Source organism: Streptomyces sp. NPDC030862, from assembly GCF_055571835.1.
Window position 1 is genome coordinate 2325 of sequence record NZ_JBVIEN010000002.1, and the last position, 55303, is coordinate 57627.

Here is a 55303-nt window from a genome sequence, read left to right on the forward strand (position 1 = left end):
ATGCCTTCGCTCCTGAGGCCGACTGGCCCGGGGGCGCCGGAGTACGCGTACTCAGGCGCCACCGTCCTTGGGAACTACATGGGAACTACATCGGCCAGTAGGAGCGCGCCCACGAGCGCGGCCCGGGGCGCGGGCGCGCCGTACGGGCGATCCTGGCCGGGTCCGACCAGTCCTCGGGGACGCGTGCCGCGCCGCCGGAGGCCGCCGAGGCCGTCGCGGCGGCGCGCGCCCGGACCACCGCCAGTGCGGCGGCCAGCTCCTCCGGCGTCGGGTTGCCCCGCAGCACCTTGATCATGGGGGCTCCTTACAGGGGGATGTTGCCGTGCTTCTTCGGAGGCAGGTTTTCCCGCTTCGTACGCAGCTGACGCAGCCCGCGCACGATCTGCGCGCGCGTCTCCGACGGCATGACGACGGCGTCGACGTAGCCGCGCTCGGCCGCCGTGTACGGGTTGAGCAGGGCGTCCTCGTACTCCTGGATCAGCCGCGCCCGCGTCGCCGCTGCCTCGTCTTCGTCCTTCGCCTCCTCGATGGTGCGCCGGTGCAGGATGTTGACGGCGCCCTGCGCGCCCATCACCGCGATCTGCGCGGTCGGCCACGCCAGGTTCAGGTCGGCGCCCAGGTGCTTGGAGCCCATGACGTCGTACGCGCCGCCGAACGCCTTGCGCGTGATGACCGTGATCAGCGGCACGGTCGCCTCGGCGTACGCGTAGATCAGCTTGGCGCCGCGCCGGATGATGCCCTCGTGCTCCTGGCCGACGCCCGGGAGGAAGCCCGGCACGTCGACGAAGGTCAGCACCGGGACGTTGAACGCGTCGCAGGTGCGGACGAACCGCGCAGCCTTCTCGCTCGCGTCGATGTCGAGGCAGCCGGCGAACTGCATCGGCTGGTTGGCGACGATGCCGACCGGATAGCCCTCGACACGCCCGAACCCGGTGATGATGTTCGGCGCGAACATCGCCTGCGTCTCCAGGAACTCGCCCTCGTCCAGGACGTGCTCGATCACCGTGTGCATGTCGTACGGCTGGTTGGCGCTGTCCGGGATGAGGGTGTCGAGCTCCCGGTCCTCGTCCGTCGGCTCCAGGTCCGCCTCCTCCGGGAAGGCGGGCGCCTCGGAGAGGTTGTTCGACGGGAGGTAGGAGAGCAGGGACTTGACGTACTCGATGGCGTCCTTCTCGTCCCCCGCCATGTGGTGCGCCACGCCCGAGGTGGTGTTGTGGGTCCGGGCGCCGCCCAGCTCCTCGAAGCCGACGTCCTCGCCCGTCACCGTCTTGATGACGTCCGGGCCGGTGATGAACATGTGCGAGGTCTGGTCCACCATCACCGTGAAGTCGGTGATCGCGGGGGAGTACACCGCGCCGCCCGCGCAGGGGCCCACGACCAGGCTGATCTGCGGGATGACACCGGAGGCGTGGGTGTTGCGGCGGAAGATCTCGCCGTACATGCCGAGGGCCATGACGCCCTCCTGGATGCGGGCGCCGCCGGAGTCGTTGATGCCGATGACCGGGCAGCCGGTCTTCAGGGCGAAGTCCATCACCTTGATGATCTTCTGCCCGAACACCTCGCCCAGCGCACCGCCGAACACCGTGAAGTCCTGCGAGAAGACCGCCACCGGCCGGCCGTCGACCGTGCCGTACCCCGTGACGACACCGTCGCCGTACGGACGGTTCTTCTCCAGGCCGAAGTTGGTGGAACGGTGCCGGGCGAACTCGTCCAACTCCACGAACGAGCCCTCGTCCAGCAGCAGGGCGATCCGCTCGCGGGCCGTCAGCTTGCCCTTCGCGTGCTGCTTCTCCACGGCGCGCTCGGAGCCCGCGTGGGTGGCCTCGTGAATACGGCGCTGGAGATCCGCGAGCTTGCCCGCGGTCGTATGAATGTCGATCTTCTGGGCCGGCTCGGACATCGGGATGCGGCTCCCTGACTGGTCACGGGTTCGTTGGCTACTGATCCGTAGCGTATCGGCGGCGATACCGTTCGGCAGTGCGGTGTTTGCCACACCTACGCTGGCTTGCATGACGTCTTCACATGGTCCCGCAAGCCCCTGGTCGGATCTCGAACGGCCGCCCCTGAACGCCACCGCGCTGCGCCGCGCGCTCCTCGTGCCCGGCGGGCTGTGGACCTCGCTCGACGTCGTGGCCGCCACCGGCTCCACCAACTCCGACCTGGCGGCCCGGGCAGCGGACCTGCCCGAGGGCGCCGTGCTCGTCGCCGAGGAACAGACCTCCGGGCGCGGGCGGCTCGACCGCGTCTGGTCCGCGCCCGCGCGCTCGGGCCTCTTCTTCTCCGTGCTGCTCCGGCCGCGGGTGCCCGCCGAGCGGCTGGCCTGGCTGCCGCTGCTGACCGGCGTGGCCGCCGCCACGGGCCTGGCCCGAGCGGCGGGCGTCGACATGTCGCTGAAGTGGCCCAACGACCTGCTGGTGAAGGTGCGGCGGGAGGACGGGGTGAAGGAGGAGCGCAAGACCGGCGGCATCCTCGCCGAGCGGGCCGGCGGCGGCGCGGGCCCGGGGGACGACGCGATCGTCGTCGGGCTCGGCCTCAACGTCACGCTGCGCGCCGACGAGCTGCCCGTCCCGACGGCCGGCTCCCTCGCCCTCGCCGACGCCGTCTCCACCGACCGCGACCCGCTGCTGCGCGCCGTCCTGCGCTCCCTGGAGCTCTGGTACGGGCGGTGGACGGCCGTCGACGGCGACCCGGCGGCCTGCGGGCTCCAGGAGGCGTACGCCGCGGGCTGCGCGACCCTCGGCCGCACGGTCCGCGCGGAGCTGCCCGGCGACCGGACGCTGACCGGCGAGGCGGTCGCGATCGACGGAGGCGGACGGCTCGTCGTGGAGCGGGCGGACGGTGGCGGACGGGAGGCCGTGGGCGCGGGCGACATCGTCCATCTGCGCCCGGCGGACTGAACGCGCTCCCACGACGCCCCCAAGACGCTCCCGCGAGGGGACGTGAGCCACGGCACACCTGCCGTATCGTTGAGGCGATCCAGCGACAGATCGGCAGGGCAGTGCGCAGGGAACGGGCAGGAGGCGGCCGGTGACCGTCGACGACGCGAATTCGCGCAGGTCCGGAGCCGGGTCGGGAGACGGGTCCGGAGGTGGACCCGGAAGCGGGCCCGGAGGCGGGTCGGGAGGCGGACCCGGAGGCGCGTCCGAGCCGGGCTCCGGACCACGGTCCGGGTCGGGGGCCGGCTCCGGCGGAGCCGAGTACCCGACCCCTCACCACGTCGTCGACCACACGGCCGAGCCGACCGACGACCCGCTCGCCATCCGCCTGGAGCAGCTGATCCTCGGCGCCGACCGCCGCTACACCCCCTTCCAGGCCGCCCGCACCGCCGGTGTCTCCATGGACCTGGCGTCCCGCTTCTGGCGGGCCATGGGCTTCGCCGACATCGGCCAGGCCAAGGCGCTGACGGAGGCGGACGTCCTGGCGCTGCGGCGGCTGGCCGGTCTGGTCGAGGCGGGGCTGCTGAGCGAGCCCATGGCGGTGCAGGTCGCCCGGTCCACCGGGCAGACCACGGCGCGGCTCGCCGAGTGGCAGATCGACTCCTTCCTGGAGGGCCTCACCGAGCCGCCCGAACCGGGCATGACGCGTACCGAAGTGACGTATCCGCTGGTCGAGCTGTTGCTGCCGGAGCTCCAGGAGTTCCTGGTGTACGTGTGGCGGCGGCAGCTCGCGGCGGCGACCGGGCGCGTCGTCCAGGCCGCCGACGACGAGGAGATGGTCGACCGGCGCCTGGCGGTCGGCTTCGCGGACCTCGTCGGCTTCACGCGGCTGACGCGGCGGCTGGAGGAGGAGGAGCTCGGCGAGCTGGTCGAGGCCTTCGAGACCACCTGCGCCGACCTGGTGGCGGCGCACGGCGGGCGGCTGATCAAGACGCTCGGCGACGAGGTGCTCTTCGCGGCGGACGACGCCGGTACGGCCGCCGAGATCGGGCTGCGGCTCATCGAGACCCTCGCGCACGACGACACCATGCCCGCGCTGCGGGTGGGCATCGCCTTCGGCACGGTGACGACCCGGATGGGCGACGTCTTCGGTACGACGGTGAACCTCGCCAGCCGGCTCACCTCGATAGCGCCCAAGGACGCGGTCCTGGTCGACGGGGCGCTGGCGGAGGAGCTGTCGCGCACGGGCGAGGCGCCCGTCTCGGAGGCGCAGGTCGCCGAGGAGATCGCGCGCGCCGAGAAGGACGGCGAGGCGCCCCCGTCGTACCGCTTCGCGCTCCAGCCGATGTGGCAGCGGCCCGTGCGCGGGCTCGGTGTGATCGAACCCTGGCTGCTGACGCGGCGGGAGCCTAAGATCCCGGGGTAGCGTCGCTAACGCTCGTTAACCGGGAGGGTGTCAGTATGTCCGAGGAGCGCTTCGGGGAGTTCGTCGCCGTACGCCGTCATGAGCACGTCGCGGAACTGGTCCTCGACCGGCCCAAGGCCATGAACGCCGTCTCCTCGGAGATGGCCCGCTCCATCGGCGCGGCCTGCGACGCGCTGGCCGCCGACCCGTCGGTCCGCGTCACCGTGCTGACCTCCTCCAACGAGAAGGCCTTCTGCGTCGGCGCCGACCTCAAGGAGCGCAACTCCTTCACCGACGCCGAGCTGGTGCGCCAGCGCCCGGTCGCGCGCGCCGCGTACACCGGCGTGCTGGAGCTGCCGATGCCCGCCATTGCGGCCGTGCACGGCTTCGCGCTCGGCGGCGGGTACGAGCTGGCGCTCGCCTGCGACCTCATCGTGGCCGACGGGACGGCGGTCATCGGGCTGCCCGAGGTGTCGGTGGGCGTGATCCCCGGCGGCGGCGGTACGCAGCTGCTGCCGCGCCGGGTGGGGGCCGCGCGGGCGGCCCGGCTGATCTATACGGCGGAGCGCCTGAAGGCGGACGAGGCCGAGCGGCAGGGGCTGGTGGACCTGATCGCGGAGGACGCGCGCACGGGCGCGCTGGAGCTGGCCGCGAGGATCGCCGCCAACTCCCCGGTCGGCCTGCGCGCCGCCAAGCGCGCCCTGCGGCTCGGGCAGGGGCTCGACCTGCGGGCGGGCCTGGAGGTCGAGGACGCGGCCTGGCGATCGGTGGCCTTCTCGGGGGACCGGGCGGAGGGTGTCGCGGCCTTCAACGAGAAGCGCACGCCGCGGTGGCCCGGTGAGTGACGGCCGGCCGCCGGGCCCGGGAGTGAAAAGTTCTGGGGCGTCCCTAAGCTTGAGGAATGGGTGAGGATGTCCGGCTACGGGCCGTAGTGGCGCTGGCGCAGTCGATGGCGGCGGCGCACACCCCGCGCGAATCGTGGCGGGCGGCGGCGCTGGGCGCGCGCGACGCGCTCGGCGGCACGTTCGCCGCGCTGTCGACGTGGGAACGGGACCTGGGTCGGCTGCGCGTCCTGGTGAACGCCGGGGACCGGGTCCAGGGCGAGGAGGAGTTCCCGGACGCGGAGACGTACCCGGTGTACCAGTTCTCCGAGATCACCGAGTTCCTGCACGAGCGCTGGGCCGGCGGCGGGGAGCCGAACGCCTGGGTCGAGACGGCCGAGGGCCCGCACGCGGACGCGCACGGGTACTCCGGACTGGGGTCACCTCCCGTACACGAGGCGGTACGGGGCAGGGTGGCGGCTCTGCGCAGGCGGGGCCGCGGCTGCTGCGTCGTCGCGCCGATCGTGCTGCACGGGCGCGCCTGGGGCGAGCTGTACGTGGCCCGGCCGGTCGGGGCGCCGGTCTTCGGCCCGGAGGACGCCAAGTTCGCCACCGTACTGGCGTCGGTCGTGGCGGCCGGGATCGCCCAGACCGAGCGGCTGGAGGAGGTCCGCAAGCTGGCCTTCACCGACCCGCTGACGGGGCTGGCCAACCGGCGGGCGGTCGACATGAGGCTCGACGAGGCGGTGGAGCGCTCCCTCGCCGACGGGTCGGTGGTCTCGCTGGTGGTGTGCGACCTCAACGGCCTCAAACGCGTCAACGACACCCACGGCCACGCGGTCGGCGACCGGCTGCTGGAACGGTTCGGCTCGGTGCTGTCGTACTGCGGGGCGATGCTGCCGGGCGCGCTGGCCGCACGCCTGGGCGGCGACGAGTTCTGCCTGGTCTCGGTGGGCCCGGGTGCGGACGAGGTGGTCGCGGCCGCGGACGAGCTGTGTGTACGGGCCGGGGAGCTGGAGCTCGGCGAGGGCGTGGCGTGCGGCGTGGCGTCGACGGGCGACCCGATCGGCGAGGTGCGCTCGGCGCGGCGGCTGTTCCGGCTGGCGGACGCGGCGCAGTACCGCGCGAAGGCGGCGCGCTCCCTGAAGCCGGTGGTGGCGGGGCGCGACGGCGCGGTGATCGAGCTGGCGGACCACCCGCCCGCGGCCGCCCGCGACCGGCGCAGCTTCCGCGACGCGCCGCCCGCGGATCTGTAAGGGGCGCTGGAAAGGTGGGGTAGTGACACGTTGGGATTCAGTCCGTACGCTGCTGAATATGGATATGCACACAGTCGTGGTGGGGACGTCCGGAACCACCGCCCAGGACGTCATCGCCGTGGCCCGCGGCAACGCACGCGTCGAGCTGTCGCAGGAGGCCCTCGACGCACTGGCCAAGGCCCGTGAGATCGTCGACGCCCTCGCCGCCAAGCCCGAGCCCGTCTACGGCGTGTCGACCGGCTTCGGCGCCCTCGCCACCCGGCACATCAGCCCCGAGCTGCGCGCCCAGCTCCAGCGCAACATCGTGCGGTCGCACGCCGCCGGCATGGGCGCGCCCGTCGAGCGCGAGGTCGTGCGCGCGCTGATGTTCCTGCGACTGAAGACCGTCGCCTCCGGCCACACCGGCGTCCGGCCCGAGGTCGCGCAGACCATGGCCGACCTGCTCAACGCCGGGATCACCCCCGTCGTGCACGAGTACGGCTCCCTCGGCTGCTCCGGCGACCTGGCCCCGCTCAGCCACTGCGCGCTCACCCTCATGGGCGAGGGCGACGCCGAGGGCCCCGACGGTGTGGTCCGCCCCGCGGGCGAGCTGCTCGCCGCGCACGGCATCGCGCCCGTCGAGCTGCGCGAGAAGGAGGGCCTCGCCCTCCTCAACGGCACCGACGGCATGCTCGGCATGCTGATCATGGCCCTCGACGACCTGGACAAGCTCTACAAGTCCGCCGACATCACCGCCGCGCTCTCGCTGGAGGCGCTGCTCGGCACGGAGAAGGTCCTCGCGCCCGAGCTGCACGCCATCCGCCCGCACCCCGGCCAGGGCGCCGCCGCCGCGAACATGCTCGCCGTCCTGAAGGGCTCCGGCCTCACCGGCCACTTCCAGCAGGACGAGGCCCCGCGCGTCCAGGACGCGTACTCCGTGCGCTGCGCGCCCCAGGTCGCCGGCGCGGGCCGCGACACCATGGCCCACGCCCGGCTCGTCGCCGAGCGCGAGCTCGCCTCGGCCGTCGACAACCCGGTGGTGCTCCCCGACGGACGCGTGGAGTCCAACGGCAACTTCCACGGCGCGCCCGTCGCGTACGTCCTGGACTTCCTCGCCATCGCCGCCGCCGACCTCGGTTCCATCGCCGAGCGCCGCACGGACCGGCTGCTCGACAAGAACCGCTCGCACGGCCTGCCGCCGTTCCTCGCGGACGACGCCGGCGTCGACTCGGGCCTCATGATCGCGCAGTACACGCAGGCCGCCCTGGTCAGCGAGATGAAGCGGCTGGCCGTCCCGGCCTCCGCCGACTCCATCCCGTCCTCCGCCATGCAGGAGGACCACGTCTCCATGGGCTGGTCCGCCGCCCGCAAGCTGCGGACCGCCGTCGGCAACCTGGGCAGGATCATCGCCGTCGAGCTGTACGCCGCGACCCGCGCCATCGAGCTGCGCGAGGGCCTCACCCCGGCGCCCGCCTCCCGCGCCGCCATCGAGGCGCTGCGCGCGGCCGGCGTCCAGGGCCCCGGGCCGGATCGTTTCCTCGCCCCCGACCTGGAGGCCGCCGACGCGTTCGTACGCGAAGGGCGGCTCGTCGAGGCCGTGGAGCGGGTCACCGGCCCGCTCGCCTGAGGACGAGGCAGGAGCAGGGGCGCGCGCCGTCAGAGGGCGGTGTGCGCCCCTCGGCGTACCGCGAAGGCCACGAGCCCCGCGCCGAGGGTCAGGAACGCCGTGCCGCCGATCAGATACGGGGTGGTGTCCACGCTGCCGGTGTCGGCGAGCGCCAGCTCCTGCCGCTGTTGCTCCTGCTGCGGCGGGGTGCCGGCGGACCCTCCTGTGCGGGTCTCCACCGGCGGCCGGTCCACCGGGTCCTCAGCGGTGGCGTTGGCCGAAGGGACGAACCACAGCGCGCAGAGCAGCGTCCCGGCGGCGGTGGCGGTCAGCAGCGGTCGACGTGCGACGGACACAGATTCAGATCCCCTTGCGGAACCGAGAATTGGTGGGTGCGTCGATGCTAATGAACACAGCGGGTCGCAGGAAAGTCGCGGGGGAGGGCAGCTTACGCTCCGTCATATGAGCCCTTCTGAGACATCACGTTATGTGCGACTTCGGGTGGAACTGACGCTGGAGATCAGGGACACCGAGGAACTCACCGCCGCCGCCCTGGACCGTATCGACGCCGACGAATTCATGCCCGAGGACGAGCTGACGCACGCCCGCGCGGCCGTCCGCGAGGACGAAGCGGAAGCTCTCGCGTACCTCGTCGACCCGGACACGCTCCTCGGCGAGCTGCCCGGGGTCGAGCTCCTCCAGGCGTCCTGGACCAGCGAGCAGGTCGAGTACGACCCCGAGGTGGAGGAGTGGGATCTGGACGAGGACGACGAGGACGACGAAGGCGACGAGGAGGGCGCCGACGAGGGGGAACGGGTCTAAGGGGCGCCCGGTCGTCCGCCGGGGGAGTGGCCGGTTTCAGGGGCCCCGGATCACGTCTCCGGGGCCCGCACCTGCATGCTGGGAACCGGAACCGTTCCGCCATGCGTCGATCAGTGGTGTTCCCCACATAGTTCGTGGATCCTTCGTGGATTTGGAACCGGACGGGTTGTTATGGGTGTTGTTGGAACAGTTGGCAGGGATTCGGCGACGATGGAGAAGCGTGTGATGACGGACGGCAAGCGGCGCAAGGGCCTCATGGCCGCGTCCGCCCTGCTCGGTGGCGTGCTGGTGCTCACGGGCTGCAACGACGGCGAAGCCAAGGGCAACGGCACCTCCGGCGGCTCGTCGTCACAGGCGCAGGTCGACGAGGCGGCGGCCAAGGACGCCTCCAAGGCCCGAATAGTGATCTCGCCGAAGAACGGCGCGAACAACGCGGGCATCAACGACGACGCCAAGGTCACCGTCAGCGAGGGCACGCTCACCCAGGTCACCATGACCACGCAGGACGGCAAGAGCGTCAAGGGCGAGATGTCCGCCGACGGCACGAGCTGGAAGCCCAGCGAGCAGCTGGAGCGGGCCACCACGTACAAGATCGCCGCCTCGGCGAAGGACTCCGAGGGCCGCGAGGCCCACGAGAACTCCTCCTTCACCACCGTCTCGCCGGACAACAGCTTCATCGGCAACTTCACGCCCGAGGACGGGTCCACCGTCGGCGCCGGCATGCCGGTCTCGATCACCTTCAACAAGGCGATCACGGACAAGAAGGCCGTCCAGTCCGGCATCACCGTGTCGTCGAGCAGCGGCCAGCAGGTCGTCGGCCACTGGTTCAACTCCCAGCGCATCGACTTCCGGCCCGAGCAGTACTGGACCGCGGGCTCCACGGTCACGCTGAAGCTGAACCTCGACGGGGTCGAGGGCGCCGACGGCGTCTACGGCGTCCAGCAGAAGACCGTCACCTTCAAGATCGGCCGCAGCCAGGTCTCGACCGTCGACGTCGCCACGAAGACCATGACGGTCGTCCGCGACGGCAAGACGATCAAGACCATCCCGATCTCGGCCGGCTCCCCGGAGAACCCGACCTACAACGGTCAGATGGTGATCTCCGAGAAGTTCAAGGAGACCCGGATGAACGGCGCGACGGTCGGCTTCACGGACGACGACGGCAAGGGCGAGTACGACATCAAGGACGTGCCGCACGCCATGCGGCTGTCCACGTCCGGCACCTTCATCCACGGCAACTACTGGGGTGCCGACTCCGTCTTCGGCAGCGTCAACACCAGCCACGGCTGCGTGGGCCTCAACGACGTCAAGGGCGCCGGCGACCCGGGCCAGCCCGCCGCGTGGTTCTTCGACAACTCCCTCGTCGGTGACGTGGTGATCGTCAAGAACTCCAAGGACAAGACGATCGCGCCGGACAACGGCCTCAACGGCTGGAACATGGGCTGGGCGGAGTGGAAGGCCGGCTCGGCCGTCTGACCCACCCGTACGGCGAAAGGCGGCGGCCCCCCACGAGGGGGGCCGCCGCCTTCGTCGTCACGGCACGCGTGGGTTCAGCGCGTCGGCGCGACCTCGTCCACGCCCCAGTTCGCCAGCAGCCGCAGCGCGTCCGCCGACGGCGAGCCCGGCTCCGCCGTGTACGTCACCAGGCTCAGGTCCTGGTCGGCCGGGAGCCGCAGCGTCTCGTACGACAGCGTCAGCTCACCCACCAGCGGATGGTGCAGCCGCTTCACCCCGTGGCCCTTCTCCTGCACCGTGTGCGCGGCCCACAGCGCCCGGAACTCCTCGCTCTTCACCGACAACTCGCCCACCAGCGCCGACAGCTTCGGATCGTCGGGATAGCAGCCCGCGCACAGCCGCAGGACGCTGACCACCTCGGTGGCCTTCGACTCCCAGTCGACGTACAGGTCGTGCGCGTTGGGGTCGAGGAACACCAGCCGCGCCATGTTCCGCTCCTCGTCCGGCAGCGCGGCGAAGTCGCCCAGGAGCGCGCGGGCCATCCGGTTCCAGCCGAGGACGTCGAGCCGCCGCCCCAGCAGGAACGCGGGGACGCCGTCCATCGCGTCGAGCAGGTACCGCACCTCCGGCCGCACCCGCTGGGGACGGGAGGCGGTCGTGCGCTTCTTCTTCGTCGTCGGCCCCGCCAGCCGCGTCAGATGCGCGTGCTCGGCGTCCGACAGCCGCAGGGCGCGGGCGATGGCGTCCAGCACCTCCGGGGAGACGTTGGCGCCCTTCCCCTGCTCGATCGAGGTGTAGTACGCGACGGAGACCCCGGCCAGCTGGGCCAGCTCCTCCCGGCGCAGGCCTGGTACCCGGCGCGCCCTGCCGAAGTCCGGCAGTCCGACGTCCTGCGGCTTGAGCCGGGCCCGTCGGGAGCGGAGGAACTCACTCAGTTCGGTGCGCTGGTCCATGACACCCCAGTATTCCCGTTCCCGCGCGGCCGAGCCTGATCCCGCCAGTAGTAGGACCAGCGGACGTACGGAAGCCAGGGGGCTGGGCCGATCGATTCCGGCCAGGCAAGATCATTCACGAACACCCCACCAGGAGGAGAAACCGGCATGAACACTGTTGCCGCTTATGCAGCCCCCGCAGCCAACGCCCCGCTGGAGCGCACCACGGTGCCCCGCCGGCCGGTCGGCGAGCACGACGTGCTGATCGAGATCAAGTACGCGGGCATCTGCCACTCCGACATCCACCAGGCCCGCGACGGCTGGGGCGAGGGCATCTTCCCGATGGTGCCCGGCCACGAGATAGCCGGTGTCGTCACCGAGACCGGTCCGGGCGTGACCAGGTTCGCGGTGGGCGACCGGGTCGGGGTCGGCTGCTTCGTGGACTCCTGCCGCACCTGCTCGTTCTGCCGGCAGGGCCTGGAGCAGTACTGCACCGGGGGCATGATCCCCACGTACAACGGCCGGGGCAAGGACGGTGAGCCGACCTACGGCGGCTACTCCACCCACATCGTCGTCGACGAGAACTACACCGTCCGCATCCCCGACAGCCTCCCGCTGGACGTCGCCGCGCCGCTGCTGTGCGCGGGCATCACCCTCTACTCGCCGCTCGTCCACTGGAAGGCCGGCCCCGGCAAGAAGGTGGCGATCGTCGGTCTCGGCGGCCTCGGCCACATGGGCGTGAAGATCGCGCACGCGCTGGGCGCCGAGGTGACCGTGCTCAGCCAGACGCTGCGCAAGCAGACGGACGGCTTCAAGCTCGGCGCCGACCACTTCCACGCCACCAGCGACCCGGAGACCTTCGAGAAGCTGGCCGGCACCTTCGACCTGATCGTCTCCACGGTCGCGGTGCCGCTGGACTTCACCGCCTACCTGGGCCTGCTCAAGACGGACGGCACCCTGGTGAACGTCGGCGCGCCCGAGGAGCCGGTGTCCCTCAACCTCTTCTCGCTGATCAACGCCCGACGCACGCTGGCCGGTTCGATGATCGGCGGCATCGCCGAGACGCAGGAGATGCTGGACTTCTGCGCGGAGCACGGGCTCGGCTCGGAGATCGAGCTCATCCGCGCGGACCAGGTCAACGAGGCGTACGAGCGCGTCCTGAACAGCGACGTGCGCTACCGGTTCGTGATCGACGCCTCGACGATCTGAGGACAGGACCGGGCGGTGGCATGACCTCCGGGGTAATCGACCCCGGGCGGACGCGCGGAGACCATGGGGTCATCCCGATCACGAGGAGGACCCCATGACCGCGTACGCCATCGCCACCCTGAAGCCGCCGGCCGTGCTCCACGACGAGGTCCTGGACTACATGGAGCGCATCCAGTCCACCCTCGACCCCTTCGAGGGCCGCTTCCTGGTGCACGGCGCGCCCACCATGGAGGTGCGCGAGGGCAGCTGGGACGCCGCGCTGGTGATCGTCGGCTTCCCCTCGCTGGACCACGCCCGCCGCTGGTACGACTCCGACGCGTACCAGGAGCTCGTGCCGCTGCGCACCCGCCACATGGAGGGCGACATCATCCTGATCGACGGCGTCGCCCCCGGGTACGACCCGGCCGCGACGGCGGCGGCGATACGCGAGGCTCAGTCGTCCGCGCCGGCGCCGGCCCCGGCCACGCCCACCGGGCAGGAGACGCCCGTGCCGCCGATGCCGCAGTAGCCGTTCGGGTTCTTGTCGAGGTACTGCTGGTGGTACGGCTCCGCCGGGTAGAAGGGGCGGCCGTCCGCCGGCAGGATCTCCGTGGTGATGGCGCCGTAGCCCGAGTCCTTCAGCACCCGCTGGTAGGCGTCCCGGGACGCGTCGGCGGCCGCCGCCTGGGCGGGGGAGTGGGTGTAGAGCGCCGAGCGGTACTGCGTGCCCACGTCGTTGCCCTGGCGGAAGCCCTGGGTGGGGTCGTGGGACTCCCAGAAGAGCTTCAGCAGCGCGCTGTACGGGACGACGGACGGGTCGAAGACGACACGGACGACCTCCGTGTGGCCCGTCAGGCCCGAGCAGACCTCTTCGTACGACGGGTTCGGCGTGTAACCGCCCTGGTAGCCGACGAGGGTGGTCCACACGCCCTCCGTCTGCCAGAACTTCCGCTCGGCGCCCCAGAAGCAGCCCAGCCCGAAGTCCGCGACCTCCAGACCGGCCGGGTAGGGGCCGAGGAGGGGGGTGGAGAGGACCGTGTGGCGGTCGGGGACGGTGAACTCCTGCTCCGGGCGGCCCGGCAGGGCCTGGTCCGGGGTCGGCAGGACGGGCGTGCGGCCGAAGAACATGGTTCGGTCTCCTTGCGGGGCGGACGCGGCGGACGCCGGTGGTCGCCGATGGACGCGGTGACGGCACCGGAACAACGTTCCGGTGCCGTCGGGAATTCCTCGCGCGGTCCGCGTCAGGCCCTCGCGCGGGTCAGCCGCCGGCCGCCGCCGCGGCGGCCACGCTCTCGTCGCGCAGCCTGCAGTACGCCGCCGCCGGGTCGTTCCGGTAGCGCCACGGCAGGGCGTCGACGTAGCCGTCGACCAGCCGGAACTGCTCAACTGCGGCCTCGTCCCGGTCCTGGAGCGAGAGGTAGTACGCCAGCAGGTGGCGGACCTCCGCCAGACGCGGGTGGCCGGGGTCGGCGGCGGCCGCGTCGGCGAGGGCGGCGTCGACCAGGGCGTGCATCTCGGGCGTGCGGTCGCCCTCGGTCGTGTCCGACTCGTCGTGCTCGAAGTGTGCGATGAGCGGGAACGCCGTCATCAGGCTGCCCAGCGGCGCCCCCGCGGCCGCGCGGGCCGCGAAGTCCCGCGCCAGCTCCTCCGAGCCCCGCCACTTGTCGCACCAGTACTGGAGCGCCGAGAAGTGGGCCTCGTAGTGGTGCGGGGCCCGCTCGGTGATCCGCCGCCACAGCCGGTCCATCTCGGCGTGCGGATAGCCGAGCCCGAGCGCGGTCCAGATCTCCCCGACGTACGGCGCCGGGTCGCCCTCGGGCGCGAGGGCCGCCGCGCGGGCGTGCTCCTCGCGGGACCGGGCGAGGATCCGGTGGAAGCCCTCGAACTGCTCGTGCGTGGTGTTCCGCGCCCGCTGGGCGCCGCGGATCCGCCAGGCCAGGAACACCGTGGAGCGGGCCCGTACCAGCGCCGCTCCCGGGTCGTCCGGGTGCGCGGCCTCCCACGCCAGCAGCCAGGCATCGTCCTCGGCCGCCACATCGGCGAACTCCTCGCAGTACCGGGTGCGCCACTCCCAGTCCCGCGCGGCCGCCGTCGCGTCGAAGAGGGCGGCGGCCGGCTTGAAGTCGCCGCCCTTCGCGGCGGCGAGGGCCGCCTCCAGCGGGGCCGGGCGCGGGGCGGACAGCTCGGTGTTCTGCCGCTCGGGCGGCAGGAAGCCCAGCGCGGCGGCCTCGTCCGCCCGCTGCTCCTCGGAACCGACGTAGCGCCAGCCCTCGCGGGCGCCTTGCACGATGGCCTTGAGGAAGTACCCGCCGACCGCCAGCACGGCGAGCGCGATCACGCTCAGGATGATCCAGACGACGGTCACCGCGCGGCCCCGTCCGTGAGGCCGTCCGTGAAGCCGCCCGGGTGGCCGCCCGTGAGGCCGTACGAGAGCAGCGCGCGCAGCGGCGCGGTGTCGGGGACGTCCGCGGTCGCCGCGTCGACGGCCGCCTCCAGGTCGAGCTCGGCCCCGTCCGGGCCCAGCGGCAGGTGGACGATCGCGGACCGGGTCCACGAGAACTCCCAGCGCAGCTGGGAGCGGGCGCTCAGCTCCGCCATCACCATGCCGTTGATCGCCTTGCACAGCACGGGCCGGACGAACTCCCGGAAGACGCGTCCGGTCGCCGACGCCGCCTCCTCCGACAGTGGCAGCCGCTGCGCCAGCTGCCACAGCTGACCGTCGTCGATCACCTTCAGCAGCGCGGGCAGCGTCGGCGGTTCGCCGGTGTACGCGCCCAGCGCCCGGTGCAGCGGCGACTCGACCGAGGCGAGACGTGCGCTCATGGCCGCGTCGAGCAGCTCCTCCCAGCTGCCGGTGCGGCGGAACGCGCGCGCCTGCTCCGACAGGACCACGTCCTCCAGCACGGCCAGCGTGCGGGCCGGGTCGGCGAGCAGACCCGTCGCGGCGCCCTTGCCCTCGTCGACGCGGCCGTCCTGCGGGAGCGCCTCGATGGCGCGGACCCGGTCGGCGATGGCCGGGTGGGAGTCGTACGGGGAGACCGGCTCGGTGGGCAGTTCGGCGCGCAGCCCGGCCAGTTCCAGCTCGCGGGCGGTCAGCAGGCGGTCGAAGCCGCCGAAGATTTCGCCGCGCGGCGGCAGCAGCCGCGCCGAGGTGCCCAGCGTCGCGTAGCAGTCCTTGTAGAAGCTGAACGCGGCGTCCAGCGACGGCAGCTCGCGCAGCGCGGAGGCGGTCGCGTCGCGGCCGGCGATCCGGGCGGCCGCGGCGTCGGCGGCGTACTCCTGCCGGCGCGAGTCGTTCATGGTGGCGCGGAAGTACAGGTGCGCGTAGGCGGTGTAGATCCGGGCCATCGTGCGGTACGTGATGCCGGCGCCGCCCGTGTCGATCTCGCGCGTCTTGCGGCCCTTGGCCTCGGCCTTGGTGTTGCGCTTCTCCTGGCGGGCCCGCTCGCGGCCGGCCGTCTTCGCGGCGCGCTCCTCGAAGTGGGCGATGGTGCGGAAGAGCTGGGTGCGTCCGCGCGCGGTGATGGCGCCCAGCCGGGTGTCGTGGTTGACGTAGTGCCCCAGCTCATGGGCGAGGACGGCGCGCAGCTGGGCTTCGCTGAGGCCCTGCATCAGCGGGACGCCGAGGTAGAGGTGGCGCGGCCCGGGCAGCAGGCCGAGGAGCCGGGCGTTCTCGGTGACGGCGGCGTTGACGTCGCCGGTGAGCAGGATGCGGGTGGGCGGCCGCGTGCCGACCTGGTCGGCGAGTTCGCGGACGGTGCGCCACAGCTCCGGTTCGTCGGCCTCGGTGACGGCCAGGCCGCGCTGGCCGTCGTCCTTCGGCGTGCGCAGCATGAACATGCCGCGTACGACGGGGATGGCGAGCAGCACGGACACCACGTACAGCTTCGTGGCGAGGCCGGAGGGGGCGTGCAGGTACAGCAGGTAGTCGATGCCGGCGAGGACGGCCAGCAGCAGGACGCCGAGCAGAAAGAAGCCGGCGAGCAGAACGAGTGCGCGCAGCGCGCGCAGGGATGCGCCCATCGGGCAGAGCTCCCCCACTGAAAATGGACATGACGAAGAGGCGTGGGGGGAAGCGGAGTATCACCCAGCCGGGCCGGTGCGGGCAAGCGAGATCCGTGGGGCTACTGTGACCCGGGTTCGCAGTAACTGGGGGGTAACACACATGCGCACTCTGCGTCTTTCTCTGCGCGCGGCGGCCACCGCCGCGCTCACCGCGCTCGGCGTGCTGGCGACGGCCGTCCCGAGCGCGCACGCCGCGTCCGGGTACGACCGCTGTCCGCAGGGGAAGTTCTGCCTGTTCGACAACGCCGACGGCACGGGCACGATGACCACGTACACCGGCAGCATGGCCACGCTCGGCACCTTCGACAACAAGGCGTCCGGGCTGCGCAACCGCACCGGGCTGTACGCCTGCGTCTACAGCCAGCCGCGGTACGAGTACTCCGACTCCGTCCGCCACGTGGTGCTCTACGCGGGCGACGACGACAATCAGGGGCACGAGCTCACGCACATCAAGGACGAGAACAGCTACCTGTCCGACAACGTCAGCTCCTTCCGCCTCGCCCGCACCCAGCACGAGTGCGGCAGCGGCAAGGAGTACATGGAGTGGGCGTCGCCGACGGGCCCCGGTGGCGCGGCGAAGCCCGTCGGCGACTTCGACCGGGACGGCTCCACCGACCTCGTCTTCCGCTCGGTCGCCGGCAACCTGTGGTTGCTGCGCGGCGACTTCACGGCCACGCGCATCGGCACCGGCTGGCAGTCCATGACCGCACTGCTGCGCCACGGCGACCGCAACGGCGACGGCGCGGAGGACATCGTCGCCCGCGACGCCTCCGGCGCGCTGTGGATGTACCCGGGCAACGGCACCGGCGGGCTCAGGCCCCGTGTCCAGATCGGCACCGGCTGGCAGTCCCTCAAGCACCTCACCGCCGTCGGCGACTTCAACGGTGACGGCAGCAAGGGCGACCTGGTGTCCACGGACGCCACCGGTGCGCTGTGGCTGCACCCGGCCAGGGCGGCCGGCTCCGTGGGGCCGCGCCAGAAGATCGGCTCCAGCGGCTGGCAGTCCATGACCGCGCTCGTCGGCGCCGGCGACATGGACGGCGACCGCAAGAGCGACCTCGTCGCCCGGGACGCCTCCGGCAACCTGTGGCTCTACCCGGGCCGCGGCACCGGCACCCTGGCCCCCCGCAAGCTGATCGGCACGGGCTGGAAGAAGTTCAGCCGCGTCTTCTCCGTCGGAGATGTCCAGGGGGACGGCACCAACGACCTGTACGCCCTGGAGGGTCCGCTCCTGTACCTGTACGCCAACAACGGCACGGCCCGGCTGCGCCAGGACGGCGTCGACTACGACTGGGACGAGCGCGAGACGGCGTTCTGACACCTTCCGGAGAAAAGGAGGGGGCGGCCCGGCCGGGCCACCCCCTTTCCTTCGGCGGAAGGCTCAGTGCGGCAGCGTCGCCGGGCTGCCGCCGTTCGCCTCGTACCCCGCCACCGCCAGCGCCCGGAAGATCGCGTACTGCGCCGCCGGGTCCTCGCTCAGCGTCCACGGCAGCGCGCCGACGTGGCCGTCCACGTGCACCAGCTGATGCATCGCCTCCGACCAGCGCTCGGCGCTCACCAGGAAGTGGATCAGCAGATGGCGCACGTGCGCCAGCATCGGGTCGTCCGGGCGGGCCGAGTGCACGGCGTACAGCGCGCCCTCCATGGCCTTGGAGACCACCTCGGTGCCGTAGAAGTCCCGCACCAGCGCCACCTCGGGCAGGTGCTCGAAGACCGCGAACAGCGGCAGCGCGGCCAGCAGCGAGCCGCGCGGGGCGCGGGCCGCCGCGGCGGTGGCGAACTGGTCCGCGTCCCGGCGCGAACCGTGCCACTTCTCGCACCAGTAGTGCAGCGCCGCCAGGTGCGCCCCCATGTGGTGCGGCGCCCGGTCGATGATCTTGGCCCACACCTGGTCGAACTGCTCGTGGCCGTACCCGAGCCCGCGCGCGACGGCCAGCTCGATGATGTACGGCACCGGATCGCCGGGCGCCAGCAGCGCCGCCTGCTCGCACACCGTGCGCGCCTCTTCGAGGATGATCCGGAAGTCGTCCGTGCCGGCCGACGACGAGCGCCACGCCTGCTGCACCAGGAACTCCGCGTGCACCGCCGCGCCACCCGGGTCCTTCGGCTTCTCGGCCCGCCACACCCGCAGCCACGCGCCGCCGGTGCCCGGCTGCCGCTGGAGCTCCAGCGCCGCCGCCCCCGCGAACGCCTGCACGCGCTGCCAGCGCACCTCGCCGTCCTTGTCCGTACCGGCCAGCAGCTGTGAGGCGGCCCGCCAGTCCTGCGTCCGCTGCACCACGTCCAGCACGTCGACCAGGTCCTGGTCGGGGCCCGGCATGCGGACGTCCAGCTCCTCCTGGCGCACGAAGCCGTACGCGCTCGGGTCGGCCGCGTCCGGCGCGCCGGGGTCGACCAGCCGGATGCCGCCGCGGCGGCGCGACAGGAACGACGCGACGACCACGCCGATCAGACCGACGGCCAACAGGAACCAGAGAATCTCCATGCGCCCATTGTCCCGGACCCCACCGGCACTCCGGACCCCGCCGGCGGGGTCCGGACCGCAGCGGCGGCCCACCCCACAGCGGCGTCGCGTCCGCCGCGCCCCCGGCCCGACTACGCTCGGGCTGCATGAGCGACGAGCACACGCACCAGAGCTTCGAGACCCGCGCCATCCACGCGGGCAACACCGCGGACCCGCTGACCGGCGCGGTCGTCCCGCCCATCTACCAGGTCTCCACCTACAAGCAGGACGGTGTGGGCGGCCTGCGCGGCGGCTACGAGTACAGCCGCAGCGCCAACCCCACCCGTACCGCCCTGGAGGAGAACCTCGCGGCCCTGGAGGGCGGCCGGCGCGGCCTGGCCTTCGCCTCCGGTCTCGCGGCCGAGGACTGCCTGCTGCGCGCGCTCCTCGCCCCGGGCGACCACGTGGTCATCCCCAACGACGCGTACGGCGGCACCTTCCGGCTGTTCGCGAAGGTCGTGGCCCGGTGGGGCGTGGAGTGGTCCGTCGCCGACACCTCCGACCCGGCGGCGGTACGGGACGCGATCACCGACCGCACGAAGGCCATCTGGGTCGAGACCCCGTCCAACCCGCTGCTCGGCATCACGGACATCGCGGCCCTCGCGGACGTGGCCCGCACCGCCGGGGTCAGGCTCGTCGTCGACAACACCTTCGCCAGCCCCTACCTCCAGCAGCCGCTCGCGCTCGGCGCCGACGTCGTCGTCCACTCGCTGACCAAGTACATGGGCGGCCACTCCGACGTCGTCGGCGGCGCCCTGGTGACCGCCGACGAGGCGCTCGGCGAGGAGCTGGCGTACCACCAGAACGCCATGGGCGCGGTGGCCGGCCCCTTCGACTCGTGGATCGTGCTGCGCGGCATCAAGACCCTCGCCGTCCGGATGGACCGGCACAGCGCCAACGCCGCCCGCGTCGCCGAGATGCTGACCCAGCACCCGAAGGTGACGCAGGTGCTCTACCCGGGGCTGCCCGACCACCCCGGCCACGAGGTCGCCGCCAAGCAGATGCGCGACTTCGGCGGCATGATCTCCTTCCGCGTCCGGGGCGGCGAGGCCGCGGCGGTCGAGGTCTGCAACCGCGCCGAGCTGTTCACGCTGGGCGAGTCCCTGGGCGGCGTCGAGTCGCTCATCGAGCACCCGGGCCGCATGACCCACGCGAGCGTGGCCGGCTCCCTGCTGGAGGTCCCGGCGGACCTGGTGCGGCTGTCGGTCGGCATCGAGAACGTCGACGACCTGCTGGCGGACCTGCGCCGGGCGCTCGGCTAGACCCGGGCCTTCGATCCCGGATCAGGACTCCAGGGCCGACGCCCACACCGTGACCGCGGTCAGCGCGGCGCACAGCAGCAGCCAGGCCGTGCGCCGCAGCAGGCGTGCGCGGCGCAGGCTGCGGGCGCCGCGCTCGATCGCGCGGGCGGCCAGGTCGGCGGGGACCCGCGGGCGCGGCGGGGCCTGGAGCATCCGCCGGACCTCGGCCTCCTTCGCGGGGTCGTTCACGGCGCCATCCCCCGCTCGGCCGCCCGTCCGTCACGGTGGCGGGCCCGTACCCGCATGGCCCGGACCGCGCGCGTACAGAGGACCCGCACCCGCTCCACCGGCAGGCCCAGCACGGCGGCCGTCCGCTCCTCGCCGATCCCCTCGTACAGGCACAGCACGAGGACGAGCCGCTCGCGGGGGGTGAGCGGGGACAGCAGGCCGCCCCGCCCCCGGCGGAAGCGCCAGGCGGCGCGGGCGAACCGTTCCGTCAGCTCGTGGCGGGCGATGTCGTACGGGTCCTCGCCGCGCAGCCGGTCCCAGCGGGCGTACGTGGCGGCCAGCGCGGCGGTCAGCAGTTCCCGCGCGTACGGGTTCCGGGCCGGCGCCTCGGCCGTCAGCAGCGTGGCGGCGTGCAGCAGCCGGCCGGCCGCGCCCGCGACGAACGCCTCGAACTCGCGGGCGCGGTGGGCCCGTGATCGCCGTGCCGTCGCCCGCCGCCGCTGTCGCACGTCCTCATATGAGGGCGTGCGCACGGCCGGGTCAAGAGGCCGGGGCGGCTTCCGTCGTGTCGTCTTCCGGGGAGGCCGCGGCAGCGGGCGTCTCGACGGGCGGCAGTCCGGCCTGGCGGGCCGAGAGCGCCGAGTTGAACCGGGTGAGCAGCGTGCAGAACGACTCGCGCTCCTCCTCCGTCCAGCCCTCCGTCACCTGGGCCATCAGCTCGCGCCGCGAGGAGCGGACCTCCTCCAGCCGGGCCTGCCCGCGCGGCGACAGCTGGAGCACGACGGCCCGGCCGTCCTCCGGGTGCGAGGTGCGCTTGACCAGGCCGGTGTCCACCAGGGGCGCCACCTGGCGGGTGACGGTGGACGAGTCGATGCCCATCCCGGCCGCCAGCGCCTTCACGCCCATCGGGCCCTCCCGGTCGAGCCGGTTCAGGAGCAGGTACGCGGCCCGGTCCATCGAGTTGCGGAGCTGGCCGGTGCCGCCGAGGCGGGTCTGCTCCGCCCGCCGGGCGAAGACGGCCACCTCGTGCTGGAGGGCATCGAGGAGGCCTTGGTGAAGATCAGTCGTCATGTCCTGGGACGTGGGCATGGCTGCGGCTCTCTCGTGCGGTGGTGGTGGTTGGTGGGGGACAGAGTACGCGGACCCGCGCGAGTCCGTACCAGCGCTGCACAAACGTGATGAGCGGCGGTGTGAGCGGCCCTCCGGGCGCCGGTCCGGCGCTGGTCCGGCGCTGGTCCGGCGCTGGTCCGGTACTGGTCCGGAGCCGCGGCGAGCGGTGATGTGGGGCGTGGGGCGAGCTGCGAGACTGGCGGTCATGAGCTTCCGTACGACGTACCCCCCGCACCGCCTGATCCTCGACGACATCCGCGGGGCGCAGAAGATGCTGTCGGGGGTGGCCCGGATGACGCCCATGGAGGGCAGCCGGCACCTGTCGAAGCTGGTGGGGGCTCCGGTACACCTGAAGTGCGAGAACCTCCAGCGGACGGGCTCGTTCAAACTGCGCGGCGCGTACGTGCGGATCGCCGGGCTCCGCCCCGAGGAGCGGGCGGCCGGGGTGGTCGCCGCGTCGGCCGGGAACCACGCGCAGGGCGTCGCCCTCGCCTCCTCGCTGCTGGGTGTGCGCTCCACCGTCTTCATGCCGGTCGGCGCGCCGCTGCCGAAGGTGGCGGCGACCCGGGAGTACGGCGCCGACGTCCGGCTGCACGGTCACGTGGTGGACGAGACGCTGGCCGCCGCGCAGGAGTACGCGCGGGCGACGGGCGCGGTGTTCATCCACCCCTTCGACCACCACGACATCATCGCCGGACAGGGAACGGTCGGGCTGGAGATCCTGGAGCAGTGCCCGGAGGTGCGGACGATCCTCGTGGGCGTCGGCGGTGGCGGCCTGGTGGCGGGCGTCGCGACGGCGGTCAAGGCGCTGCGCCCGGACGTGAAGGTGATCGGGGTGCAGGCGCAGGCGGCGGCCGCGTACCCGCCCTCCCTGCGGGCGGGCCGGCCGGTCGTCGTGGACACCGCGCCCACGATGGCCGACGGCATCAAGGTGGGCCGCCCCGGCGACGTACCGTTCGCCATCGTCGACGAGCTCGTCGACGACGTCCGCACGGTCTCGGAGGACGCCCTGTCGTCGGCGCTGCTGCTGTGCCTGGAGCGGGCGAAGCAGGTCGTGGAGCCGGCCGGGGCGAGCCCGGTGGCGGCCCTGCTCAGCACGCCGGAGGCGTTCCAGGGCCCGGTGGTCGCGGTGCTGTCGGGCGGGAACGTCGATCCGCTGGTGCTCCAGCGGATCCTGCGGCACGGCATGGCGGCGGCCGGGCGCTACCTGAGCCTGCGGCTGCGGCTGACGGACCGGCCGGGGGCACTCGCGACGATGCTCGGGGTGCTGTCGGTGTCCGACGCGAACGTCCTCGACGTCGGACACGTACGCACCGACCCCCGCCTCGGGCTCACGGAGGTGGAGGTGGAGCTGCACCTGGAGACCAAGGGGCCGGAGCACTGCGAGGAGGTGCGGGCGGCGCTGCGGGACGCGGGGTACGTGGTCATGGAGTGAGGTCCTGGCGTGCCGGGTGGGGCGGCGGGGGAGCCGTATATCGCGATGGGTATCGCGAGAGCCGCACCGGGCGGCTGGGGGCGGCGCGTGGCGGCGAGTGGCGGCCAACAAAGGCTGTGGGCAACGGAAAAGCGCTTGAGTAAACGCGATGTATCGCGTTACGGTGAGCGGGTTGTCATGTTCGCCGGGCGCGACCGACTCGGCGTACCTACGCTCGGGTAGTACGTGTTGATACGCCCGACCCACCACTCGCACCTGCCAACGGGAGAACCCACATGCCAGGCGCTATTCATGCCGAGGGTCTCGTGAAGACCTTCGGCGACGTAAGGGCTCTGGACGGCGTGGACCTGGACGTCCCCGAGGGGACGGTCCTGGGGCTTCTCGGCCCCAACGGCGCCGGCAAGACCACCACCGTGCGCGTGCTCACCACGCTCCTGAAGCCCGACAGCGGCAGGGCGGTCGTCGCGGGCATCGACGTGCTCAAGCACCCCAACGAAGTCCGCCGCTCCATCGGCCTCTCCGGCCAGTTCGCGGCCGTCGACGAGTACCTCACCGGCCGCGAGAACCTCCAGATGGTCGGGCAGCTCTACCAGATGTCCGCCAGGGCGGCGAAGGTCCGCGCCGGTGAGCTGCTGGACCGGTTCAACCTCGCCGACGCCGCCGACCGCCCCGCGAAGACGTACTCCGGCGGCATGCGCCGCCGCCTCGACCTCGCCGCCGCCCTCGTTGTCTCCCCGCCCGTGATGTTCATGGACGAGCCGACGACCGGCCTCGACCCGCGCAACCGCCAGCAGCTGTGGGAGGTCATCAAGGAGCTGGTCGCCGGCGGCACGACGCTGCTGCTCACCACGCAGTACCTCGAGGAGGCCGACCACCTGGCCCACGACATCTGCGTCGTCGACCACGGCAAGGTCATCGCCCGCGGCACCTCCGACCAGCTCAAGGCCCGCACCGGCGGCGAGCGCGTCGAGGTCGTCGTCCACCGGCACGACGAGATCGCCCCGGCCCGCGAGGTCCTCGCCGGGTTCGGCAAGGGCGAGGTCGCCGTGGAGGAGCACACCCGCCAGCTCACCGTGCCGGTCACCGGCGGCGCCAAGCTGCTCGCCGAGGTCATCCGCGAGCTCGACACGCGGGGGGTCGAGATCGACGACATCGGCCTGCGCCGCCCGACCCTCGACGACGTGTTCATCTCGCTGACCGGCCACGCCGCCGAGCGCGGGGACGACGACACCGAGGCCGTGAAGGAGGCCGTGAAGTGAGCACCCTCTCCGACGCCCCCAAGGTCGCGGCCCCCCGGCCGCGCGGGGGCATCGCCCAGTCGGTCGCCGACTCCCTGGTGGTCGCCAAGCGGAACCTGATCCGGATGTCCCGCATCCCGGAGATGGTGATCTTCGGGCTGATCCAGCCGATCATGTTCGTGGTGCTGTTCACGTACGTCTTCGGCGGTTCCATCGAGGTGGGCAGCACCATCGCTCCGGGCGCCTACCGCGAGTTCCTGATGGCCGGCATCTTCGCCCAGACCGTCACCTTCGCCACCGCGGGCGCCGGCGCGGGCATCGCCGACGACATGCACAAGGGCCTGATCGACCGCTTCCGGTCGCTGCCGATGGCCCGCGGGGCGGTCCTCACCGGCCGGACGCTCGCCGACCTCGTCCAGACCACGTTCACGCTGGTCGTGCTCGCAGTCGTCGCCCTCATCGTGGGCTGGCGGGTCCACGAGAACATCGGCAAGGTGCTGCTCGGCTTCGGCCTGCTGCTCCTGCTCGGCTACGCGTTCTCCTGGATCGGCGCCCTGATCGGCCTCTCGGTGCGCACACCGGAGGCGGCCACGTCCGGCGGCCTGATCTGGCTGTTCCCGCTGACGTTCATCTCGAACGCCTTCGTCGACGCCAACAAGCTGCCGACGTTCCTGCGCCACATCGCCGAGTGGAACCCGTTCAGCGCCACGGTGCAGGCGTGCCGGGAGCTCTTCGGCAACCTGCCCCCGGGCTTCACGGTCTCGGACGCCTGGCCCATGCAGCACCCGGTCCTCGCCTCGGTGCTGTGGTCGCTGCTGATCCTGGTCGTCTTCCGGACCCTGGCGGTGCGCAAGTACCGCTCGGCGGCCGCCTGACCTCGGGCGCGTACGAAAAGGGGCCGGGCCGCGTCTCGCGCGGCCCGGCCCCTCTCGTCGATCAGCCGGTCTCAGCCCTGGTACGGCTTGGCGTCGAGGATCTTGACGGACGCCTTCTTGCCGTTCGGGAGCTCGTACTGCGCGTCCTCGCCGACCTTCTTGCCGTTGACGCCCGAGCCGAGCGGCGACTGCGGGGAGTAGGTCTCGACGGCGGAGCTCGCGTACTCGCGGGAGGCGAGGAGGAACGTCAGGGTGTCGCTCTCGTCGCCGTCGAACGCGATGGTGACCACCATGCCGGGCGCGACGACACCGCTCTCCGTGGGAGCCTCGCCGACCTTCGCGTGCTCCAGCAGCTGGGTCAGCTGGCGGACGCGCAGCTCCTGCTTGCCCTGCTCCTCCTTGGCCGCGTGGTACCCGCCGTTCTCGCGCAGGTCGCCCTCCTCCCGAGCAGCCGCGATCTTGGCGGCGATCTCGGTTCGCGCGGGACCAGACAGGTACTCCAGCTCGGCCTTGAGCTGGTTGTACGCCTCCTGGGTGAGCCAGGTGACGTTCTCGCTGGTCTGGGTCACAGGTGCTCCTCGTCGGTACTGGGATACAAAGCAACGCCCTACCCAGAAGCATTCTGCCTTCCTGGATGGGCGAAACCACGAGCCTAACAATTTCGTGGGGAAAGGGGGAGGACGAACGTCACTTATTTTGCGTCGTTGCAGGTCAGCGCGGAATCGGACAGAGCCGTTCCGGTTACTTCAGGCTACTGCGAGGCGCCTACCCCGAGCTGCCCGCTCCTACTCGGAGGTACAGCCGAGCAACTGGGCGCTGGTGGCCTTCGCCGTCGTACGCACCGTGACGACCTCGTCGATCCGCGTGGCGGCCCCGTCGAAGCGGACCTCCTTGCGGCCCACCTCGCCGCCGTTCTCCGCGAGGGCCCGCAGCGTGCAGTAACCGCGGGCGTCCCGCTCCTTGCGGACCTCCAGATGGACCGCGACCCGGTCCTCCGCGGAGAGGTCGAACTTGATCACCTCGGCGCTGACCTTCTGGCCCGCGACGTAGTCGTAGCCGAACCAGCCGACCACGGCGAGCAGCACGGCGCCCAGCACCGCGCCGAGGACCTTGAGCCGGCGGTCGGCGCGCTCGTCCGCCGAGCGGCCGTAACGGCCTTCGGGGAGCCCTTCCCGCACCGCGCTCATGATCGGTCCTCTCGTACGCCGGACGACGGAATTTTCCGTGCTCCGATTCCGTCACTATAGAAGCCGCCCCACGCCGACTATTCATCGAGGATCGAGTCTTGACCGAGCAGCTGCGACTGATGGCCGTTCACGCCCACCCCGACGACGAGTCGAGCAAGGGCGCGGCCACGATGGCCAAGTATGTGTCCGAGGGGGTGGACGTGCTGGTCGTCACGTGCACGGGTGGCGAGCGCGGCTCCATCCTCAATCCGAAGCTCCAGGGCGACGCGTACATCGAGGCGAACATCCACGAGGTGCGCCGCAAGGAGATGGACGAGGCCCGCGAGATCCTCGGCGTCCGCCAGGAGTGGCTCGGCTTCGTCGATTCCGGCCTGCCCGAGGGCGACCCGCTGCCGCCGCTGCCGCAGGGCTGCTTCGCCCTGGAGGACGTCGACAAGGCGGCCGGCCGCCTGGTGAAGTCCATCCGCGCCTTCCGGCCGCAGGTCATCACGACGTACGACGAGAACGGCGGCTACCCGCACCCCGACCACATCATGACCCACAAGATCACGATGGTGGCCTTCGAGGGCGCGGCCGACGCCGAGAAGTACCCGGAGCAGGAGTTCGGCCCGGTCTGGCAGCCCCTGAAGGTCTACTACAACCAGGGCTTCAACCGGCCGCGCACGGTCGCGCTCCACGAGGCGCTCCTCGCCCGCGGCCTGGAGTCGCCTTACGGCGAGTGGCTGGAGCGCTGGAAGGAGTTCCAGCGCGCCGAGCGGACGCTGACCACGCACGTGCCGTGCGCCGACTTCTTCGAGACCCGCGACAAGGCGCTGATCGCCCACGCCACCCAGATCGACCCGGACGGCGGCTGGTTCCGCGTGCCGATGGAGATCCAGAAGGAGGTCTGGCCGACCGAGGACTACGAGCTCGCCAAGTCCCTGGTCGACACCTCCCTCCCCGAGGACGACCTCTTCGCGGGCATCCGGGACAATGTCTGACATGAGCGCACACCAGGCACTGACCCAGCTCGTCCCGATCGCCGCCCAGGAGTTCGACAAGAACAAGGTCACTCCGGGCGTCCTCGGTTTCATCGTCTTCGCCGTCATGGCCCTGGCCGTGTGGATGCTGATGAAGTCGATGAACCGCCACATGGGCAAGGTGAACTTCGAGGAAGCCCCGGAACCGGCGACCGCCCGGACGGCGCCCAAGGGCACCGAGTAACCACCCGGCTCCGCAGCAGGGCCGCTCCGCAGGACGGGGCGGCCCTGCGGCGTGCCCGGGGTCTCCTCTCCGCGGACGCCGTCGAATGGTGATGCCGGCTTTTGTGTACGGAGCGCATTGCAGCGGCGACAGTGAGTCGATGAACCGCGCCCGCCGCAGCGGAACAATTAATTCCGGCATTGCGTCAGCGCGCGGTTTTCTGTCGGTGGCCGAAAAGCACGGTTGATTTTGAGACACGTCGGCTTCGCCGATGTGTAAGGTGCGTGGAGGTCAATGCTGCTTGACGCGTTCTTGCGAGGCTGCTTATAGTCGGCCACAAGATCGAGTTGCAGAAGTTGTGCAGCCCGCTCACTCGGAGTGGACGACGGGGGTTCATCGTTCGGCACGCCGAGACCATTCGCTCGAATGACCACCGACGAAAGGTTAGTGAAGTGCGATCTGAAATGACCATCACGCGCTCGGATTCCGCCGCCATCCGCCCTGAGGCGCTGGCTGCGCAGGATTTCGCGAACACCGTCCTCAGCGGCGCGGCGCCCGGCTTCCACGCGGACTGCGAGACTCCCGCCATGGCCACGCCGGCCACGCCGACCGCTGCTCAGTTCGTCATCCAGGGCAGCACCATCTGCCTCGTCTGCTGACGGATAACTGATCCGGGTGTCGGGGAAACCCGCGTCATGCGGGTTTCCCCGGCATTCGGTTTCCGCGTGCTTGTGATGATGGCCAGATGTGCGATGGGGGAGACGAAGAATCCGGTGAGATGGATGCGGCGGAGGCAGCGTGCCTCACATGCGAATGCCGCCCAGAAAGCGGCTGACCGCGTACTTCTGCCGATAGCGGTCGGGCAGATCCTCGCGGCGGCAGAAACGCTGTTTCTCCGCGAGGAATTCGAAGACGACGGATTTCTCCGGGGCACCTCGGCCCAGCAGTATCCGCCAGGCAGTCTGAGGCACCGGATCGGCCGCGTCCTCGACCATCCGCGTACCCCCAGAGTGCTCGCAGGGGTGACCCTTGCCGCCTCGGCGGGTCTGGTGCTCGCGCGTGGCAACAGGAAGGCGCAGATCGCCGCGGCGACGGTCATCGGAACGTGCAACCGGCTGAACGAGATCCGCACCCCGTACGGACGGGACGGTGCGGACCAGATGACGGCCGTCATCACGCAGTACCGCGCCCTCACGGCGCTGATCCCCGACCGGCAGGTCTCCGACGACCTCTTCCTGCGGGCGGTCAACTTCCAGGCCGGGCTCAGCTACGTGGTCTCGGGCGTCGCCAAGGCCTTCGGGAGCAGCTGGGTACAGGGTGACGCCCTGCTCGAAGTCCTGCAGACGGAGGCCTACGGCCGTGGGCCTGCCGCGGCCCTCCTGCGCAGGTACCCCCGGCTCTGCCGGGCCCTGACCGTCGGCACGGTGGTCTGGGAGGCGGCCTTCCCGCTCATCTATCTGTTGCCGCGCAAGCAGGCCTCCCACGCCCTCTCGGCGGTCAAGGCCTTCCACGTCGGCGTGGCGGCGACCATGGAGCTGCCGCGATTCGTGTGGGGCTTCTTCGGCTCCCACGGAGCGGTCGGCTACGTCCTGGACACCCGCGGCGCGCGCCGGACCTTCGAGAAGACCGTGCTCGGCATCGCCGGCGGCGTCACCCTCGCGAGCGCGCTGATCGCACGCGAGAAGCGCCGGATCGCCGAGCAGCGGCGGCTCGGCCCCAAGGGCGCCGCCCGGCTCCACCATGCGGACGGCGTCGTCGAGTACCGGGTGGACCGCCCCGCGGACGGGTCCTCCTCCGGCACGGTGATCATCCTCGAGTGCGGCCTGGGGCAGTCCCTCGAGTCCTGGGAGTGGGTCGCGGAGGGCCTGGCGCAACAGCACACGGTCATCCGCTACCACCGGCCCGGATACGGCCTCACGACGTCGCGTGCGGAGAGCGGGGACCTCCTGGCCGCCGTCCTCGACGAGGTCGGGGCCGAGGGGGAGATCGTGGTGGTCACCCACTCCATCGGGTCGCTGAGCGCGGCCTCCTACGTGCGCGACGAGCGCTTCGCCGACCGCGTCGGCAAGCTGGTGGTCGTCGACGGCACCGACCCGGTGCTCCTGGAGGAGGACCGTACGGACCGCAGGCGGCTCGGCAAGTTCCTCCAGGCCCAGCTCTACACCCTCCTCGCCGCCGTGACCGGGATCTACGAGTGGGCGCCCAACGCGGTGGAACGGCAGGCGGGATACACGCCCGACACCCAGTACAGCCACGTGCAGTTCGTGTTCACACCGAGGAACATCGTCAACTCGGTCCGCGAGTACCGGGGCATGCGGACCGACGACGCCGTCTCCCGTCTCGGGTCGGTCGCATCGGTCCTGGTCGTCGCCTCGGACGAGTACGCCGACCAACAGGCGGTGCTGGCCGAGAAGCTCGGAGCGAAGATCGAGGTGGTGCACGGCTCCGCGCACCGGTCGATCATCGGGTACCGGAAGCACGCCGAGAAGGTCGAAGGCGCTATCAGAGGGTTCATGGATGCTTGCTGACCGGATCAAGGGCGTGGCGGCCTCCTGCGCCGTGGGGGCGCTCGCGGCTCACCTGGTCGCCACCGTCCTGCAGAACACCCCCGACTCCTACAACCAGGACCTGCGCAAGTTCACGGGCGGCTGGCCCATCCCCGGATGGCGGTTCTTCGCGCCGAACCCGGGCGTGCAGAACGTGCACCTGCTGGTACGTGAGACCACCGGCGACGGTCCGACGCCGTGGCGTGACGTGACCCCGGTGGTCCCGCACGGATGGACACAGGTGCTGTACAACCCGCGGAGCCGCGGCCCCAAGGCGCTGTTCGACGCCATGCAGCAGCTGTCCGTCATGAGCGCGAACCAGGCCGATTTCGCCTGGGTCACCCAGAGCCTGCCGTACGACCTGGTGCTCGCGGCGAGCCGGGCCGCGGTGGCCGACGACGCGCAGGCCCTGCAGTTCCTGCTGATGAACGTGTTCCCCAGCGCGCCGCCGGAGCACCGGATGAAGCCGATCCTCACCTCCGAGTGGATCCCCCTCGGCACTGCTGCCCGCACGGCGGGAGCCGCCGGGTGAACGTGGAGAGGTTCGAGGGCGCGGAGCTCCACGTCCACGTCACGGGTTCCATCAGCGCGGCGCTCGTGCCGTGGTGGATCCACTGGCTGCGGGAGCTCCATCCGGACCTGGTCGTCAACGTGTCGGTGACGCGCGCCGCGTCGCGGTTCCTGGCGGTCCGGTCCCTGCGCCACCTGGCCAACGGCAAGGTGTGGATCGATGCGTGGGACGACGAGGAGACGCCGCCCGAGGTCAACTCCGGGAGGAGCGGCGCCTCCGAGTGTTTCCTCGTCTTCCCCGCCACCCTGGACACCGTCATGCGCCTGGCGCAGGGGCGCGCGGACTCACCCGCCCTCCTGATGCTGCAGGTGACCGATGCGCCCATCGTCATCGCGGACACGTTCCCGGGGTCCAACGAGATCGTCGAGAGCCACCTGCGGACCCTCAAGCTCCGCCCGAACGTCGCGTTCGCCCCGCGGGTGACCGGCGTACGCGCGAGCAACCGGTCGACGGCCGAGGTGGGTTTCAACCTGCCGGGTGCCCTCGCCGTGGCCAACGCAATGCTGAAGGAAGGTCGTCCCGGTGAGTGACCCGAGCGTGTACGACGAGGCGGCGATCGAGGCCTACGACCTGGTGTCCTCGATGCTCTCCCCGGGGGCCGGGCTCGCCGCCTGGGTGTCGTCGCACCGGCCCCTGGCCGGCCGTACGGTCCTGGACCTGGGGTGCGGCACGGGCGTGTCCTCGTTCGCGCTCGCCGAGGCCGGTGCGCGCGTCACGGCGGTCGACGCCTCACGGCCGTCGCTGGACGTCCTCGAGGGCCGACGCCTGGACCGCGACGTCGAAGCGGTGCAGGGCGACTTCCGGGACCTCCGGTTCGACTCCGCGTTCGACGTCATCACCCTGTCGCGGAACACCTTCTTCCTCGCCCAGACACAGGAGGAGAAGATCGACCTGCTGCGCGTCATCGCCCGGCACCTGAAACCGGGTGGCGCGGCCTTCCTCGACTGCACCGACCCCGCCGAGTTCCAGCAGGCGGGCGGCGACGCGCGTTCGGTCACCTACCCGCTGGGCCGCGAGCACATGGTGACGGTGACGCAGACCGCGGACCGCGCCGCCCAGCAGGTCCTGAGCGTCTTCATCGTCCAGAGCGCGTCGACACTGACCGCGTTCCACGAGCAGGCCACCTGGGCTACGCTCGCGGAGATCCGGCTGATGGCACGGATCGCAGGTCTGCAGGTAGCGGACGTCAACGGTTCGTACGCGGGCGAGCCTTACGGGGCGCGCTCTCGGGAGATGCTGGTAGTTCTGGAGCCGCAGTGAGCAACGTGCCCGCCATCGAGGCCGAGGGCGCCACGGTCGTCCTGGACGGAACCACGCTGCTGGCGCCGACGACGTTCGCGGTGATGCCGGGCGAGTTCTGGTGCCTCACCGGCAGCAACGGCTCTGGGAAGACGACCCTCCTGCGGGCCTTCCTGGGAAGCCGGCGGCTGACGGACGGTGCCGTCCGCGTGCAGGGCGAGACCGTCGACCTGGCCAGGCCCCGGCACCGGCGGATCGTCGCCTCGCTCGTCGATCCGGTGCCCGTCGCGCGCGACATGACACTGCGCGAGCAGGTGACCCTGGTGGCCGCCTCCTGGCACGGCAACACCACGACGACCGCGGAGCGCGCCGAAGAGGTCATCGGGCAACTGGGCCTTACCCCTCTGGGCGAGCGGTTCCCCTCGCAGCTCTCCTCCGGTCAGCTGCAGCTCTTCAACCTCGCGCTGACCCTGGTCCGCCCCGCCGACGTGATCCTGCTCGACGAGCCCGAGAGGCACCTCGACACCGACCGCGTCGATCTCGTCGCCACGCTGCTCGCCGAACGCGCGGAGCAGGGGACGTCCTTCCTGGTCGCCACCCACGAGGCCGCCATGGTGGACGCCTGCGACGGCGTCATGGAGCTGGGATGACGACGGACAGCATCACGGCGGTGGAGGCCGACCCCAAGGCCCGCGTCCACGCCGTACGGCACCGGTACGCCCGCCGCGGTGACCGCGCCACGGCGCACGACTGGGCGTACACCATCTACCTCACCGTCATCCTCGCCTCCGTCTACGTGGCGCCGGTCGTCTACCTGGTGAGCACCTCGCAGCCGCTCCTTCCGCTGGGCTCCTCCCAGGCGGCGACGCCCGTGGCGTGCGCGGTCGCGGCCGCGGTGGTCTGGGGCGCCCAGCTCACCGGCCGGTTCTGGGGACCCCTGGTGCTCAAACCGTTCCTGCTGCACGTGTTCATGTCCACGGACCTGTCCCCGACGCACTACCTCGGCCCGATCGCCCGCCGCCGGCTGGTGTACGCGGGACTCGGCACGCTGCTGACGGTGTGCACGGCGGCGTTCCTCGTGACCGACCTGTTCGACCACCGGGGAACCGCGCTCCTGCCGCAGGGCGTGTCCGTCGCGGTGGGCATCGGCGCCGTCGCCGCCGTGGCCTGGCTGTGGGGTCAGATCCGTACGGTGCGCGACAACCTCCTGCTCGCCTCCGCCGTGGCCGCCGCAGCCGTCGTCGTCGCGCTGCTCGGCCGCTCCGCCCTCCTGGGCGGGGGCGGCCTGTGGCTCGTCGCCGGTGTGCTGGCGGTTTCGGCCCTGGTGCTCGGGCGGTCCGCCTTCCGGGCCGTCCGTACGGTCGACCTCGCCCGGCTCGCACGCGAATCGGCGCGTGCCGCCGAGGCCCAGACCTTCGCCTGGACCGGCACGCTCCACCATGCCCTCGACCTCTACCGCCCGCAGCCGCGCGGGCTCACGTCGGTCCTGGTGCGTGCCGACGGGCGCCTGCGCGGCCACCTCGCACAGGGGGCGGTCCGCGCGCTCCGCACCCGGGGTCGTGCCATCGCGGCCGGGGCGTTCCTGCTGACCGGCGGTGCCCTGCTGACGCTCGGCGTCACGGAGCCGGACGGCGGACTGGCGACGTTTTCCCTGGTGGCCGGTCCGGTCGCCGTGTACTGGGGGTCCGGGTGGGTCGGCGAGTCCTGGCGCGGTCTGCGCGACGAGCTGACGCTGGCCCCGTTGTTCGGTGAGTGGTGGGGCGGGATGCTCGCCCGCACCCTGGCCTGGCCGGTCGTCGCGGTGGTGGCCACGGTGGGCCTCGCCGGCGGTGTCGTGGCCATGGTCAGGTGGCCGTTCGCGGGTGGCGGGCCGCTCGACGCGCTGCTGTTCGCCGCGGGGACGGTGGTGCTCGTGCTCGGTGCCCGGTTCCTGCGCGAGATGAAGATGAACCTGCCGATCGAACTGCTGCTGCCCGTCATCACGCCCCTGGGCGACCTGTCCGGGCTCCGGGTCTTCGTCTGGCAGTTCGACGGACTCGTCGTCGTGCTGGTCGGCGTCCTCGCGATGGCGGAGATGCCGTCCGCGCCCGGTGCGGCCCTGGTCGCGCTGGGCATCGCCGCCTGGTGCGTCTGGGCGGGCCTGCGCCGGACGGGGTGGGCCCGCCGGGCCGTGTTCAGCCGCCTCGGCCGGGTGTAGCAGCCCCTGCTCTGAGCGGCGGCGGGAGCGGGGTCCCGCGCGAACCGGCTGCGCAGGGCAGGATGGAGGCATGGCTAACCGACTCGCGCATGAGACGTCCCCCTACCTCCTCCAGCACGCCGACAACCCGGTCGACTGGTGGCCCTGGTCGGACGCCGCCTTCGCCGAGGCCCGCGAGCGCGGCGTACCCGTCCTGCTGTCGGTCGGTTACTCCTCGTGTCACTGGTGTCATGTCATGGCGCACGAATCGTTCGAGGACGACGCCACCGCCGCCTACCTCAACGAGCACTTCGTGCCCGTCAAGGTCGACCGCGAGGAGCGGCCGGACGTCGACGCCGTGTACATGGAGGCGGTGCAGGCCGCCACCGGGCAGGGCGGGTGGCCCATGACGGTGTTCCTGACGCCCGACGCGGAGCCGTTCTACTTCGGTACGTACTTCCCGCCCGAGCCGCGGCACGGCATGCCGTCCTTCCTCCAGGTCCTCGAAGGCGTACGGGTCGCGTGGACGGACCGGCGCGAGGAGGTCGGGGAGGTCGCGGGCAACATCGTGCGCGAGCTGTCCGGGCGGTCGCTCGCCTTCGGCGGGGCCGGGGTACCGGGTGAGCAGGAGCTGGCGCAGGCGCTGCTGGGGCTGACGCGGGACTACGACGCGACGTACGGCGGGTTCGGCGGGGCGCCGAAGTTCCCGCCGTCCATGGTGGTCGAGTTCCTGCTGCGGCACCACGCGCGGACCGGCGCGGAGGGCGCGCTGGAGATGGCGGCCCACACGTGCGAGGCCATGGCGCGCGGCGGGATCTACGACCAGCTCGGGGGCGGGTTCGCCCGGTACTCGGTGGACCGCGAGTGGGTCGTGCCCCATTTCGAGAAGATGCTGTACGACAACGCGCTTCTGTGTCGGGTGTACGCGCACCTGTGGCGGACCACCGGCAGTGAGCTGGCCCGCCGGGTGGCGCTGGAGACGGCCGACTTCATGGTGCGCGAACTGCGCACCGCGGAGGGCGGCTTCGCCTCGGCGCTCGACGCGGACAGCGACGACGGCAGCGGCAAGGTCGTCGAGGGCGCGTACTACGTGTGGACGCCGGAGCAGCTGCGCGAGGCGCTGGGCGAGGAGGACGCCGCCCACGCCGCCCGGTACTTCGGCGTCACCGAGGAGGGCACCTTCGAGCACGGCTCCTCCGTGCTGCAGCTGCCGCAGGACGCCGGGGTCGCCGACGCCGAGCGCGTCGAGGGGATCCGGCGGCGGCTGTTCGACGCGCGCGACCGGCGGTCCCGCCCCGGCCGGGACGACAAGATCGTGGCCGCCTGGAACGGGCTCGCCATCGCCGCGCTCGCCGAGACCGGGGCCTTCTTCGACCGGCCCGACCTGGTCGAGCGGGCCACGGAGGCCGCCGACCTCCTCGTACGCCTCCACATGGACAGCTCGGCGCGGCTCGCCCGTACCTCCAAGGACGGCCACGTGGGCGCCAACGCCGGTGTCCTGGAGGACTACGGCGACGTGGCGGAAGGATTCCTCACCCTGGCCGCGGTCACCGGCGAGGGCGTGTGGCTGGAGTTCGCCGGGTTCCTGCTCGGCATCGTGCTGGACCGGTTCACCGGCGAGGGCGGCGAGCTGTACGACACGGCCCATGACGCCGAGCGGCTCATCCGCCGCCCGCAGGACCCCACCGACAACGCCGCTCCCTCCGGCTGGACCGCCGCCGCCGGGGCCCTGCTCGCGTACGCCGCCCACACCGGTTCCGAGGCCCACCGGACCGCCGCCGAGCAGGCCCTCGGCGTGGTGAAGGCGCTCGGACCGCGCGCGCCGCGCTTCATCGGCTGGGGGCTGGCGGTCGCCGAGGCGGTGCTCGACGGGCCGCGCGAGGTCGCGGTCGTCGGCGGGGCGGACGCGGAGGAGGCCCGCGCGCTGCACCGCGCGGCGCTGCTGGGCACCGCGCCGGGGGCCGTGGTGGCCTTCGGGCGGCCGGGCGCCGGGGACGAGTTCCCGCTGCTCAGGGACCGTCCGCTGATCGACGGGCGGCCCGCCGCGTACGTGTGCCGCCACTTCGTCTGCGACGCGCCTACCACGGACGTGGCCGAACTCGGTCGGAAACTGTCCAACTGACGACGGAAACAATGTTTTTATCGGGATAGCCCCTGAGTGTCGGTCCCGGCCTCTATTCTCATCTGCACGAGGAGTTGAGGAGACTCCGCACGCGTTCTGGGGAGGGCGTGTGCGGACGTCGCGCATGGGCGTCGACGGCCAGGGGGGTCCTGCCGCGATCCGCCCCGAAAAGCTGCTTTTCGATCCGGGGATCGACCACCGCCGCGGTGGCGCGCGCCGTACCTGACCGCGCGCCCGCGTCACCGCGGCAGGTCCAAGGGGGGACCTTCCGTGCTCCTATCGCTGTTCGTCGCTGCCGTTTCACTGGCGTTGTTCTGGATGGCCGCGTTCACACTCTGGTGGCAGATGCACGCCTGGCGTACGCCGGAGACGCTCGCCGCCACCCGATTCGCCCGCCCGGACGGCCAACAGGGCCTGTCCTTCTCGCTGTTGCTGCCCGCCCGGCACGAACAGCTCGTCCTGGAGCACACGATCGACCGGCTCCGGGAGTCCACTCACCGCGACTTCGAGATCATCGTGATAGTCGGCCACGACGACCCGGAGACCGCCGAGGTCGCCGAGCGCGCCGCCGCCCGCGACCCCGGGCGCGTACGCGTCGTGGTCGACACCCACGAGACCAAGAACAAGCCCAAGGCGCTCAACACCGCCCTGCCGTACTGCCGGGGCGACGTCGTCGGGGTCTTCGACGCCGAGGACCAGGTCCACCCCGAGCTGCTCGCCCATGTGGACCACGCCTTCACCGCCACCGGCGCCCACGTCGTCCAGGGCGGCGTCCAGCTGATCAACTTCCACTCCAGCTGGTACTCCCTGCGCAACTGCCTGGAGTACTTCTTCTGGTTCCGCTCCCGCCTCCACCTGCACGCCGCCAAGGGCTTCATCCCGCTCGGCGGCAACACCGTCTTCGTCCGCACCGACGTGCTGCGCGAGGCCGGAGGCTGGGACCAGGACTGCCTCGCCGAGGACTGCGACCTGGGCGTACGCCTCTCCAGCACGGGCAAGAAGGTCGTCGTCGCGTACGACGCCGACATGGTCACCCGCGAGGAGACCCCCGGCACCCTGGTGAGCCTGCTCAAGCAGCGCACCCGCTGGAACCAGGGCTTCCTCCAGGTCTACCGCAAGAAGGACTGGCGCCAACTGCCCACCCTGGGCCAGCGGATGCTCGCCCGCTACACCCTCATGACCCCGTTCATGCAGGCCTTCACGGGCGTCATCATCCCGCTCAACGCCGCGGTCGCCCTCTTCCTCGACGTGCCCGTCGGGGTCGCCTTCGTCACCTTCCTGCCGATGATCACCGCCCTGGTGACGTTCGTCTTCGAGATCGTCGGACTGCACGACTTCGGCCGCCAGTACGGGCTGCGCGTGCGGTTGGTGCACTACCTGAAGCTCATCGTCGGCGGGCCCTTCTACCAGCTGCTGCTGGCGGGCGCGGCCGTCCGCGCGGTCTGGCGCGAACAGCGCGGCCGCAACGAATGGGAGCTCACCAGCCACGTGGGCGCGCACCTCGTCCGAGAGGAGGCCACCCGATGACCGCGACCCTGCCCGCACCGCACACCGCCGCCGCCCCGCAGGCGGCCGCCCCGGCGCCGCCCGACAAGAGACGGCTCGTCACCCGGCCCGTCGTCCGCTTCCGCGGCTCGCGCCCCGACCTGGTCCTGTGCGGCGTCCTGCTCGCCGCGATCCTGCTCGTCCAGGGCTGGAACATCCAGCACTACCCCACCCTCAGCGACGACGAGGGCACCTACCTCGCCCAGGCCTGGGCCGTGCAGAACGGCCAGGGCCTCGCCCACTACACGTACTGGTACGACCATCCGCCGCTCGGCTGGATGCAGATCGCCGCCCTCACCTGGATCCCGTCGCTCCTGGTCCCCGAGTCGATGACCGTCGCCTCCATGCGCCTGGCGATGCTGCTGGTCGCCGCCGCGTCCGCCGTGATGCTGTACGTGCTGGCGCGCCGCCTGTGGCTGCCGCGCTGGGCGGCGGGCCTCGCCATGGCGCTGTTCGGGCTCTCCCCGCTCTCCGTCGTCCTCCAGCGGGAGATCTTCCTCGACAACCTCGCCGTGATGTGGATGCTGCTGGCGTTCTGCCTGGCCGCCTCGCCCAGCCGCCACCTCTGGCACCACTTCGGGGCCGGCCTCGCCGCCGCCGTCGGCGTCCTCACCAAGGAGACGATGCTCGTCGTCCTGCCGGCGCTGCTGGTGACGATGTGGCGGCACAGCCACCGCGACACCCGCAAGTTCGCCGTCACCGGCGCCGTCACGGCCTGCGCGCTGATCGGCCTCACGTACCCGCTGTTCGCGCTCCTCAAGGGCGAGCTGCTGCCCGGCGCCGGACACGTGTCGCTGTGGGAGGGCATCACGTACCAGATGAGCCGCCCCGGCTCCGGCTTCATCCTCACCGAGGGCACCGGCTCCCACGGCGTCCTCGAAAGCTGGCTCTACTACGACCGGGTCCTGCCGCTCGGCGGCCTCGCCGGCGCCGCACTGCTCCTGGCCACCCTCCGCTGGTCGGTCACCGCGCGGGCGCTGGCCGGACCGGCCCTCGCCGTCGCCATCCTGGCGCTCGTCGCGATGCGCCCCTCCGGCTACCTGCCCGCCATGTACGTCATCCAGGCGCTGCCCTTCCTCGCCCTGGTGCTCGCCGGGGGAGCGGCGAGCGTCGCCCACGCCGTCCTGCGCAAGGGCCGCCCGCTGCCGGGGCTGGTCCCCGCGCGCCGGACGGCCGCCGTCCTGCTCGCGGCGGCCGCCGCGGTGTACGTCGTCCCGCGCTGGTACGAAGGCGACCGCACCGCCATGACCGCCGACGCCAACGCCCCCTACCGGGCGGCCGCCTCCTGGCTCTCCCGCGAGGTCCCGGACCCGGCGCGCACGCGCGTGCTGGTCGACGACGCGCTCTGGCTCGACCTGGTGCACGCCGGATACGAACCCGGGCTCGGCGCCATCTGGTTCTACAAGGCCGACCTCGACCCGGCGGTGACGAAGACCCTGCCCGGCGGCTGGCGGGACCTGGACTACGTCGTCGCCTCCCCGACCGTACGGCGCGACGCGCGTGACCTGCCCAACGTCAAGGCGGCGCTGGAGCATTCGACGCCGGTCGCCACCTTCGGCGAGGGCGAGGAGCGGATCGAGATCCGGAAGATCACCGGAGCGGAGGCCTCTTGACCATCCAGCCCACCGGCGCCGAGCACGTCGCCCCGGTCGCCGGGGACGTACCCGAGCCGGGAGCCGTCACCATCGTCATCCCCACCTTCAACGAATCGGGGAACGTACGGGAGCTGCTGCGCCGCATCACCGACGCCGTGCCCCACCGCGTCCCGTGCGAGGTCGTCTTCGTCGACGACTCCACCGACGACACCCCCGCCGTGATCGCCGACGCCGCCCGGGACTGCCCGTTCCCCGTCACCGTCCTCCACCGCGACACGCCCGACGGCGGCCTCGGCGGCGCCGTCGTCGAGGGCGTCAAGGCCGCCACCGCCGACTGGGTCGTCGTCATGGACGCCGACCTCCAGCACCCGCCCGCGCTCGTCCCCGACCTCCTCGCCACCGGCGAGAAGGAGGGCGCCGACCTGGTCGTCGCCAGCCGTTACCTCCCGGGCGGCAGCCGCGCCGGGCTGGCGGGCGGCTACCGCGTCGCCGTCTCGCGCGCGGCCACCTGGGTCGCCAAGGGGCTGTTCCCGCGCGCCCTCGGCCCCATCAGCGACCCGATGAGCGGCTTCTTCGCCATCCGGCGCTCCGCCGTGACCGCGGACGTCCTCAAGCCCCTCGGGTACAAGATCCTGCTGGAGCTGGCCGTACGGTGCCGGCCGGCCGGGGTCGCCGAGGTGCCGTTCGTCTTCGAGGAGCGGTACGCCGGCGAGTCCAAGTCCACGGCGAAGGAAGGCCTGCGCTTCCTGCGCCACCTCGTCGAGCTGCGCACCGCGTCGCCGCTCGCGCGCATGGCCGCCTTCGGACTGATCGGCCTCACCGGCTTCGTACCGAACCTCGCCGCCCTGTACGTCCTGACCGGCCTCGGGGTGCACTACCTCCCGGCCGAGATCCTGGCCAACCAGTTCGGCGTCGCCTGGAACTTCCTCCTCATCGAGGTGCTGCTCTTCCGCGACCGCCGCCACCACCGCCACTGGGCCGACCGCGTCGGCCGCTTCGCGCTGCTCGCCAACGCCGACCTCGTCGTGCGCATCCCGCTGATCGCCCTGTTCGTCGGGCAGCTCCACCTGTCGGTGCTGCCCGCCACCGCCCTCGCGCTGCTGACCACCTTCGTCCTGCGGTTCGCCGGGACGGAGGCGCTGGTCTACCTGCCCCGCAGAGCGCGTGCGGCCCGCACGGGAAGGAACCTCCGGTGAAACGGACCGCCCCACGACGCCTCCCAGGGCGCCTCCCACGCCGCAGAGTGGCCCTGCTGGCCGTCGGCGCCATGACCTCCGGCCTGCTCCTGGCGGCCCAGCCCCCGGCCGCCGCCGGGGTCAACCTCATCAAGAACCCCGGTTTCGAGACCCCGGGGACCGGCCACGACGGCATGCCCGCCTGCTGGTCCAAGTCCGGCTGGGGCGACAACGACGCCACCTTCACCACCACCACGGACGCCCACTCCGGCACCGGCGCCATGAAGGTCGAGCTGACCCGCCGGGTCGACGGCGACCGCAAGGCCCTGATCACCGAGTCCGACGCCTGCGCCCCGCCCGTCGTCGCCGAGCGGCAGTACGACCTGTCCCTCTGGTACAAGTCGACGACCCCCGACACGGCGATCACCCTCTTCCGGCACGAGACAGGCGCGGGCTGGCAGTACTGGACGGACCTCAAGACCCTCCCGATGGCGGGCGCGTACACCCGCGCCGAGGTGCGCACGCCCGTCGTACCGCCGGGCACGGACCGCATCGCCTGGGGCGTGTCCGTCTTCGGCACCGGCAGCGTCACCACCGACGACTACGTGATGGAGGAGGTCGCGGCCCCCGCGCCCGACCCGGTCTGCACGGGCACGGCCGAGGAGTGCGCGAAGGGCAAGTGGGAGGTGCTGGGCGTCAAGAACCCGGTCCGCTCCATGCACTCCGTCGTCCTCCACAACGGCAAGGTGCTGCTGATCGCGGGCTCCGGCAACGACCCGGAGATGTTCAAGGCGGGCACCTTCACCTCCGCCGTCTACGACCCGGCCAACGGCTCGTTCAAGACCATCCCGACCCCCGTCGACATGTTCTGCGCCGGCCACGTGCAGCTGTCCGACGGCCGGGTGCTGGTCATGAGCGGCAACAAGGGCTACCCGTCCGCCGACGGCAAGATCGGCTACCAGGGCCTGAAGGACTCGTACGTCTTCGACCCCGCGACCGAGTCGTACACCAAGACCAACGACATGCACGACGGCCACTGGTACCCGTCGGCGACGATCCTCGGCAACGGCGACGTGATCTCCTTCGGCGGCCTGAAGGAGGACTCCACCGGCAACGTGACGGCGGAGAAGTTCTCCGCGGCGCAGAACAAGTGGCTGCCGACGAACGAGGTCAAGCAGACCTGGTCGTACTGGGGCCTGTACCCGTCGATGATCCTCATGCAGGACGGGCGGCTGTTCTACTCCGGCAGCCACACCTTCGGCAACGGCACCCCCGGCACCGGCGCCTCCATCTACGACTACGACAAGAACACCATCACCGACGTGCCGGGCCTGCGGAACAAGGACGAGCGCGACGAGTCCGCCAGCGTGCTGCTGCCCCCGGCGCAGGACCAGCGGGTGCTGACCATCGGCGGCGGCAACAACGAGAGGAACCCCGCCGCCAACCGCCTCACCGACATCATCGACCTCAAGCAGCCCAACCCGGCGTACGTCGCCGGCCCGCCCCTCCCGCAGGGCCTGGTCGACCAGGGCACGGGCAAGCGCCCGCAGACCGGCGACGAGGGCAAGATGTACGTCTCCGCGGTGCTGCTGCCCGACGGCAAGGTCCTGGAGACCGGCGGCGCGCTGCACGACCGGGCCGACCCGGTGTACGAGGCGTCGCTCTTCGACCCGGCCACCGACACCTACCAGGCGGGCATGGCCGCCGACCCGGTCCCGCGCGGCTACCACTCCTCGGCGTTCCTGCTGCCCGACGGCCGGGTGATGGCCGTCGGCGACAACCCCGGCAACGGCTCGTACAACCACGACGTGTCGATCTACACGCCGCCGTACCTGCTCAAGGGTCCGCGCCCGAAGATCACCTCGGTGATCGACGGCCGCTGGAACTACGGCGACACCCAGCGGATCACGGTGGACCGGCCGATCGCCAAGGCGGAGCTGATCCGACCGGCGGCCGTCACCCACTCCTCCGACCCCAACCAGCGGTTCGTCGACCTGCCGCTGTCCGTCATCGACGACCGGACGGTCGACCTGAACGTCACCGGGAACCCGAACCTCGCCCCGCCCGGCTGGTACATGCTCTTCGCGGTCGACGCGCACGGCATCCCGTCCCTCGCCCGGTGGGTGCACCTCGGCGGGCCCGCGGCGATGGCGGCGGAGGCGGAGAGGTCGGCGCACGTCCACGACTTCGCGGGCGACCTCGCCGCCGCGCCGAAGAAGCCGCTGAAGAAGCGGGACTCGGCCCCGGTCAGCCCGCGGATCGCCGGGTGCGACCGGCACTACGGCACGGCCGGGGTGTGCGTGCCGACGGCGTTCCCGGCGTCGGTGAAGGCGACGACCAAGGCCCGCTGCGACTGGCTGGCGGCGCACGACTACGGCCGCCTGAAGGTCAACGGCAAGGACGACCCGCTGCGGCTCGACCCGAACCGCGACGGCCTGGCCTGCGGAAAGGGGGACACCCCGCCGAAGCGCCGCTAGAGCGAAGGGCCCCTAGAGCGAAGGGCCGCCGCTGAGCGTGTCGAACGCCCGGTCGATGAGCGCGATCAGATCGTCCCGCTGATCGCGCTCCGCCCAATGGAGCAGTACCTCGCGCAGAGCGCCCATGACGGCGGCGGTGAAGACCCGCACCTCCAGGTCGTCCGCCGCCCGCCCGGTGCGGTCGGCGAGGACGCGGGACAGTAGCTGGGAGGTCTCGGCCATGGTCTCGGTCATCCGGGCCCGTACGGCCGGGACCTCCACCAGCAGCCGGGCGCGCTGCCGCATCTCCTCCGGCTCGTGCTCCAGGAGCTCGGCCGCGGCCTGCGTGAGCACGGCGTGGAGCGACCGCAGGGGCTCCTCGCCGGCGGGCCGGGCCCGCAGCGCCGCCTCGATGACCGGGTCGTACTCATCGGTGAGGACGATGTCCTCCTTGGCCGGGAAGTACCGGATGACCGTGCTGGGCGAGACCTCCGCCGCCTCGGCGATCTGCTCGATGGTGGTCGCCTCGTACCCCCGCTCGGCGATCAGCCGGTAGGTGGCCCGTCTGATCGCCACGCGGGTCTTGAGCTTCTTGCGCTCCCGCAGGCCCATGGGCTGACGCGCGGCGAGGAGCGGGGTGCGGGCGGCCATGGAACCCATTGTCGCGGCTCAGGCGTGCTGGTACGCCACCAGCGAGATCCCCACGTAGTGGGCGACGAACGCCGCCAGCGTGAGGGAGTGGAACACCTCGTGGAAGCCGAACCAGCGCGGTGACGGGTTCGGCCGCTTGATGCCGTACACCACGCCGCCCGCGCTGTAGAGCAGGCCGCCGACGACCACCAGGACCAGCACGGCGATGCCGCCCTTGCGGGCGAAGTCCGGCAGGAAGAAGACGGCCGCCCAGCCCATCGCGATGTAGCACGGCGTGTACAGCCAGCGCGGGGCACCGACCCAGAACACCCGGAACGCGATCCCCGCCACCGCAGCCGCCCAGACCGCCCACAGCAGCACCCGCCCGGTGGAGTCGGGGAGGAGCAGCAGCGTCAGCGGGGTATAGGTGCCCGCGATGATCAGAAAGATATTGGCGTGGTCCAGCCGGCGCAGTACGGCGGTGGCGCGCGGGCCCCAGTCGCCCCGGTGGTACAGCGCGCTCACGCCGAAGAGCGCACATGCGGTCAGGGCGTAGATGCCGCACGCGATCCGGCCGCGGGTGGAGTCGGCGAGCGCGGTCAGGACGATGCCGGCGATCAGTGCGGCGGGGAACATCCCGGCGTGCAACCAGCCACGCAGCTTCGGCTTCGACACGCTGTGTGTTATCTCGGTCACGTCGTCAGGTCCATCGGGCATGGCCGCTGCAGTCATGCCGGAATGCTACCGACGCCTCCGTAGGTGGGGTGTTGGAGGCCGATGAGGGAGGTGTGGGGGCGTAATGAGTGGCAATGCTCACGTGAGAGGCCCTCTGGACATATGCGCACCGGACGCGGATGATCAGATGAGTGCGGTCGGCACCGGATGAGCGCCAGGAGATCAATGCCGTGAAGCATCCGGGTCGCAGCCCCCACGGGGCAGACAACCTCAAACCCCTCAACAAGGAGCAATCGTGGCGCGCGACAACGCGGCTCCCTCCACCGTCGTCCCCACCAACCACCGGGAACTGATCTCCTGGGTCGACGAGATCGCAGCAATCACGCAGCCGGACCGCGTCGTCTGGTGCGACGGTTCCGAAGCCGAGTACGAGCGTCTGTGCGAGGAGCTCGTCGCCAAGGGCACGTTCCGCAAGCTGGACCCGATCAAGCGCCCGAACTCGTACTACGCCGCGTCCGACCCCTCCGACGTCGCCCGCGTCGAGGACCGCACCTTCATCTGCTCCGAGAAGGAGGAGGACGCGGGCCCCACGAACCACTGGAAGGCCCCCGCCGAGATGCGGGAGATCTTCACGGGTGACGAGGGCATCTTCCGCGGCTCCATGAAGGGCCGCACCATGTACGTGGTCCCCTTCTGCATGGGCCCGCTCGGGTCGCCGCTCTCCGCCATCGGCGTCGAGATCACCGACTCCGCGTACGTCGCCGTCTCCATGCGCACCATGACCCGCATGGGCCAGGCCGTCCTCGACGGGCTCGGCGACGACGGCTTCTTCGTCAAGGCCGTCCACACCCTCGGCGCCCCGCTCGCGGAGGGCCAGGAGGACGTGCCGTGGCCCTGCAACACCACCAAGTACATCTCGCACTTCCCGGAGTCCCGCGAGATCTGGTCGTACGGCTCCGGCTACGGCGGCAACGCCCTGCTCGGCAAGAAGTGCTACGCCCTGCGCATCGCGTCCGTCATGGCCCGCGACGAGGGCTGGCTCGCCGAGCACATGCTGATCCTCAAGCTCACGCCGCCGCAGGGCGAGGCGAAGTACGTCGCCGCGGCCTTCCCGTCCGCCTGCGGCAAGACGAACCTCGCGATGCTGGAGCCCACGATCTCCGGCTGGACCGTCGAGACGATCGGCGACGACATCGCGTGGATGCGGTTCGGTGAGGACGGCCGGCTGTACGCGATCAACCCCGAGGCGGGCTTCTTCGGCGTCGCGCCCGGCACCGGCGAGCACACCAACGCCAACGCCATGAAGACCCTGTGGGGCAACGCCGTCTTCACCAACGTCGCGCTCACGGACGACAACGACGTGTGGTGGGAGGGCATGACCGAGGAGGCGCCCAAGCACCTCGTCGACTGGAAGGGCAACGACTGGACGCCGGACTCCGAGACGCCGGCCGCCCACCCCAACGCCCGCTTCACCGTGCCCGCCTCGCAGTGCCCGATCATCGCGCCCGAGTGGGAGGACCCGAAGGGCGTGCCGATCTCGGCGATCCTCTTCGGCGGCCGCCGCGCCACCGCGGTCCCGCTGGTGACCGAGTCCTTCGACTGGCAGCACGGCGTCTTCCTCGGCGCCAACGTGGCGAGCGAGAAGACCGCCGCCGCCGAGGGCAAGGTCGGCGAACTGCGCCGCGACCCGTTCGCCATGCTGCCGTTCTGCGGCTACAACATGGGCGACTACATGGCCCACTGGATCAAGGTCGGCAAGGGGGCCGACGCGGCCAAACTGCCGAAGATCTACTACGTCAACTGGTTCCGCAAGAACGACGCGGGGAAGTTCGTCTGGCCCGGCTTCGGCGAGAACAGCCGCGTGCTGAAGTGGATCGTGGAGCGCCTCGACGGCAAGGCCGAGGGCGTCGAGACCCCGATCGGCATCCTGCCGACGCGCGAGTCCCTCGACACCGACGGCCTGGAGCTGCCCGAGGAGGACCTCGACTTCCTGCTCAAGGTCGACACCGAGGTGTGGCGCGAGGAGGCGGCCCTCATCCCCGAGCACCTCAACACCTTCGGTGACCACACGCCGAAGGAGCTGTGGGACGAGTACCGCTCGCTGGTCGCCCGCCTGGGCTGACCCGCGCCGCCAAGACCTCGCGGCGGGTCAGCCTGCATCCGCCCTGACCTGTGGGTTCACGAATGACCCGCCGCGATGCACCGGCCCCTGGAGCCCCCTCAGGCTCCGGGGGCCGATTTGCGCGGGCCGGATTTTTCCGCGCCTGCTTTTCGAACTCCTGTGTGCAATCTGTGCACGGCGGTTACATTTCCCCCACGTGTCCCTCTCCTCACGGAGGGGGCAACCATGCCTGTGGGGGGCCCAGTTGAGTACGTCCGTAGCATCCGCACCGTCCACACCGTCCGCCCGGTCCGTGCGTTCCCGGCGGCGCGCCACATCGACGCTCGTCGCCCTCGCGCTCACCCTCGGCACGGCCGGCCTGGCCACGGCCGTCGCGCCCGCCGCGTACGCCGCCGAGGCGAGCGACGTCGTCGCCAAGCTGCCGATCTCCTCGTACTCCGCGATGGCCGTCGACTCCGCGCGCGAGCGCGTGTACATCGCGGACAAGCAGTCCTACTACTACAACGACAAGGGCCGGGTCCTCGTCTACAACTTCCAGGGCCAGCAGGTCGCGGTCCTGACCGGCACCGGCCCGGTCACCGGGCTCGCGCTGAGCGCCGACGGTGCGACGCTGTACGCCGGTGAGCGTGAGTTCATCGCCGCGTATGACACCGCCACGCTCCAGCCGACCGGCCGGACCCCGGCGTACAGCGAGACGTGCGGTCGTGAACTCGCCTTCTCGGGCGGCAAGCAGTGGCACACCAGGGGGAACGCCCCGTACGACTCCGAGTGCGCGTACGCCGTCCACGCCCTCGACTCCGTCAGCGGCGGTGTCCAGGCCGCCACCGGCTGGAACGTCACCGGCCGGATGCTGCTGGAGACCGGCGCGGGCGCCGAGAACCGCCTGTTCATGGGCCAGGCCAAGAACGAGAGGGCCACCGACCCGGCCCTGACCTCCTTCGACACCAGCGGGGAGACCCCGGTGCGCGGCGACTCGCGCCGCTTCGCGGACGCCGAGGGCAAGGGCGGCCTGGACCTCAAGGACCTGGCGGTCAGCGCGGACGGCAAGCGCCTCGCGGTCGCCGACGCGGCGTACGGCACCCGGCTGCTGAACTCCGGTGACCTGCTCGACGCCCCGACCCCGTACCAGCCGCTGCCCGAGGGAGCGGTCGCCTCCGGGGTCGCCTTCAGCGGGGACGGGAAGTACATCGCCCGCGGCGCCTCGGCCGGCGGCTCCACGCCGGACCTGCTGATCCAGCCGGCCGACCCGGCCAACGGCACCACCGCGCTGGAGTTCGCCTACGAGGGCGAGCTCGACGGCAGCCGGGTCGTCCCGCGCGGCATGGAGTGGTCCGCGGACGGCTCCCGGCTCTTCGCGCTCACCACCAACGCCGGCGGCAACGCCTTCTGGCTGCACGTCATCCAGCCGCCGGCCGCGCAGTACGACTCCCGCTTCACCGGCACGCTCACCTCCACCCCCGCCCAGGCCGTCATCGGCGAGCCGGTCGGCATCCGGGGCCGGCTGGAGCTGGACGGCCCGGCGCCCGCCGAACCGGCCAAGGTCACGGCCGTCCGCACCGACGCCGACGGCACCCGGAAGACCGCCGCCGCCGAGGTCGCCGCCGACGGGACGTTCACCGTGCTGGACGTGCCCTCGCGGGTGGGGCAGTCGACGTACACGCTCTCCTTCCTCGGCGACCTCACCCACCGGCCGGCCGAGGACGTCAGCCTGACCGTGTCCGTGGCCAAGGCGCCCACCGCGATCACGCTGACCGCGCCCGCCGAGGCGTCCAAGAGCGCGGGCCTGGAGATCACGGGCAGGCTCACCGCGCAGGGCCCGGCGCTGCCGCAGGGGCTGACGCTCGGGGTGCAGCGCGCCGACCGGCTGGGCAGCGGGACCCTCACCTCGGTGGCGGTCGCGGCGGACGGCACGTTCCGCATCAACGACCTGCCGAGGACGCGGGGCGCGGTGACGTACACGGTGACGTACGCCGGTGACGACACGCACGCGGCGTCGAGCGCCGCGGCGACGGTGCGGGTGGTCCGCTGACGCCACCGCCGCCGAGCTCCCGTCGGGGAGCCGGGTGAGTGGCACCCGGCCCGCGCGCCTGAGACGGCCGCGGGCCGGGGCCGATCAGAGGGCGCCGACCGGGCGCGGCCGCTCCAGCGCGGCGCTGTGCGCGTCCATGCGCTCGGCGGCGAGGATCGCGGCGGCCGTGTCGGCGCGGGAGGCGGCGACGACCAGGGCCCGGCCCGCGAGGGTGTGGGCGCGGCGGTGCAGATCCGCCGGCTCGGCTCCGGTGAGGCCCGCGTGCCGGGCCGGCGGCGCGCCGCGCAGCCGGGCGACCTGTTGGGCGATGCGGTCCGCCGCCGCGTCGTCGCCCAGCTCGTCGGTGACGGCGAGCAGCGCGGCGAGGTGTCCGGCGAGCTGGATGTCCAGCTCCTCCTCGCGGGAGCGGTGCGGGATCCGGTCCTGGGCGTCGCCGGCCATCCGGTGGACCGACTTGGTGCGGATCGGTTCGTACATGGTGGACGGCCTCCTGCTCTCGGACAGGAGGCCATCCTACATTGGAATCTGTCTAAAGTTGAGTTCGCTTTAAGTGCAGGGTTCAGGGCTGGCTGTAGCCGTCCAGGAAGTTCCCGATGCGCGTCACCGCGTCCGCCAGGTCCGTCGCGTTCGGCAGGGTCACGATCCGGAAGTGGTCCGGCTCGTGCCAGTTGAAGCCCGTCCCGTGCACCACCATGATCTTCTCGGCCCGCAGCAGATCGAGCACCATCTGCCGGTCGTCCTTGATCTTGAAGACGTTCGGGTCCAGCCGCGGGAAGAGGTACAGCGCGCCCTTCGGCTTCACGCACGTGACGCCCGGGATCTGCACCAGCAGGTCGTACGCCACGTCCCGCTGCTCCAGCAGCCGCCCGCCCGGCTGCACCAGCGCCTCGATCGACTGCCGGCCCTGCAGCGCGGCGGCGATCGCGTGCTGCGCCGGCATGTTGGCGCACAGCCGCATGTTGGCGAGGATCGTCAGCCCCTCGATGTACGAGGAGGCGTGCGCCTTCGGGCCGCACACCGCCAGCCAGCCGCTGCGGTAGCCGGCCACCCGGTAGTTCTTCGACATGCCGTTGAACGTCAGCACCAGCAGGTCGGGCGCGATCGCGGCGGTCGGGGTGTGCGTGGCGCCGTCGTAGAGGATCTTGTCGTAGATCTCGTCCGAGCAGACGACCAGGTTGTGGCGGCGGGCGATCTCCGTCAGGCCGCGCAGCATCTCGTCGTCGTACACCGCACCCGTGGGGTTGTTCGGGTTGATGATGACGATCGCCTTGGTGCGGTCGGTGATCCTGCGCTCGATGTCGGCGAGGTCCGGCATCCAGTCCGCCTGCTCGTCGCAGCGGTAGTGCACCGCCGTACCGCCGGCCAGGGAGACGGACGCCGTCCACAGCGGGTAGTCCGGCGCCGGTACGAGCACCTCGTCGCCGTCGTCGAGCAGCGCCTGCATGGACATCTGGATGAGCTCGGAGACGCCGTTGCCGAGGTAGATGTCCTCGACCGAGAGGGGGATGCCCTTGGTCTCGTAGTGACTCATCACCGCGCGCCGGGCGGAGAGCAGGCCCTTCGCGTCGCCGTAGCCGTGCGACTCCCCGAGGTTGCGGAGGATGTCCTCCAGGATCGCGGGCGGGCACTCGAACCCGAAGGCGGCGGGGTTGCCGGTGTTGAGCTTGAGGATCCGGTGACCTGCAGCCTCCAGCCGCATCGCCTCCTCGAGCACCGGGCCGCGGATTTCGTAACAGACGTTGGCGAGCTTCGTGGACTGGATCACCTGCATATCGCGAGCTTACGGCGGTGGCGGGAGGGGCGCCTCGTGTTTTGTGCCACTCGGCGCCCGGCCCGGACCGCTGTCGTCGACGGAATCGGCGACGGATTCGGCGACGGACTCAGCGGACGAAGAGGCTCATGCCGTCGACGTCCTCCTCCCAGTCGTGCGCCTCGACGATCTCCTCGACCTCGCCCGTGCACCCGGGGAGCTCGTAGACGATCACGACGTCGTTGGTCAGGTTGTAGACGAGCGGCTCGATGGCGTGGAAGTCGTAGCAGCCGCTCGGGTTCGGCACGGCGGTGCGGTCGACGTACAGCGTTCCCTGCGCGCCGAACGCGGCGGTGGCGCCGGAGACGGCGACGGCCGCAGCGGCGGCCAGGGTGATGCAGACGGTGGCGATGCGGCGCATGGCGCCTCCCTTGGGGTGAGGGGTGGATCACCACTCACGGTAGGCGGCCGGGCGCTCCCCGCAACCGTGGCTGCTCCGAAGCGGGAGCCCCACCGCCACCCCCTAGGCTGGCCGGTCATGGGGCAGATGAGCGCGGTCGGGTACCGCCGACTGGGTGCGGCCGGGGCGGTCGCGGTGGCTGCGGGCGGCTGGGCGGCCGGATCGCTGCCCGCGCGCGACCCGTGGGGCCTGTGGGTGGCGCACGGCACCGCGACGACCGTGGCCGCCGCCCTCCTCGCGTACGCCGGACTCACGCTGCTCATCGCCGCCTGGTGGGGGTACGGGCGCGGCGCCCGCGAGGTGCCCGTACGCGAGACCCTCCGCACACTGGCCTGGTGGGCCGGGCCGCTGCTGCTCGCGCCGCCGCTCTACAGCGCCGACGCCTACAGCTACATCGCCCAGGGCGCGATGGTCCTCGAAGGCCACGACGTCTACGGCGCCGGGCCCTCGGTGCTCGACCCCGGCGGGCTCGGCGGAGACGCGGCGGCGAGTGTCGGCGGGCACTGGACCGACACCCCGGCGCCGTACGGCCCGGTCTTCCTGGTGCTCGCCCAGGCGGTGACCTGGGCGACCGGCGGAACGATCGTGCCGGCCGTCCTCGGCCTGCGGCTGATCGCCGTCGGCGCCCTCGCGCTGACCGTGTGGGCGCTGCGGAGCCTCGCCCGGGAGCGGGGCGCCGGCGAGAGCGGTGCGCTCTGGCTCGGCGCGCTCAACCCGCTGCTGCTGATCCACGTCGTGGGCGGCGTCCACAACGACGGCCTGATGATCGCCCTGATGCTGGCGGGCGTGGTGTGCGCCCTGCGCGGCCGCTGGATCCTCGGCAGCGCGCTCGTCGGCCTCGCCGCCATGGTCAAGTCACCGGCCGCCGTGGCGCTGCTCTTCATCGGCGTGATCGTCGCCCGCACGGCGGCGGGCCCCCGCGCCCGGCGCCTCGCCACGGGCCTGCTGGCCCCCGGCCTGGTCGCCGCGGCGGTCGCCGTCGCCGCGACGCTGCTGACGGGCACCGGCTTCGGCTGGCTCCGCACCCAGGGCGTCGCCGGGACGATCCACACCGCCCTGTCCGCCACCAGCGACCTCGGCCTCGGTCTCGGCCATGCGCTGCACCTCCTCGCGGGCACCGACCCCGCCCCGGTCAAGGCCGCCGTCCAACAGCTCGGCCTCGCCACCGCGCTCGCGCTCATCGCGTACCTGGCCTGGCGCTCCCTGCGCGGCCACCTCCACCCCGCGCACGCCCTGGGCCTCGCGCTCCTCGCCCTGGTCGCCCTCTCGCCGGTGGTGCAGCCCTGGTACCTCCTGTGGAGCGTGACCGCGCTCGCCGCCACCGCCACGCCCGACAGCCGGATCGTCCCCGCCCTCGCGATCCTGTCGGCCGCCCTGCCGTACGAGACCCAGCCGTCGGGGCACACCCCGGCGTACGGCTTCGTCCTGGCGGGGCTCGTGTGCGTGGGCGGGGCCTGGCTGGTGCGCCGGGAGCGGCGCGCGCCGGTCAGTGCCTCGCCCGCCGCACCGACCGCCCCGCCAGGACGTCCGTGCGGCGGCCGTCCGCGATGACGAAGCGGCCGTCGATCAGGACGTACGGGATGCCCGTCGGGGCGGTGCGCGGGGCCTCGAAGGTGGCGCCGGCCGCGACCGTGGCCGGGTCGAAGAGCACCAGGTCGGCGCGGTAGCCCTCGCGCACCAGGCCCCGGTCGGCGAGCCGGAGCCGGGCCGCGGGGCGGCCGGTGAGGTGGGCGACCGCCTCCTCCAGGGAGAGCACGCTCAGCTCGCGCGCGTACCGCCCCAGGTAGTGCGGGAACGTGCCGTATGCGCGCGGATGCGGCTTGGCGCCGCGCAGGATGCCGTCCGAGCCGCCCGTGTGCGTGCGGTGGCGCATGATCGCGCGGACGTTCTCCTCGTGGCCGACGTGCTGCAGGATCGTGGGGGCGAGCCGGTCCGCGAGCAGCAGGCGGCGGGCCGTCGTCCACGGCTCCTCGCCGCGTGCGGCCGCCGACTGCCGGATCGTACGGCCGACGTGCCCGGCGAGCGCCGGGTCGCCGACGCCCGAGATCTCGACGGTGTCCCACTCGACCGGCACCCCGTGGCAGCCGTCCGAGCCGGCCACTTCGAGGCCGTGCCGGATCCGGGCGGCGGTCGCCTCGTCGCGCAGCCGCGCCAGCGTCGCCGCCGGCCCGCCCTCGCTCGCCCAGCTCGGCAGCAGCGCCACCAGCGTCGTACAGCCGGGCGTGTACGGGTACGTGTCGAGGGTGATGTCCGCGCCCTCGGCCAGCGCCGCGTCCAGGAGCGCCAGCAGCTCCGGCGCCCGGCCCTCGTTGACGCGGAAGTTGAGCGTGGCGTGCGCCAGGTGCAGCGCGCAGCCCGCCTCGCGCGTGACCGCGATCATCTCCTCGTACGCCCGCAGCGCCCCGGCGCCGTAACTGCGGTGGTGCGGGCAGTAGTAGCCGCCGTACGCCGCCACCACCCGGCACAGCGCCGTCAGTTCGGCGTCGCGCGCGTACATCCCCGGCGTGTAGGTCAGCCCGGACGACAGGCCGACGGCGCCCTCCTCCAGGCCCCGTGCCACCAGCTCCCTCATCCGGGTGAGTTCGGCGTCGGTGGGCGGCCGGTCGTTCCAGCCCATGGCGTACGCGCGGACCGTCCCCTGCGGGATCAGGTACGCGGCGTTGACGGCGATGCCCTGGCCGCCGAAGTTGCGGTCCAGGCGGTCGAGGTACTCGCCGACGCTCCGCCAGTCGAAGGCGATGTCGGAGCCGTCGCCGTTCCACCCCGCGATGGCCGTGCGGACCCCGTCGAGCGTGCGGTCGTCGACCGGCGCGTACGACAGGCCGTCCTGGCCCAGCACTTCGAGCGTGACGCCCTGCGCCGCCTTCGCGCTGTGGTCCGGGTCGCGCAGGAGGGCGAGGTCGCTGTGGGCGTGCATGTCGATGAAACCGGGCGCGAGCGCCAGCCCGTGCGCGTCCAGCGTGCGCCGCCCCGACAGCGCCGGGTCACCGGCACGGCGCAGGGCCGCGACACGGCCGCCGGTGACGCCGACGTCGGCGCGGTACGACGGGCCGCCGGTGCCGTCGACGACGCGTGCGCCGCGTATGACGAGGTCCATGGCCGCCGGGCCGCTCTAGAAGAACGTCCGGATGTAGTCGACCACCGTGCCGTCCGCCTCCACCAGCGGGATCAGCTGCCACTTGTCGAAGATGGTGCACGGGTGCGACAGGCCCATGCCGACCCAGTCGCCCACCTCCAGCTCCGCCGCCTCCGCCGTCGTCTCCAGCCACGCGTGCTGGTCCGACAGGCGCGTCACCGTGATCCCGGCCGCGGGCCGCACCGACCCGTCGCGCGCCGAGCGCACCACCTGCGCCTCGGGGAGGTGCAGGTCGTACGCCGCGTCCCGCTTGCCCGCGTTGACGAAGGCCTGCTCCGGCGTGGGCCGGGACACCACCTGCGCCCAGAGGCGGAAGGCGGGCTGGAGGGCGCCCTCCTCGGGCACGCGGTTGAACGGGGTGAGGTTGCGGTACTGGCCGTCGTCGTGCGACACGTACGCGCCCGAGCGCAGCAGCTTCAGGACCGGGCGGGACAGCGGCGGCAGCTCGGCGAAGACCTCGGCCACCGTGTCGAACCAGGCGCTGCCGCCCGCGCTGACCACGATCTCGTCCAGGTCTGCGGGGAAGCGCCCCGCCTTGTCGAAGTCGACCGCGAGCCCGGTCAGCCGGCGCAGCCAGGCCCGTACGGTCTCCGGCGTGGCGTCCGGCACCTCGCCCTCGTAACCCGCGACACCGACCAGGCGCAGGTGGCGGGCCCCGGCGACGGCGTCGGCGACGGCGGCGCAGTCCTCCTCCGTACGCGCCCCGGTGCGCGCGCCGTCGCCCGCGCCGAGCTCGACGACGACGTCGACGGGGCGTGCCGTGGAGTCGAGCGCCTCCTCCATGAGCTCGACGCCGCGTACCGAATCGACGTAGCAGACGAAGTGGAAGTCCGGGTCGTCGGCGAGCTCCCGCGCCAGCCAGCGCAGGGCGGCGGCGTCGACGAGCTCGTTGGCGAGGAAGATCCGCCGCACGCCGAACGCCCGGTACACGCGCGCCTGGTGCGGCACCGCCGCCGTGATGCCCCAGGCGCCGTGGGCGATCTGGCGGTCGAAGAGGTGCGGCGCCATGGACGTCTTGCCGTGCGGGGCGAAGGCGAGGCCGTGCCGCTCGGAGTACGCCTCCAGGAGCGCGAGGTTGTGCGCGACGGACTCGGCGGAGAGCGCGAGGACGGGCGTGGTGAAGCCGCCGGTGAAGAGGTTGCGGCGCTGGGCCGCCAGCGCGCCGACGGTCAGGCCCTCGGCGTCGACCGGCAGCCCCTTGAAGCGGTGGTCGACGCGCTCGTCCTTGAGGTCGTCCGTCATGCGGGCCCCTCCTCCTGCTGGAGTAGCGTTGCGTGGTGCGCAATGCTCGTTGCGTATGCCGTTTGCCGCTGTCTAACATCCGGCTCAACGCCGGGTCAATGGACCCGGATGCGCGTGGCCCGTGAGGAGCCCCCAGCGTGACCGATGCCGATGCCGATACCGATGTCGTCTGCCTCGGCGAGTCCCTGGTCACCTTCCTGCCCTCCCGGCCGGGCCCGCTCGCCGACGTCCCCTCCTTCACCCGCGCCATCGGCGGCGCCGAGTCCAACGTCGCCTGCGCGCTGGCCGCCACCGGGCACCGCGTCCGCTGGGTGAGCCGGGTCGGCACCGACGGCTTCGGCGACCACCTGGTCGCGGCCATCGCGGCGTACGGCGTCGACACCGGGGCCGTACGCCGCGACCCGCACCGCCCGACGGGCGTGTACTTCCG

At 72.0% G+C, this 55303-nt stretch carries 53 protein-coding genes (1 of these 53 running past the window's edge); 32 read left to right on the forward strand and 21 right to left on the reverse strand.

Going from position 1 to position 55303, the window contains the following annotated elements; genetic code table 11:
* Positions 1-85: 85 nt before the first annotated feature.
* Positions 86-295 (reverse strand): acyl-CoA carboxylase epsilon subunit, encoded by a 210-nt coding sequence (locus tag ACZ42X_RS04235; protein ID WP_468284153.1) that lies wholly within the window; start codon positions 293-295, stop codon positions 86-88.
* 9 nt (positions 296-304) lie between these two features.
* Positions 305-1900, reverse strand: coding sequence for an acyl-CoA carboxylase subunit beta (locus ACZ42X_RS04240; protein WP_468284155.1), 1596 nt, complete (start codon positions 1898-1900; stop codon positions 305-307).
* A 109-nt stretch (positions 1901-2009) separates the two neighbouring features.
* Between ACZ42X_RS04240 and ACZ42X_RS04245 the strand changes: the two genes are divergently transcribed.
* From ACZ42X_RS04245 to hutH, 5 genes are all read left to right on the forward strand, one after another.
* Positions 2010-2897: a biotin--[acetyl-CoA-carboxylase] ligase gene (locus ACZ42X_RS04245; protein ID WP_468284157.1), complete on the forward strand. Its 888-nt coding sequence runs from the start codon at positions 2010-2012 to the stop codon at positions 2895-2897.
* 130 nt (positions 2898-3027) lie between these two features.
* The gene (locus ACZ42X_RS04250) at positions 3028-4302 is read left to right on the forward strand and encodes an adenylate/guanylate cyclase domain-containing protein (protein WP_468284159.1); all 1275 of its coding nucleotides are present in this window, start codon (positions 3028-3030) and stop codon (positions 4300-4302) included.
* A gap of 35 nt (positions 4303-4337) precedes the next feature.
* A complete protein-coding gene (locus tag ACZ42X_RS04255; RefSeq protein WP_468284161.1) occupies positions 4338-5126 on the forward strand; it encodes an enoyl-CoA hydratase/isomerase family protein in 789 nt (262 codons plus the stop codon).
* Positions 5127-5182: 56 nt separating this feature from the next.
* Positions 5183-6358: a GGDEF domain-containing protein gene (locus ACZ42X_RS04260; protein ID WP_468284163.1), complete on the forward strand. Its 1176-nt coding sequence runs from the start codon at positions 5183-5185 to the stop codon at positions 6356-6358.
* A 64-nt stretch (positions 6359-6422) separates the two neighbouring features.
* Entirely contained in the window at positions 6423-7964 is a 1542-nt protein-coding gene (hutH, locus tag ACZ42X_RS04265) for a histidine ammonia-lyase (RefSeq protein ID WP_468285566.1), read from the forward strand.
* Between the two features lie 29 nt (positions 7965-7993).
* Here the strand turns inward: hutH and ACZ42X_RS04270 are convergent, their stop codons facing one another.
* The gene (locus tag ACZ42X_RS04270; protein WP_468284165.1) at positions 7994-8299 is read right to left on the reverse strand and encodes a hypothetical protein; all 306 of its coding nucleotides are present in this window, start codon (positions 8297-8299) and stop codon (positions 7994-7996) included.
* A 133-nt stretch (positions 8300-8432) separates the two neighbouring features.
* On the opposite strand from ACZ42X_RS04270, the gene ACZ42X_RS04275 reads away from it, so the two are divergent.
* Both ACZ42X_RS04275 and ACZ42X_RS04280 read left to right on the forward strand, forming a co-directional pair.
* The gene (locus ACZ42X_RS04275; RefSeq protein WP_468284167.1) at positions 8433-8765 is read left to right on the forward strand and encodes a hypothetical protein; all 333 of its coding nucleotides are present in this window, start codon (positions 8433-8435) and stop codon (positions 8763-8765) included.
* A 210-nt stretch (positions 8766-8975) separates the two neighbouring features.
* Positions 8976-10241 (forward strand): L,D-transpeptidase, encoded by a 1266-nt coding sequence (locus ACZ42X_RS04280; protein WP_468284169.1) that lies wholly within the window; start codon positions 8976-8978, stop codon positions 10239-10241.
* Positions 10242-10315: 74 nt separating this feature from the next.
* Here the strand turns inward: ACZ42X_RS04280 and ACZ42X_RS04285 are convergent, their stop codons facing one another.
* Positions 10316-11173, reverse strand: a complete 858-nt coding sequence (locus ACZ42X_RS04285) for a helix-turn-helix domain-containing protein (RefSeq protein WP_361427936.1) — start codon at positions 11171-11173, stop codon at positions 10316-10318.
* A gap of 147 nt (positions 11174-11320) precedes the next feature.
* Between ACZ42X_RS04285 and ACZ42X_RS04290 the strand changes: the two genes are divergently transcribed.
* Together ACZ42X_RS04290 and ACZ42X_RS04295 are read left to right on the forward strand one after the other, a co-directional pair.
* Complete coding sequence (locus ACZ42X_RS04290; protein WP_468284171.1) at positions 11321-12361, forward strand: NAD(P)-dependent alcohol dehydrogenase; 1041 nt, start codon at positions 11321-11323, stop codon at positions 12359-12361.
* Positions 12362-12455: 94 nt separating this feature from the next.
* Complete coding sequence (locus ACZ42X_RS04295) at positions 12456-12869, forward strand: DUF1330 domain-containing protein (protein WP_468284173.1); 414 nt, start codon at positions 12456-12458, stop codon at positions 12867-12869.
* Here ACZ42X_RS04295 and msrA read toward each other — a convergent pair.
* From msrA to ACZ42X_RS04310, 3 genes are all read right to left on the reverse strand, one after another.
* Positions 12794-13468, reverse strand: coding sequence for a peptide-methionine (S)-S-oxide reductase MsrA (gene msrA, locus ACZ42X_RS04300; protein ID WP_468284175.1), 675 nt, complete (start codon positions 13466-13468; stop codon positions 12794-12796). The genes ACZ42X_RS04295 and msrA overlap by 76 nt on opposite strands.
* Before the next feature lie 130 nt (positions 13469-13598).
* Entirely contained in the window at positions 13599-14705 is a 1107-nt protein-coding gene (locus ACZ42X_RS04305; RefSeq protein WP_468284177.1) for a hypothetical protein, read from the reverse strand.
* Complete coding sequence (locus tag ACZ42X_RS04310; RefSeq protein ID WP_468284179.1) at positions 14702-16363, reverse strand: M48 family metallopeptidase; 1662 nt, start codon at positions 16361-16363, stop codon at positions 14702-14704. The genes ACZ42X_RS04305 and ACZ42X_RS04310 overlap by 4 nt, the downstream gene beginning before the upstream one ends.
* Positions 16364-16505: 142 nt before the next feature.
* Here ACZ42X_RS04310 and ACZ42X_RS04315 point away from each other — a divergent pair, with 142 nt between their 5' ends.
* Positions 16506-17723 (forward strand): FG-GAP-like repeat-containing protein, encoded by a 1218-nt coding sequence (locus ACZ42X_RS04315; protein WP_468284181.1) that lies wholly within the window; start codon positions 16506-16508, stop codon positions 17721-17723.
* A gap of 63 nt (positions 17724-17786) precedes the next feature.
* Here ACZ42X_RS04315 and ACZ42X_RS04320 read toward each other — a convergent pair whose 3' ends face one another.
* Positions 17787-18890: a hypothetical protein gene (locus ACZ42X_RS04320; RefSeq protein ID WP_468284183.1), complete on the reverse strand. Its 1104-nt coding sequence runs from the start codon at positions 18888-18890 to the stop codon at positions 17787-17789.
* A 125-nt stretch (positions 18891-19015) separates the two neighbouring features.
* Here ACZ42X_RS04320 and ACZ42X_RS04325 point away from each other — a divergent pair, with 125 nt between their 5' ends.
* A complete protein-coding gene (locus ACZ42X_RS04325) occupies positions 19016-20170 on the forward strand; it encodes a cystathionine gamma-synthase (protein WP_468284185.1) in 1155 nt (384 codons plus the stop codon).
* 21 nt (positions 20171-20191) lie between these two features.
* Here ACZ42X_RS04325 and ACZ42X_RS04330 read toward each other — a convergent pair whose 3' ends face one another.
* The 3 genes from ACZ42X_RS04330 to ACZ42X_RS04340 are packed head-to-tail and all read right to left on the reverse strand — an operon-like array spanning position 20192 to position 21466.
* Positions 20192-20398: a hypothetical protein gene (locus tag ACZ42X_RS04330; RefSeq protein WP_468284187.1), complete on the reverse strand. Its 207-nt coding sequence runs from the start codon at positions 20396-20398 to the stop codon at positions 20192-20194.
* Positions 20395-20886 (reverse strand): sigma factor-like helix-turn-helix DNA-binding protein, encoded by a 492-nt coding sequence (locus ACZ42X_RS04335; RefSeq protein ID WP_468284189.1) that lies wholly within the window; start codon positions 20884-20886, stop codon positions 20395-20397. Before ACZ42X_RS04335 ends, ACZ42X_RS04330 begins: the two co-directional genes overlap by 4 nt.
* A gap of 31 nt (positions 20887-20917) precedes the next feature.
* Positions 20918-21466, reverse strand: coding sequence for a MarR family winged helix-turn-helix transcriptional regulator (locus tag ACZ42X_RS04340; RefSeq protein ID WP_468284191.1), 549 nt, complete (start codon positions 21464-21466; stop codon positions 20918-20920).
* 226 nt (positions 21467-21692) lie between these two features.
* On the opposite strand from ACZ42X_RS04340, the gene ilvA reads away from it, so the two are divergent.
* The 3 genes from ilvA to ACZ42X_RS04355 all read left to right on the forward strand — a co-directional run bounded on the left by ilvA (position 21693) and on the right by ACZ42X_RS04355 (position 25035).
* A complete protein-coding gene (ilvA, locus tag ACZ42X_RS04345; RefSeq protein ID WP_468284193.1) occupies positions 21693-22922 on the forward strand; it encodes a threonine ammonia-lyase in 1230 nt (409 codons plus the stop codon).
* Between the two features lie 275 nt (positions 22923-23197).
* Positions 23198-24181 carry an ATP-binding cassette domain-containing protein gene (locus ACZ42X_RS04350; RefSeq protein ID WP_468284195.1) on the forward strand — a complete coding sequence of 328 codons (984 nt, stop codon included), beginning with the start codon at positions 23198-23200 and terminating at the stop codon, positions 24179-24181.
* On the forward strand, positions 24178-25035 hold the full coding sequence (locus tag ACZ42X_RS04355; RefSeq protein WP_468284197.1) for an ABC transporter permease: 858 nt from the start codon (positions 24178-24180) through the stop codon (positions 25033-25035). The genes ACZ42X_RS04350 and ACZ42X_RS04355 overlap by 4 nt, the downstream gene beginning before the upstream one ends.
* A gap of 71 nt (positions 25036-25106) precedes the next feature.
* Here the strand turns inward: ACZ42X_RS04355 and greA are convergent, their stop codons facing one another.
* A complete protein-coding gene (greA, locus tag ACZ42X_RS04360) occupies positions 25107-25604 on the reverse strand; it encodes a transcription elongation factor GreA (protein ID WP_468284199.1) in 498 nt (165 codons plus the stop codon).
* A gap of 216 nt (positions 25605-25820) precedes the next feature.
* Positions 25821-26222 carry a DUF4307 domain-containing protein gene (locus ACZ42X_RS04365; RefSeq protein WP_468284201.1) on the reverse strand — a complete coding sequence of 134 codons (402 nt, stop codon included), beginning with the start codon at positions 26220-26222 and terminating at the stop codon, positions 25821-25823.
* Positions 26223-26320: 98 nt separating this feature from the next.
* Here ACZ42X_RS04365 and mca point away from each other — a divergent pair, with 98 nt between their 5' ends.
* The 3 genes from mca to ACZ42X_RS04380 all read left to right on the forward strand — a co-directional run bounded on the left by mca (position 26321) and on the right by ACZ42X_RS04380 (position 28063).
* On the forward strand, positions 26321-27202 hold the full coding sequence (mca, locus tag ACZ42X_RS04370) for a mycothiol conjugate amidase Mca (protein ID WP_468284202.1): 882 nt from the start codon (positions 26321-26323) through the stop codon (positions 27200-27202).
* A complete protein-coding gene (locus tag ACZ42X_RS04375) occupies positions 27195-27425 on the forward strand; it encodes a hypothetical protein (RefSeq protein ID WP_468284204.1) in 231 nt (76 codons plus the stop codon). The genes mca and ACZ42X_RS04375 overlap by 8 nt, the downstream gene beginning before the upstream one ends.
* Positions 27426-27868: 443 nt before the next feature.
* Positions 27869-28063 carry a cypemycin family RiPP gene (locus tag ACZ42X_RS04380; protein ID WP_361427898.1) on the forward strand — a complete coding sequence of 65 codons (195 nt, stop codon included), beginning with the start codon at positions 27869-27871 and terminating at the stop codon, positions 28061-28063.
* 144 nt (positions 28064-28207) lie between these two features.
* On the opposite strand, the gene ACZ42X_RS04385 is transcribed toward ACZ42X_RS04380, so the two are convergent.
* Positions 28208-28399, reverse strand: coding sequence for a hypothetical protein (locus tag ACZ42X_RS04385; protein WP_468284206.1), 192 nt, complete (start codon positions 28397-28399; stop codon positions 28208-28210).
* Between the two features lie 27 nt (positions 28400-28426).
* Between ACZ42X_RS04385 and ACZ42X_RS04390 the strand changes: the two genes are divergently transcribed.
* The 11 genes from ACZ42X_RS04390 (at position 28427) to ACZ42X_RS04440 (ending at position 42850) form a co-directional block, all read left to right on the forward strand.
* Complete coding sequence (locus tag ACZ42X_RS04390) at positions 28427-29932, forward strand: alpha/beta fold hydrolase (protein ID WP_468284208.1); 1506 nt, start codon at positions 28427-28429, stop codon at positions 29930-29932.
* Entirely contained in the window at positions 29922-30482 is a 561-nt protein-coding gene (locus ACZ42X_RS04395; RefSeq protein ID WP_468284210.1) for a hypothetical protein, read from the forward strand. The genes ACZ42X_RS04390 and ACZ42X_RS04395 overlap by 11 nt, the downstream gene beginning before the upstream one ends.
* A complete protein-coding gene (locus ACZ42X_RS04400; RefSeq protein WP_468284212.1) occupies positions 30479-31051 on the forward strand; it encodes a CypD family RiPP peptide-cysteine decarboxylase in 573 nt (190 codons plus the stop codon). The genes ACZ42X_RS04395 and ACZ42X_RS04400 overlap by 4 nt, the downstream gene beginning before the upstream one ends.
* Positions 31044-31781, forward strand: a complete 738-nt coding sequence (locus tag ACZ42X_RS04405) for a class I SAM-dependent methyltransferase (protein WP_361427888.1) — start codon at positions 31044-31046, stop codon at positions 31779-31781. The genes ACZ42X_RS04400 and ACZ42X_RS04405 overlap by 8 nt, the downstream gene beginning before the upstream one ends.
* Positions 31778-32410, forward strand: coding sequence for an ABC transporter ATP-binding protein (locus ACZ42X_RS04410; protein WP_468284214.1), 633 nt, complete (start codon positions 31778-31780; stop codon positions 32408-32410). Before ACZ42X_RS04405 ends, ACZ42X_RS04410 begins: the two co-directional genes overlap by 4 nt.
* Complete coding sequence (locus ACZ42X_RS04415; protein WP_468284216.1) at positions 32407-33957, forward strand: hypothetical protein; 1551 nt, start codon at positions 32407-32409, stop codon at positions 33955-33957. Before ACZ42X_RS04410 ends, ACZ42X_RS04415 begins: the two co-directional genes overlap by 4 nt.
* Positions 33958-34027: 70 nt before the next feature.
* The gene (locus tag ACZ42X_RS04420; protein WP_468284218.1) at positions 34028-36058 is read left to right on the forward strand and encodes a thioredoxin domain-containing protein; all 2031 of its coding nucleotides are present in this window, start codon (positions 34028-34030) and stop codon (positions 36056-36058) included.
* Positions 36059-36376: 318 nt separating this feature from the next.
* Complete coding sequence (locus ACZ42X_RS04425) at positions 36377-37585, forward strand: glycosyltransferase (RefSeq protein ID WP_468284220.1); 1209 nt, start codon at positions 36377-36379, stop codon at positions 37583-37585.
* Positions 37582-39216 carry an ArnT family glycosyltransferase gene (locus tag ACZ42X_RS04430; RefSeq protein WP_468284222.1) on the forward strand — a complete coding sequence of 545 codons (1635 nt, stop codon included), beginning with the start codon at positions 37582-37584 and terminating at the stop codon, positions 39214-39216. Before ACZ42X_RS04425 ends, ACZ42X_RS04430 begins: the two co-directional genes overlap by 4 nt.
* The gene (locus tag ACZ42X_RS04435; protein ID WP_468284224.1) at positions 39213-40394 is read left to right on the forward strand and encodes a glycosyltransferase; all 1182 of its coding nucleotides are present in this window, start codon (positions 39213-39215) and stop codon (positions 40392-40394) included. Before ACZ42X_RS04430 ends, ACZ42X_RS04435 begins: the two co-directional genes overlap by 4 nt.
* A gap of 71 nt (positions 40395-40465) precedes the next feature.
* The gene (locus ACZ42X_RS04440) at positions 40466-42850 is read left to right on the forward strand and encodes a galactose oxidase-like domain-containing protein (protein ID WP_468285569.1); all 2385 of its coding nucleotides are present in this window, start codon (positions 40466-40468) and stop codon (positions 42848-42850) included.
* 12 nt (positions 42851-42862) lie between these two features.
* Here the strand turns inward: ACZ42X_RS04440 and ACZ42X_RS04445 are convergent, their stop codons facing one another.
* Positions 42863-43480, reverse strand: coding sequence for an acyl-CoA-like ligand-binding transcription factor (locus ACZ42X_RS04445; protein ID WP_468284226.1), 618 nt, complete (start codon positions 43478-43480; stop codon positions 42863-42865).
* 18 nt (positions 43481-43498) lie between these two features.
* Positions 43499-44176, reverse strand: a complete 678-nt coding sequence (gene trhA / locus ACZ42X_RS04450; protein WP_468285572.1) for a PAQR family membrane homeostasis protein TrhA — start codon at positions 44174-44176, stop codon at positions 43499-43501.
* 253 nt (positions 44177-44429) lie between these two features.
* Here trhA and ACZ42X_RS04455 point away from each other — a divergent pair, with 253 nt between their 5' ends.
* Positions 44430-46256 (forward strand): phosphoenolpyruvate carboxykinase (GTP), encoded by a 1827-nt coding sequence (locus tag ACZ42X_RS04455; RefSeq protein WP_468284228.1) that lies wholly within the window; start codon positions 44430-44432, stop codon positions 46254-46256.
* Positions 46257-46548: 292 nt separating this feature from the next.
* Positions 46549-48285, forward strand: a complete 1737-nt coding sequence (locus tag ACZ42X_RS04460; protein WP_468284230.1) for a YncE family protein — start codon at positions 46549-46551, stop codon at positions 48283-48285.
* An 84-nt stretch (positions 48286-48369) separates the two neighbouring features.
* On the opposite strand, the gene ACZ42X_RS04465 is transcribed toward ACZ42X_RS04460, so the two are convergent.
* The 3 genes from ACZ42X_RS04465 to ACZ42X_RS04475 form a co-directional block, all read right to left on the reverse strand.
* Entirely contained in the window at positions 48370-48762 is a 393-nt protein-coding gene (locus tag ACZ42X_RS04465; protein WP_468284232.1) for an SCO4983 family protein, read from the reverse strand.
* A gap of 82 nt (positions 48763-48844) precedes the next feature.
* Entirely contained in the window at positions 48845-50056 is a 1212-nt protein-coding gene (locus tag ACZ42X_RS04470; protein WP_361427854.1) for a pyridoxal phosphate-dependent aminotransferase, read from the reverse strand.
* Between the two features lie 109 nt (positions 50057-50165).
* The gene (locus ACZ42X_RS04475) at positions 50166-50456 is read right to left on the reverse strand and encodes a hypothetical protein (protein WP_361427852.1); all 291 of its coding nucleotides are present in this window, start codon (positions 50454-50456) and stop codon (positions 50166-50168) included.
* A 117-nt stretch (positions 50457-50573) separates the two neighbouring features.
* On the opposite strand from ACZ42X_RS04475, the gene mptB reads away from it, so the two are divergent.
* Entirely contained in the window at positions 50574-52046 is a 1473-nt protein-coding gene (gene mptB / locus ACZ42X_RS04480; protein WP_468284235.1) for a polyprenol phosphomannose-dependent alpha 1,6 mannosyltransferase MptB, read from the forward strand.
* Here mptB and ACZ42X_RS04485 read toward each other — a convergent pair.
* Positions 51982-53592, reverse strand: coding sequence for an N-acyl-D-amino-acid deacylase family protein (locus ACZ42X_RS04485; RefSeq protein ID WP_468284237.1), 1611 nt, complete (start codon positions 53590-53592; stop codon positions 51982-51984). The genes mptB and ACZ42X_RS04485 overlap by 65 nt on opposite strands.
* Positions 53593-53607: 15 nt before the next feature.
* Positions 53608-54873 (reverse strand): alanine racemase, encoded by a 1266-nt coding sequence (locus tag ACZ42X_RS04490; RefSeq protein WP_468284239.1) that lies wholly within the window; start codon positions 54871-54873, stop codon positions 53608-53610.
* A gap of 137 nt (positions 54874-55010) precedes the next feature.
* Here ACZ42X_RS04490 and ACZ42X_RS04495 point away from each other — a divergent pair, with 137 nt between their 5' ends.
* Positions 55011-55303: the 5' portion of a sugar kinase gene (locus tag ACZ42X_RS04495; protein ID WP_468284241.1), read on the forward strand. 871 nt of this gene lie beyond the right edge of the window; only the first 293 of its 1164 coding nucleotides appear in the window; the start codon lies at positions 55011-55013; its stop codon lies beyond the right edge, outside the window.

What these genes read in the sequence shown, in the direction of transcription:
- ACZ42X_RS04470 (WP_361427854.1), bottom strand. Translation starts at nt 50,056, where the DNA reads ATGCAGGTGATCCAGTCCACGAAGCTCGCCAACGTCTGTTACGAAATC.
- ACZ42X_RS04325 (WP_468284185.1), top strand. Translation starts at nt 19,016, where the DNA reads ATGAGCGACGAGCACACGCACCAGAGCTTCGAGACCCGCGCCATCCAC.
- ACZ42X_RS04440 (WP_468285569.1), top strand. Translation starts at nt 40,466, where the DNA reads ATGACCTCCGGCCTGCTCCTGGCGGCCCAGCCCCCGGCCGCCGCCGGG.
- ACZ42X_RS04255 (WP_468284161.1), top strand. Translation starts at nt 4,338, where the DNA reads ATGTCCGAGGAGCGCTTCGGGGAGTTCGTCGCCGTACGCCGTCATGAG.
- ACZ42X_RS04475 (WP_361427852.1), bottom strand. Translation starts at nt 50,456, where the DNA reads ATGCGCCGCATCGCCACCGTCTGCATCACCCTGGCCGCCGCTGCGGCC.
- hutH (WP_468285566.1), top strand. Translation starts at nt 6,423, where the DNA reads ATGCACACAGTCGTGGTGGGGACGTCCGGAACCACCGCCCAGGACGTC.
- ACZ42X_RS04385 (WP_468284206.1), bottom strand. Translation starts at nt 28,399, where the DNA reads ATGGTCGAGGACGCGGCCGATCCGGTGCCTCAGACTGCCTGGCGGATA.
- ACZ42X_RS04235 (WP_468284153.1), bottom strand. Translation starts at nt 295, where the DNA reads ATGATCAAGGTGCTGCGGGGCAACCCGACGCCGGAGGAGCTGGCCGCC.
- ACZ42X_RS04430 (WP_468284222.1), top strand. Translation starts at nt 37,582, where the DNA reads ATGACCGCGACCCTGCCCGCACCGCACACCGCCGCCGCCCCGCAGGCG.
- ACZ42X_RS04445 (WP_468284226.1), bottom strand. Translation starts at nt 43,480, where the DNA reads ATGGCCGCCCGCACCCCGCTCCTCGCCGCGCGTCAGCCCATGGGCCTG.
- ACZ42X_RS04395 (WP_468284210.1), top strand. Translation starts at nt 29,922, where the DNA reads ATGCTTGCTGACCGGATCAAGGGCGTGGCGGCCTCCTGCGCCGTGGGG.
- ACZ42X_RS04490 (WP_468284239.1), bottom strand. Translation starts at nt 54,873, where the DNA reads ATGACGGACGACCTCAAGGACGAGCGCGTCGACCACCGCTTCAAGGGG.
- ACZ42X_RS04320 (WP_468284183.1), bottom strand. Translation starts at nt 18,890, where the DNA reads ATGGAGATTCTCTGGTTCCTGTTGGCCGTCGGTCTGATCGGCGTGGTC.
- ACZ42X_RS04465 (WP_468284232.1), bottom strand. Translation starts at nt 48,762, where the DNA reads ATGTACGAACCGATCCGCACCAAGTCGGTCCACCGGATGGCCGGCGAC.
- ACZ42X_RS04245 (WP_468284157.1), top strand. Translation starts at nt 2,010, where the DNA reads ATGACGTCTTCACATGGTCCCGCAAGCCCCTGGTCGGATCTCGAACGG.
- mptB (WP_468284235.1), top strand. Translation starts at nt 50,574, where the DNA reads ATGGGGCAGATGAGCGCGGTCGGGTACCGCCGACTGGGTGCGGCCGGG.
- ACZ42X_RS04415 (WP_468284216.1), top strand. Translation starts at nt 32,407, where the DNA reads ATGACGACGGACAGCATCACGGCGGTGGAGGCCGACCCCAAGGCCCGC.
- ACZ42X_RS04380 (WP_361427898.1), top strand. Translation starts at nt 27,869, where the DNA reads ATGACCATCACGCGCTCGGATTCCGCCGCCATCCGCCCTGAGGCGCTG.
- ACZ42X_RS04315 (WP_468284181.1), top strand. Translation starts at nt 16,506, where the DNA reads ATGCGCACTCTGCGTCTTTCTCTGCGCGCGGCGGCCACCGCCGCGCTC.
- ACZ42X_RS04280 (WP_468284169.1), top strand. Translation starts at nt 8,976, where the DNA reads ATGGAGAAGCGTGTGATGACGGACGGCAAGCGGCGCAAGGGCCTCATG.
- msrA (WP_468284175.1), bottom strand. Translation starts at nt 13,468, where the DNA reads ATGTTCTTCGGCCGCACGCCCGTCCTGCCGACCCCGGACCAGGCCCTG.
- ACZ42X_RS04295 (WP_468284173.1), top strand. Translation starts at nt 12,456, where the DNA reads ATGACCGCGTACGCCATCGCCACCCTGAAGCCGCCGGCCGTGCTCCAC.
- ACZ42X_RS04485 (WP_468284237.1), bottom strand. Translation starts at nt 53,592, where the DNA reads ATGGACCTCGTCATACGCGGCGCACGCGTCGTCGACGGCACCGGCGGC.
- ACZ42X_RS04375 (WP_468284204.1), top strand. Translation starts at nt 27,195, where the DNA reads ATGTCTGACATGAGCGCACACCAGGCACTGACCCAGCTCGTCCCGATC.
- ACZ42X_RS04310 (WP_468284179.1), bottom strand. Translation starts at nt 16,363, where the DNA reads ATGGGCGCATCCCTGCGCGCGCTGCGCGCACTCGTTCTGCTCGCCGGC.
- ACZ42X_RS04365 (WP_468284201.1), bottom strand. Translation starts at nt 26,222, where the DNA reads ATGAGCGCGGTGCGGGAAGGGCTCCCCGAAGGCCGTTACGGCCGCTCG.
- ACZ42X_RS04420 (WP_468284218.1), top strand. Translation starts at nt 34,028, where the DNA reads ATGGCTAACCGACTCGCGCATGAGACGTCCCCCTACCTCCTCCAGCAC.
- ACZ42X_RS04425 (WP_468284220.1), top strand. Translation starts at nt 36,377, where the DNA reads ATGGCCGCGTTCACACTCTGGTGGCAGATGCACGCCTGGCGTACGCCG.
- ACZ42X_RS04290 (WP_468284171.1), top strand. Translation starts at nt 11,321, where the DNA reads ATGAACACTGTTGCCGCTTATGCAGCCCCCGCAGCCAACGCCCCGCTG.
- ACZ42X_RS04340 (WP_468284191.1), bottom strand. Translation starts at nt 21,466, where the DNA reads ATGCCCACGTCCCAGGACATGACGACTGATCTTCACCAAGGCCTCCTC.
- ACZ42X_RS04240 (WP_468284155.1), bottom strand. Translation starts at nt 1,900, where the DNA reads ATGTCCGAGCCGGCCCAGAAGATCGACATTCATACGACCGCGGGCAAG.
- ACZ42X_RS04350 (WP_468284195.1), top strand. Translation starts at nt 23,198, where the DNA reads ATGCCAGGCGCTATTCATGCCGAGGGTCTCGTGAAGACCTTCGGCGAC.
- ACZ42X_RS04285 (WP_361427936.1), bottom strand. Translation starts at nt 11,173, where the DNA reads ATGGACCAGCGCACCGAACTGAGTGAGTTCCTCCGCTCCCGACGGGCC.
- trhA (WP_468285572.1), bottom strand. Translation starts at nt 44,176, where the DNA reads ATGCCCGATGGACCTGACGACGTGACCGAGATAACACACAGCGTGTCG.
- ACZ42X_RS04260 (WP_468284163.1), top strand. Translation starts at nt 5,183, where the DNA reads ATGGGTGAGGATGTCCGGCTACGGGCCGTAGTGGCGCTGGCGCAGTCG.
- ilvA (WP_468284193.1), top strand. Translation starts at nt 21,693, where the DNA reads ATGAGCTTCCGTACGACGTACCCCCCGCACCGCCTGATCCTCGACGAC.